The sequence below is a fragment of the Polaromonas sp. genome, from assembly GCF_010365105.1.
GTDB lineage: Bacteria > Pseudomonadota > Gammaproteobacteria > Burkholderiales > Burkholderiaceae_C > Polaromonas.
This window is the reverse complement of record NZ_JAAFGZ010000029.1, coordinates 1-49,886: the sequence shown is the minus strand read 5'-3', so window position 1 is coordinate 49,886 and position 49,886 is coordinate 1. Positions and strand designations below refer to the sequence as shown.

The following is a 49,886-nucleotide window of genomic DNA, read 5'->3' as shown; positions in this document are numbered from 1 at the left end:
TGGGCTACGGCAAGATGGAAGGCAGCAACGACGACCGCGCCATTGCCTACATCATCGAGCGCGACAGCTACACCGGCCCGGCCTACCACCAGGAATGGTTCGGCATGAAGCCAACCACGCCCATCATCTCGGGCGGCATGAACGCGCTGCGCCTGCCAGGTTTCTTTGAAAACCTGGGCCACGGCAACGTCATCAACACCTCGGGCGGCGGCGCTTACGGCCACATCGACAGCCCGGCGGACGGCGCTGCGTCGCTGCGCCAGGCTTACGAATGCTGGAAAGCCGGCGCCGACCCCATCGAGTGGGCCAAAGAGCACCGGGAATTCGCCCGCGCCTTCGAGTCCTTTCCGGGCGACGCCGACAAGCTGTTTCCGGGCTGGCGCGACAAAATCGGCGTACACCGGTAAAAGTTGAGAAGAAATGCCCTGCAGCCCACATGGAACGTGCGCAAGCAGCTATTTATTTTGTAGCAGGTACCACGATGGAAATTCCTTTTTACCAGCCGCAGGGCAACGAGGTGGCCTTGTTCGAGGCGGCTTATGCCGCGCGCCTGCCGGTGATGGTCAAGGGACCGACGGGCTGCGGCAAGTCGCGCTTCATCGAAGCGATGGCGCACCGGCTGCAGCGCCCGCTCATCACCGTGGCCTGCAACGAAGACATGACCGCCTCTGATCTGGTGGGCCGCTACCTGCTCGACGCCAATGGCACGCGCTGGCAAGACGGCCCGCTGACCCGCGCCGCCCGGCTGGGGGCGATTTGCTACCTCGATGAAATCGTCGAGGCGCGGCAAGACACCACGGTCGTGATTCACCCGCTGACCGACCACCGCCGCCAGCTGCCGCTGGACAAGAAGGGCGAAACCCTTGAGGCGCACCCGGATTTCCAGCTGGTGATTTCCTACAACCCCGGCTACCAGAGCCTGCTCAAGGACTTGAAACCCTCGACCAAGCAGCGCTTTGTGGCCTTTGAGTTTGACTACCCCGCCGCACCGCTCGAAGCGCAGATCGTCAGCCGCGAAACCGGGCTGGACAGCGCCCGCGCCGCGCAACTGGTGCAAATCGCCCACGCCGCCCGCCGCCTCAAGGGCCACGGCCTGACCGAAGGCATCTCAACCCGGCTGCTGGTCTATGCCGCCACCTTGATGCAGGGCGGAATTGCCCCGCCCGAGGCCTGCCGCATGGCGCTGGTGCGCCCCATCACCGACGATGCGGACATTCGCCAGACGCTGGACCATGCGATTGACGCGGTGTTCGGCTGAGGACCGGCAACGTGGCCGCCGCATCCTCACTCTCACTTTCTCCTGAACGCGCCCTGGCACCGGCGCAGCTTGAAGCCTGCCGCGCCCGGCTGGACTGCGGCTTTGCAGCGGTGCAGGCCGTGCTGCTCGACTGCCTGCGGGAAGCTGAAAGCCTGCTCAGTCCGCCCGGCCTCAACGCCTGGCTGGACTGCGCCCGCACGCTGGGCAAGATGGGACGCGGGCCGGAGCCGGTGCTGGCACTGCTGCAAGCCTGGCCGCAGGTGGCGCACAGCGTGGGCGAAGACCTGCTGGACGAGGTGGCCGGCCTGTTGCAACTGATGCAAAAGTCGCCCAACAGCGGCGCGATGGCCCCTTTGCTGCAGACCCTGCCCGCCGTCGCCCGCCGCCTGCAGGGGCCGGACCCGCTGCGCCGCTACCTGCGCACCGTGCAGGAGGTGATGCGCCGCAGCACCGTCTCGCTGCACGGCCACCACGCCACCTTTGCCAGCCCCGGCCTGCCGGTGCTCTTGGTGCAAGCGCCCCGGCTGCTGGGCTTGCTCAACGTCACCGGCTTGGCGCGCTGGGCCGACTACGGCCTGCGCCACTACCTGCACCACCCCGAACGCCAGCGCGAGTATTTCGCCGTCCAGTTGCCCGACAGCCGCGCCGTGTTGCAGCGCGAGCGCCACGGCACGCTGCTGGCCGATGTCGAACGCCAGTTGGAGCTGACCCTGCGCGGGCTGTGGCAAGACCAAAACCCGGCCCCGCTGCGGGCCTACGCCACCGGCTTTGACGGCCTGCCCGCGCCCGCGCCGTGGAGTACCCACCACACCCCGCACGACAGCCTGTGCCTGCCCGATGTCTATGACGACCTGAACGGCATCAGCGGCCTGAACCGCTACCGGCTGGCGCTGGCCCATCTGGCCGGGCACCGGCGCTGGAGCCAGCCCCTGCTGGCCGACAACCTCAGCCCGCTGCAGCGCCTGACGATTGAATGCCTGGAAGACGCCCGCATCGACCACCTGCTGCTGCGCCGCTACCCCGGCCTGCGCCCGCTGCTGCTGGCGCTGCATCCAACGCCCGTCGAAGGTGCTTGCGACCCGACCGTCACCAGCTGTCTGCGCCACCGGCTGGCCCTGCTGTCACGCGCCCTGCTCGACCCGGCCCACGGCTACCGCGATGCGGCGCTGAACGAGTGCGCGGCGGCTTTTCATGCGCTGCTGGCGCGGGATGAATCCAGCACGCAGGCCATGCAAGCGCTGGCGCTGCAGCACGCCACCCGCACCCGCCGCCAGAGCGACCAGCTGGCGCGCGTTTTTTTCGACAACACCGTGGTCAGCTACCGCGACGACAACCGCCACCTGTGGCGCTTCATTGAAGCGGGCGACGAAGAAGACAGCTTTGCCGACGAGCGCCCCGCCGCCGAGCCGGAAACCCCCGGCCTGCCGCCGCGCCACTACCCCGAATGGGACGCCGCCAGCCAGAGCTACCGGCCCGACTGGGTCAGCCTGTACGAGTCGCTGCATCCGCGTGGCGACGCCGCATTCATCGACGCCCTGCTCGCCCAACACGCCGCGCTGGCGCGCCAGTTGCAGCAACTGCTCGACCGCCTCAAGCCGCAGCACCGGGTGCGCATTCGCCATCAGGAAGACGGCAGCGAGCTGGATTTGGATCAGGCGATTCGCTCGGTGATCGACTGGCGCGCCGGTTGCACGCCCGATACGCGCATCCTCATGAGCCACCGCACCGACGGGCGCAGCATTGCCGTGCTGGTGCTGCTGGACTTGTCGCAGTCGCTGAACGACGCCGTACCCGGCACCGGCCAGACCCGGCTGGCACTGAGCCAGCAAGCCGTGGCCCTGCTGGCCTGGGCGATGGACCGGCTGGGCGACCCGTTTGCGCTGGCGGGTTTTCATTCCAACACCCGGCACGACGTGCGCTTTATGCACCTCAAGGGTTTCGGCGAGCGCTGGGACGAAACCCCCAAAGCCCGGCTGGCCGCGTTGCAGGCGCAGTATTCGACCCGCATGGGCGCAGCGCTGCGCCATGCCGCCCGCAGCCTGAGCGCGCAAACCGCCGACAAGAAACTGCTGCTGGTGCTGACCGATGGCCGCCCGTCCGATGTGGACACGCCCAACGAGCAAACGCTGGTGGCCGACACCCGCCAGGCGGTGCAGGAGCTGGCCCAGTTGGGCATTCACAGCCACTGCATCAGCCTGGACCCGCAGGCCGATGCCTATGTGCATGACATCTTCGGCCAGCATGCCACCGTGGTGGACCGGGTCGAGCAGCTGCCCGAGAGGCTGACCCGCCTGTTTGTCAGCCTGACGCGCTGAAACGCCCCGTTTAGGCATCAAAATAGGCTTTTGCGCAGGCTGGACGGGCACAAGGTGCTATTAAAAAGTGAGTGTTTTGCAAAGGTGCTGAGGTTTCTTCCGTGCCTTTGCCTATTGCGGCCTGCTTCTGCGCGGCTGTTCAGGGTCATTGAAGTCATGGACAAACTGGGCGACTGGAGGCTATTGATCTGAAGCAGTTCTTCAATATGGAAAACCGTAGGTCTGTTTTAGACTGGAAGCCGCCGGTCGGGATTTACTTACCAATTGCTGCTCCCGACCCACAGCCGAAGTTCGCAGTCCTCGATTGCTGGCCGCAAAGCAGACGGTCATCTGGCTTGAGGTCACTGCTGCCGCGCAAAGGTTGACACGCTGGGGGCAGCGAACCCGCAAGCCTGCTGGGCCGACTTGATCTTAGTGCGAGCATGGGCGGAGCAAGGACGAGATTCGCCAGCATTCCTTACCACGTGCATCACGGGTGATCTGCTTCGCCAGCTGCGGGCAGCCTCATTGGGTTCGCCGATCGCATCGGGCGTGGGCGGGCGCTTCATTGAAAGCCAAGACCCGCGCCTTTTACGCCCCAACATCACCACGGCCACCGCGACCCACAGCACAACGGTAAAGCCGGTTTGCCAGACGAGGCCTTGCTCCAACGATGTCGCCGGGTACAGCACGAACAGCCAGCCTGTGTAGCTGGCGTGCATCAGCACGGCCAACAGCAGACTCTGCGTGTTCGCATAGACCCAAGTCATCAACAGGCGATAGGCCGTCAAGGCCCCGACATAGAAAACCGCGAACTCCAGCAACCAAAGGGTACCCAGTGCAGAAGAGTTCTGGCGAAAGTCGACCAGCACATGCCAGAGCGCCCACAGGAGACCGAGCCACAAGCCAGCAACGAACAACCGCTGCCGATGCAACAACCGCGGTGCCGCAAAGCCTGTCCAGCCGACCTCCTCGAAGCTGCCGGCAACAAGGCCGATCGCGAACAGCGGCCACTGAAATCGCGGCGAGAACGCCGGATCCAAGAAGATGCTCAAGGGCCACAGCGTCGCGAGCAAGAGCAGGGGCATGGTCATCAACGCGACCAGGTACCAGCGAAGACCGGCTCGCCACTGTGCTGAGCGCGCCCGGAGCCGGTGCAACCCGGCCCGACCCTCGAGTAGCGCCGTCAACGCCAGCCCAGCCACGCTCGGACCCAGGAGCATGAGCACGAAGATGAGGCCGGTGTCTAGCGGCCTCAGGTCGAGCAGATTGAAGTCCGTAGCATTCAGGACGAACAGGATGCCGCCCCAGCTGATGCCGAATGCCAGGGCGAAGAAGCTGCACACGGGGTAGCGCCGCAGTAATGTCTCGAACCTCATGGCCTGACCGTCGGATCGAGTAGCATCACGATTTCAGCCATGATGACGTCGTCATGCCCGACCCAAGTGTGACCGCCTTCATCGAAGCCGACGAACTTCGCCCCGGCGATCTGGCTCGCGGTGTACTGCGCGCTGGCATAGGTGCCGTAGCGATCGTCGCGTGCACTGACGATGAGGGTTGGCAGGTGGATGGAGCCCAGCGGCGCGGGCACCAGGTGCTTGCCGACCGCCGTATCGCTGCGCAGTCCCTCGGCACGGGCGGATACAGGGAGGATGTTGTCGAGCATCGCGTTCACCCGCGCCCGCTCCTGCGGGCTGGCCGTCGCGAGCAACTCCGGCGGCGTGGCCAGCACCACCCTGATTACCTGATCGCGCGAGACCTGCAACGCCGCCCAGAAGAGGAAGTCCGAACCGATCAGCCGCATCATCGTGGCCTCGACCCACGCGGGCATCGGGGGCGCGGAGTCGGCCTGCGACGGCGGCTTGTAGGCCAGCGGTACCAGCAGGATCAGCGCACTGACCCGATCGAGGTGGCGGATGGCCATCTGCAGCGCCGACGGCGCGCCGGCCGAGCCGCCCATCACGGCAGCACGCCGAATGCCCAGTGCGTCAAGCAGGCACACATGCGCATCGGCCTGTGCAGCTGCCGATGAGTCCGCGGGCATCGGCGTGCGCAGGTAGCCGAAGCGCGACATCGCGATCACGCGGATGCCGTGCTGCGCCAGCGCCCCCGCGAAGGCCATGCCCTGGTCGTGGCCACCGCCACTGCCGTGCACCACCAGCAGCGGCACACCGGTGCCTGCCTCCTGAACCTCAATGGGTCCGCAGCGCGTCTGCAGCAGCACGGCGCCTTTTGCCGCGCGTGCCCGGGCTTGTGCCATGTCGCTGTTGAATTGCCAGCCGACCAGGACCACCGCGCCTACCAGACCTAGGGCCAGCAGGGCAAGCACGGACCGTCGCATGCTCGGCTTCATGGCGATCCGATACGGTTGCCGCGCACGGGAAAGCGGCCGTTGAACAGGATTGGCAAGGGATCGCCGCCCAACGGCGCGCCAACAGGGCCGGGCCGCTGTGCGTGGACATGCAGATGCGGCTCACCGGTGTTGCCCGAGTTCCCGACCGAGCCCAGCCAGACGCCCGCGGCGACCGCGTCCCCCACGCGGACCCGCACGCTTCCCGGGCTCAAGTGGCCGAGCAACACGTCAGCCTGCTCGCATCGCAGCAAGACGTGGTTGCCCGCCATGTGCGCGCGATCCATCTGCGGAACCTGCATGTCGGGCAGTCCGTCCACTGCGAGCACGACCCGGCCGGCGCAAGGGGCCAGCACGAGTGCGCCATAGATGCGATAGGCACGCGGGTCTGCAGGCTGCAGACCCTTCGCGCGCAACCCGAGGCCATCGATTTGCACGAGGTCGATGCCATAGGATTGCCCGCGCCAGTGGCGGAACCGAGACTCGCTGCCATCGAGCGTTTCGATATGGGCGTTTGTGCTGGAGTCACTGCCACCATTTACGACGAGGTAGTGCCCCGGCCCCAACGGGAATACCAGGTTCACCAGCGGCAGGGGCGCCGGGGTGCGGCTGTGCCATGCGGTGACGATGCCGTAGGCAGATGCCACACCCAGCGCGGTGAACAGGGCTGCAACGACCCACGCACCTAGGGTCCGAGGCCATGGCGACGCAAACGGGCGGCGCTGACGCAGCCCTAGCCAGGCAGCGGCCAGGAGACCCGCACCGAACCCCCACGGTGCCCACCAAGGCGGCACCAGCCAGATGCCAAGCCAGGCAGCGGCCCACAGACTGGCAGCGCTAGCGGCAAGTTGGATGCAGAAGCCTGAAGTGCTGCGTGGTGAAGCCAGCGCCATCCACAGGATGAGGGCCAAAGGCACTGCGGCCTGCACGAGAAACAAGGTGTTCATGGCTTCGCCTCAACGAAACCCTGAGCCGGGCCGACCGCGCCGCGCTTGACCATCAGCCCTAACGCCAGCAGCGCCAGCATGGCAACGACGAACGCGTAGGCCCGGAAGCTGACTTCGCTGGGCAACACCGGCACGACGGTCGGCCAGAAGTTGATCGTCGTGTGGAGCACCAGTGCCGCCACCACGCTGCCCGCGGTGCGATTGACCAGCCACGCGAACAAGACGGACATGGCCACGACGCTCAGCAAGAACAGGGCGAGCGGGATGTGGGCTTGCGAAGTGCCGTCGATGAAGAACAGCGGCAGGTGCCACACGCCCCACACCAACCCCAGACCCAGGCTGGCGGCGCGCCACCCGAATCGATCTTGCAGAACCGGCAATGCATAGCCGCGCCAGCCGAACTCTTCTCCCATGGGTCCGCCCAGCAGCAGGATCAGCGGCAGATTCGCGAGGGTCATCAGCAGGTGCCCGGATGCCGGCGAAGTTGCGATGGTGCCACCCCACGCGATGTGCAAGCCCGCCGCCATAGACATCACGGCCAGCGGCAAAAGCAGGGCGAAGGCCCACCAACCCCAGCCGATGCGCCACTGCAGGCAGTGCGCCAACCAGGCGCGCAAACCCACCCACTTGCGGGTGCTCGCCACCACCACGATCGCGGCAAGGCTTGGCCCGAAGCTGCCGGCAAACATCAGCAGCGCCGCGAGCCACGGGAGCTGCGGTTTGATGGCCGGCGACAAACCCCAGCAAGCCCAGGACCAGGCAAATGTCAGCGCAAAATAGCCTGCCAGGGGTGCCTGCCGTAGCCATTTCGTCAGAATCATGGCAAGAACGTGTAGCGCAGCTTCTGGACATGTCCAACGAAGTACGCCTTGCGGCCTTCAGGCCGAACCCAGTCCGCTTCACCGGCCATCGGAATCAGCATGCCGTCCTGCGTCCGGTAGTCGGACAAGCCGCAGTCCCAGGGCAGCATCAGCATGTTCCCGTCCTTGCCCACCCCGGCACCCCGCGCCTCTGCACGCACCGAGGCGATCAAGCCGGCATCGTTGAAGCGGAACAGCAAGGTCAAACTGATTGGGCCATCGACGATGGTGGCGTTGGCGGAAGCGTCGTCAACTGCTTCCCACCGCACGCCCTGACTGGGCAGCAGCGCAGTGGGATACCACGGGCTTTCAGCAAAGTAGCGCATGAACTCGCCGCGCGCGATCTCGCCGTCGCCGTGTGAGTTGGCCACCGTAAAGAGCCCGAACAGCTTTGCATACAGACTGCCGTTGCCGGCGATGTAACTGTCTTCCACGTGCGCGGGCACGCCGGGAAACATGTCCACCTGGGCATCCCACAAGAAACCTGGTCTACGGGTGACAACTCGCTGACGCGACGTGAACGGCTTCCATTGCTCGGCGGTGGCCGACATGTTGATGGTGCCAGTCATCTCGATAGTAGCCCCGGCAATGATCGGCTGTCCGTCCGTCAGCACCGTGCGGAAGTAGCGTTGCACCGGCGCAGGGAGCCCTTCGAGTTCATGCGCGTCATAGCGCGTGTGTGACGGGAACCGACCCTGCGCCCCAACGTTACCCGATTCGAGCAGGCTGGTGTGCGTGCGAACCAGCGCAGCCCATCGGGCAGTGCCGACTACGCGCAATCCTATGGCAACGACGACCAGCACCCCAAGGGCGATACCTAGCCACATCAGCACTGTCATTGCATTTCCTTTGGTTTGATGCCTGTCGCTCACATCAGAACGGCCTCGACCGGCCGCCGCAGTGAGCGTGGCAGCAATGGGCCGCGACCGAATCGCACGACGAGGTCCGGCCGTTGGCCGGTCAAGCCCAGTGCGGCGGCGAAGGGCGGACGAAGTGCCGCCACTTCAATCGGCTGGTTCAAGAAGGCATTGCGAATGCCCAGCGCAGTGGCCTGCAGTGCGAAGCGCTCGTAGCAGCGCCCCACGTCCACCCAGTGCATCTTGTCGGCAGTCTGCCCGACGAACACCGCGATACCGGCGGAGCTGCGCACCTGCCGCGCGTACTTGTCGTTCTCGCCTTTCGGCGTGAAGACCCAGCGAAACGCCAGATCACCGATCCATGACGGAATGTTGGGGTTGCCAGAGGACGCGCTGTACAGGCCATCGCGGGTGCGAACGGCATCGGCGCCATTGAAGCGGATCCAGTCCTTCAGCTCCTTGACGAAGGCTGCGTCGGCCATCTGCGCCGTGTTGCCTTGAACCACGTAGTCCAGCGTCTGCTCCATCGCCTGGCGCTCTGTCAACAACAGCAGGCGCACCTTATCCGAACTGCCGGCGCGTTGCAACAGCGTCAGTTCTTCGCCTGACAACGGCTTGCCGTCATAGTCACCGCGCGTGCATTGGCGAAGGGGGATTGCCGTAAACAGTGGTGTGGTCTGGGCTTGCGTGGGTTCGAGCGTCACACGCACCGCGTCGCTAGCTGGGTCGAACTGCGCCTCACCCTTGAGGCCGTGAGCAAGCGCGGCCTGGGTCAGGTTCTCGGTGGCGCAGCCCAGCGAGACGAAAACGTGATGGTCGTCCGGATCTACCGCAGGGCAACGACGCGTCAGGTCGGGCTGGATGGTGATGGACCGGCCGCTGCCGTCAAGTGCGAACTTCCAGCACTGCGTGTTGTGGCTAGACGGGGCCAGCGTGGCGTAGCGAACCAGCTCCCGACCGAGTGCAGCGCCACTGAGACCCGTTACGGGACCCGACTGCCAAGTGCGCGCGGCGACCGCTTCGTAGCCGTCCGCTGCATACTCTTGGGAACACCCCGAAAGCGCCAGCGGGCTGGCTACCAAGTACGACGTCGAAGCGGAGAACTGTCTGCGTGTGATCATGATTTCACTTTCCGTTGCGTCTGACCGGCGGTCGCCAGAAGACCTATTCCCACCAAGCCGGTAGGAATGAGGCCGAGGTCAGGCTGCACGCCGATGAGAAACGCAGCCTGGGCACCGACAAGGCACCACAGCAAAGGAACGATCAACGGGCTGCGCGGCGTTGGCGGCACTGCGAAGCACAGCATGCCGATGATGAAGATCGTCGTCGGGCAAGGCAGACCGAAAGTCGGTGTCGCCGGATACGGATGACCAGCGTAGGCCGACCAGACCGGGTAAACGACCAGGGCGAATACGATGAGCGCAGCCCCTGTCACCGCCTTCGGGCCGGGGGCCCACTGGAAGGTGAGCCTGCGTCGAATCACGCCCTGCCAGATGAACGCGGCTGCGCCGACCATCGAGAGGGCGGCAAACGCATAGGCCGCAGGACTGATGCGTGCGAAGAAGGCGAGGTGGTAGGCCAAGGCGATCCAGGCCCAAAGCACCCCGAGGATGGCGGACACGGCAACACCAGACCAGGGCCGAGGCCTCAGCGCCGCTACCATTGCGGCCAGGGCCATGACGACGAGTAACCACTGTGCCGGCCATATGGAAGTGTTGTAGTCACGAAAGACTCCGTAAAACTTTTCGATCGTGAACGGAAGCTTCATAGCCGTTCAGGCTAGGTGCCAAAGGCTGCGGCTGTCTGTGCGCTGCCGCACACGGCGCGACGGCCCTGGGACAAGCCAGTCGAACACCTTGCCAGAGCAACCGGCGCGCGGGCCGCCTGCAAGAGTCCGGTTCTCGACGCCACTGGTCACCAACGAGAGCAAGGCGATCGCTGAAAAGAACGCTGCCCAGACAGTGGCGATTGAAGTTCGTTGGGCTGCTTGAAAGCTGACGGCCGTGAACGGCAGGAACTGGCCGAGTCCGGTAGGTCGCGCCACCAACGTCAATGACCGCTCCCGCTGCATTCCGGCTGTTCAAATCCAAAAACTGTCGGGCTGCTTTAGACCCAAATTGGCTGTTCATAAATTCAGTTGCCAGCCATAACGGCTGCGCGGGTGAAGACGCAGCCACCTGACGCTACGGCCAGACCTCGCCCACCTGCTCTACCGACTACGCCAGCCGTGTAGTTCCGTTTGCAGCGGCAGAGCACTGCAGCCAGCCCCCTCCCCCGAACACACATCTTGCAAAACTTGCCAGCAACTGCAAGCCAACTATCCACCTGCTTCTTCACGCCGCTGGACAGTCATTTTCCCCACGCTTATTTCTCCAATAAAAACAAGCACTTAAATCAAGCCTTCAGGGTATTCCCGGGGTTTCTTGTTTCTGGCGTGTGACTTGCAAAACAGAACGTGCCTGCGCCTAACGCCAGGTCCGTACACCCGGCGGGTTTAACCGCCGGTTGGTTGGCAAAGAGCAAGAAGCAACTGGAGACATCCCACCATGGAAACCTTTTACGAGGTGATGCGCCGCCAAGGCATTTCCCGCCGCAGTTTTTTGAAATACTGCTCCCTGACGGCCACCTCGCTCGGACTGGGCTCGTCCTTCGTGCCGCAGATTGCCCACGCGATGGAAACCAAGCCGCGCACCCCGGTGCTGTGGCTGCACGGCCTGGAATGCACCTGCTGTTCGGAATCCTTCATCCGCTCGGCGCATCCGCTGGCCAAGGATGTGGTGCTGTCGATGATTTCGCTGGACTATGACGACACGCTGATGGCCGCCGCCGGTCATCAGGCCGAAGCCATCCTTGAAGAAATCATGGTCAAGTACAAGGGCAACTACATCCTGGCGGTCGAGGGCAACCCGCCGCTGAACCAGGACGGCATGAGCTGCATCATCGGCGGCAAGCCTTTCATTGACCAGCTCAAGCATGTGGCCAAGGACGCCAAGGCCATTATTTCGTGGGGTTCGTGCGCTTCGTGGGGTTGCGTGCAGGCCGCCAAGCCGAACCCGACCCAGGCCACGCCGATACACAAGGTCATTTTCGACAAGCCGATCATCAAGGTGCCGGGCTGCCCGCCGATTGCCGAAGTCATGACGGGCGTGATCACCTACATGCTGACCTTCGACCGCATCCCGGAGCTGGACCGTCAGGGCCGCCCCAAGATGTTCTACAGCCAGCGCATCCACGACAAATGCTACCGCCGCCCGCACTTTGACGCGGGCCAGTTCGTCGAGAAGTTCGACGACGAATCGGCGCGCAAGGGTTACTGCCTCTACAAGGTCGGCTGCAAGGGACCGACGACCTACAACGCCTGCTCCACCACGCGCTGGAACGAAGGCACGAGCTTTCCGATTCAGGCGGGTCACGGCTGCATCGGCTGCTCGGAAGACGGTTTTTGGGACAAGGGTTCGTTCTATGACCGGCTGACCGGCATCAACCAGTTCGGCGTCGAAGCCAACGCCGACCAGGTGGGCGGCGTGGCCGCCGGTGTGGTGGGCGCTGCCGCCGTGGCGCATGCCGCCGTGTCGGCCATCAAACGGGCCACGCAAAAGACCGACAGCCCGGCCAAGGCACCTGCCGAACACTGAAGCCGCAACCCCGACAAGAACAACAGAAAAAGGACTGAAAAATGGGTGCTTATGAAACTCAAGGCTTCAAGATGGACAACTCGGGCCGCCGCATCGTGGTGGACCCGGTGACCCGCATTGAAGGCCATATGCGCGTCGAGGTGAACCTTGACGCCAACAACGTGATCCGCAATGCGGTGTCCACCGGCACCATGTGGCGCGGGCTGGAAGTGATTTTGCGGGGCCGCGACCCGCGCGACGCCTGGGCCTTTGTCGAGCGCATCTGCGGCGTCTGCACCGGCTGCCACGCGCTGGCCTCGGTGCGGGCGGTGGAAGATGCGCTGGGCATCGTGATTCCGAAAAACGCCTACCTGATCCGCGAGATCATGGCCAAGACGCTGCAGGTGCATGACCATGCGGTGCATTTCTACCACCTGCATGCGCTGGACTGGGTCGATGTGGTGTCGGCGCTGAAAGCCGACCCGAAGAAAACCTCGGAGCTGCAGCAGGCGGTGTCGCCCAGCCACCCGATGTCTTCGCCCGGCTATTTCCGCGACATCCAGAACCGGCTGAAAAAGTTTGTCGAAAGCGGCCAGCTCGGCCCGTTCATGAACGGTTACTGGGGCAGCAAAGCCTATGTGCTGCCGCCCGAGGCGAACCTGATGGCGGTCACGCATTACCTCGAAGCGCTGGACCTGCAAAAGGAATGGGTCAAGGTCCACACGATTTTCGGCGGCAAGAACCCGCACCCGAACTACCTGGTGGGCGGCGTGCCCTGCGCCATCAACCTGGACAAAGACGGCGCAGCGGGCGCGCCGGTCAACATGGAGCGGCTGAACTTCATCGAGGCGCGCATCAAGGAGATGATCGAGTTCAACAACAACGTCTATATCCCGGACGTGCTGGCCATTGGCACCATGTACAAAAATGCGGGCTGGCTCTACGGCGGCGGGCTGGCGGCCACCAACGTGATGGACTACGGCACCTATGAAAAAGTCATGGGCGACGCCAGCACCCAGAAGCTGCCAGGCGGCGCGATTCTGAACGGCGACTGGGACAAAATCCTGCCGGTCGATGTGCGCGACCCGGAGCAGGTGCAGGAATTCGTTACCCACAGCTGGTACAAGTACGGCGACGAAACCAAGGGGCTGCACGGCTGGGACGGCGTGACCGAGCCCAACTATGTGCTGGGCGACAAGACCAAGGGCACGCGCACCAATATCGAAGAAATCGATGAAAGCGCCAAGTATTCGTGGGTCAAGTCGCCGCGCTGGCGTGGTCATGCGATGGAGGTCGGCCCCTTGTCGCGCTACATCCTCGGCTACGCGCATGCGCAGCAGGGCAACCAGAACTGCCTGCGGGTCAAGGAGCAGATCGACAGCTCGGCCCAGATCATCAACCACGCCTTTCCCAAGGCGCTGGGCCTGCCCGAGACGCAGTACACCGTCAAGCAACTGATGCCCACGACCATAGGCCGCACCCTGGCGCGGGCGCTGGAGTCGCAGTATTGCGCCGAAATGATGTACGACGACTTCAAGGAACTGGTGGCCAACATCAAGGCCGGCGACACCGCCACCGCCAACGTCGAGAAATGGGACCCGGCCACCTGGCCCAAGGAAGCCAAGGGCGTGGGCAAGGTGGCCGCGCCGCGCGGCGCGCTGGGGCACTGGATCAAGATCAAGGACGGCCGCATCGAAAACTACCAGTGCGTCGTGCCCAGCACCTGGAACGCCAGCCCGCGCGACCACAAGGGCCAGATCGGCGCTTTCGAGGCCAGCCTGATGAACACGCCAATGGCCAACCCGGAGCAGCCGGTCGAAATCCTGCGCACGCTGCATTCGTTCGACCCGTGCATGGCCTGCTCGACCCATGTGATGAGCCCGGACGGGCAAGAACTGACCTCGGTCACGGTGCGCTGAAACGCGCCGGTTCAACAACTCAATTGGCTAGGAGACTCTCATGACATTTATTCCTCTCAAATCGTTGCGCGGCGCGGTGGTGGCGGTATCGGCTTTTGCGGCCTTTGCCGCGCAGGCGCACACCGGCCACGGCACGTCCGGGCTGGCCGAAGGCCTGGCGCATCCGTTCGGCGCGGACCACTTGCTGGCGATGGTGGCGGTCGGCGCGTGGTCGGTGTCGGCGCTGCCTGCGGGCAAGGTCTGGCAAGGCCCGGCAACCTTCATGCTGGCGCTGGTCGTCAGCGCCGCCATTGGCGCCGCAGGCGTCCATCTACCGTTTCTGGAGCACCTGATCGCACTCAGCGTGGTGGCCTTCGGCGCCATGCTGGTGTTCACTCGTCAGAAGCTGCCAGTGCCGCTGGGACTGGGCCTGGTGGCGCTGGCCGCCTCGCTGCACGGACTGGCCCACGGCGCTGAAGCGCCCGAAAGCGGCTTTGCCCTGTATGCACTGGGTTTTCTGGCTACCACGGCGGTGCTCCATGGGGGCGGCGTTGCAGCGGCGCTGGGGATTCGCCGCTACCTGGCGAGCCGGGCAACGCCGGTTCTGGCGGGACTGGGCACGCTGTGCTGCGGCGCGGGCGTGTACCTGCTGAGCCAGCTCTGAGGCGCGGCTGATACCGCCCCGGCATCCATCCATACAAAAAAAGGAGACCAGCATGAACAGCAATGCGGCTGCCGACACGGGCAGACTTCACGCCATCGGGCAGACCATTGACCCGGATGACCAGGAGCTGGCGCGCAGCGCATCCCTGAAGTCCGTCTATGTCTATGAAGCCCCGGTGCGCGTCTGGCACTGGGTCAACGCCCTGGCCATCACGGTGCTGGCGGTGAGCGGCTATTTCATCGGCTCGCCGTTGCCGACCATGCCGGGCGAGGCCAGCGATCACTTTGTGATGGGCTACATCCGGTTTGCCCACTTTGCCGCAGGCTATGTGCTGGCGGTTGGTTTGCTGGGGCGCATCTACTGGGCCATCGTGGGCAACCACCATGCGCGGGAGATGTTCTGGGTGCCGATTTTTCAGCGCGCCTACTGGGTCGAGGTGCTGGGCATGCTCAAGTGGTATGCCTTCCTGACCGAACGTCCGGGCCGTTATGTGGGCCACAACCCGCTGGCGCGCTTTGCCATGGTGTTCACCTTTTTGCTGACCGCCGTGTTCATGGTGCTGACCGGCTTTGCGCTGTATGCCGAGGGTTCGCAAAGGGGTTCATGGCAGGACAAGGTGTTTGGCTGGATCATTCCGCTGTTCGGCCAGTCGCAGGACGTGCATACCTGGCATCACCTGGGCTTGTGGGTGCTGGTCTGCTTTGTGATTGTGCATGTCTATGCGGCGATCCGGGAGGACATCATGGGACGCTCCAGCGTCATCAGCACCATGATTTCGGGCCACCGCACCTTCAAGGACTGACGCGGCCAGTGTTTCGGCATCAAATAGGCTTCTTGCGCAATATGCACGGGCATTGCCAGCTATTAATTAAATAGCAAAACAACGGATCACATTCATATTTTTTCGAGGGACACCTTATGCACACACCCCCATCTGAAAACGCCCACGACGGCGCGGGCGACAATCCGGCCGCGATCTGCGTGATGGGCATCGGCAATGTCCTGTGGGCCGACGAAGGCTTTGGCGTGCGCTGCATCGAAGCCTTGCAGCAGCGCTATGAATTTGCCCCGCATGTCAGCCTGATTGACGGCGGCACGCAGGGCCTGTACCTGATCCAGCATGTGCAGTCGGCCTCGCACCTGCTGATTTTTGATGCCATCGATTACGGCCTGGAACCCGGCACTTTGAAGCTGATCGAAAACGACGATGTGCCCCGCTTCATGGGCGCCAAGAAAATGAGCCTGCACCAGACCGGCTTTCAGGAAGTGCTGGCCCTGGCGCTGCTGACCGAGCAATACCCGCAAAAAGTCCTGCTGATCGGCTGCCAGCCCGAGTACCTGGAAGATTACGGCGGCAGCCTGCGGCCCCGCATCAAACTCGCACTGGAAGACGCACTGGCCCACGGCCTGGCGACGCTGCGCGAATGGGGCGCCCGGCCCACGCTGCGCACCCGGCCCCTGAGCGCGCAGGAGGCGGTGACATTCGGCGAACTCGACCTGCTGCGCTACGAAGGCGAGCGCCCGTCAGAAGCGCTGGCCTGCCGCTCGGGCGACGAGCGCTTTTTCCCCACCCCGCAAACCGCCTGAGGCCGCCCATGTGTATCGGAATCCCCATGCAAGTGCTGTCGCTTGAACCCGGCCATGCCCGCTGCCACGGCCGCAGCGAGCTGCGCCGAATCCGCACCGCGCTGGTCGGCACGGTGGCGCTGGGCGACTGGGTGCTGGTTTTTTTGGACAGCGCGCAGGAAATCATCAGCAGCCAGCGCGCGCAGGAAATCAATGCCACGCTGGACCTGCTCGCAGCCGTCATGCGGGGCTACGAAACCGGCACGCCGCCCTCGCACGAGGCCGCGTCCTTCGATCTGCCTTCCCGCATGAGCCGGGAGCAACTGCTGGCGCTGTCCGGCGGCATGCATTAACTCTTTTGGAGAATTCCCCATGAACACCGAAACCTCCGGTTCCGAATCCCTCGTCAAGCTGCCTGTCCAGCCCCCCAAAGCCGTAGCCGAAGAATCTGCGCTGGTGCAGCGGCTGGTCAGCGACTGCGGCGCGACCTGGGTCGATGAAAAAAGCGTCAGCGACTGGGCCGCGCTGGGCGGCGACCGCGTGGTGCTGCTGGCGGGCGATGCCGTGCGCTTTCCTGAAGGGCAGGATGTGGCGGTGGTCTTGCCCGAGCTGCGCCGCTCGGCCTCGCGCCCGTTTGAAATCGCGGTGGTTCCGCGCCAGAAAGAAGAACTGCTGGCACGGCGCTACGGCTCGAACCGCTGGCCGACCCTGCTGTTCTTGCGCGATGGCCAGTACGTCACCACACTGCCCGGCATGCACGACTGGGATATGTACCTGAACGAAGTCGAGCGAGCCTTGGCCATGCCGATTTCCCGGGCGCCGACCATCGGCATTCCGGTGGTGAGCGTCAATGCTGCCACCGATTCTTCCTGCCACTGAACATCGAGGTCCACCCCATGAAAGACTTTCCCATTCCCGTCCGAACCATCGGGCCGGGCAGCCAGGCAGAAGAAGACGTGCTGGACTACATGCCGATGCCCCAGGGCATGGAAACCTTCCGCGCGCCCATCCTGCCCGAACTCGACGAAGTGGTGAGCCTGGTGCGCGGTTGTGCCGCGCTGCGCGAAGCCCTGGTCCAGCTGGGCGATGCGGTGCAAACGGGTGAAAACCGCAGCGTCAGTCTGGACGGGCTGCCGCAAGCTGACCTCAAGCTCATCAATACCGTGCTGGGCGAAGGCGAAGTCAGCGCGCTGGTCAGCAGAGCAGGCGACAATTCATTTGAATTGCGGGTGCAGGAATCGGTCTTTGCGGGCGTCTGGCGGGTGGTGCAAACCGTCGGCGGGCGCGTGGTGTCCGACATTCTTGAGCTGGGCTATGTGCCGCAAGCCCTCAAGGACACCGCCCGGCAGGACATCTGGGAGGCCGTGCCGCGCTGGCAGGGCGCGCTGCCACCCAATGTGCAAAATGCCCCGCTGCTGCTGTCGGAAATCGAAGACCAGTGGAAACAGTGGCAACCCGGCCAAGCCGCCTACGTGGTCAACCTGACGCTGCTGCCCATGTCGGTCGAAGACATAGGTTTCATGGACCACCATCTGGGCACCGGGCGCGTCTTGATTTTGTCGCGCGGCTACGGCAACTGCCGCATCACCAACACCTGCATGCCCAACACCTGGCGCGTGGTGTATTACAACTCGCAGGACCTGGTCATTCTGAACACCGTTGAAGTGACCGAACTGCCCGATGTGGCGCAAGCCGCCAAGGAAGACTTGGAAGATTCCTACGAGCGGCTCAAGGAAGTGCTGGAATGGGTAGAAAGCGCATGAACTCCGCCGGCGCAACGCACTTTGAAGGCAGCTACCTGGGCGACCGGCACAAGCTGGCAGCCTCGGCACGGCTGGAGTGCAAGATTTGCTGGTGGGTCTATGACCCGGCGCTGGGCGACGACATCTGGCAGATCGAACCCGGCACTGCCTTTACCGACCTGCCCGCGCACTGGCGCTGCCCGGTCTGCGACGGCGAGGCCGATCAGTTCATGGTGCTGGTCGATAGCGGCGAGGCCTGAGCCATGAGTTGCGCTGACACGGCCCTTCTCCCTGCGCGGGTGAATGCGCTGACGGCCCTGTACCGGCACATTGCCGAGACGCGGATGGAAGGCATTCCCCTGCTGAACCCGAAAATCCGGGTGCAGGCCGTGGGGTTTGAAGCGGTTCAGTCGGCTGCCGCACTTGACACGGATGAACCCGATTCAGCCTTCGCGGCGGCGGTGGGCGTGCTGATCACGCCCTGGTTCATGAACCTGGTCTGGCTGCCGCTCCAGCCGCAACACCAGTCGGACGCTGTGGGCTGCAAACTGCCGCGTTATGTCGGGCCCGAGTGTTTCGAGTTCATCGGTGCTTATGAGAACGGTTTTGGCAGCTACGCATCGTGTTCCCTCTTTTCGCCGGTTTTTGAGTTTGACAGCCATCAGGCCGCGCTGGACGCGGCGCAGGCGGTGCTGGACACCTTGCGCCAACCCGTGCCTGCGCCCGTGCCCCTCACTCCAACGGCCATCCCCGGCACCCCGGCGGCCCACGCTGCGCCGGTCCCGGCACGGCGGGCGTTTCTGTTTGGCCGCAGCAGTGTGTCTGCCGTACCCGCTATGCCCGCGAGCGGACAGCGGCATGAAGGGAATCGGCATGGCTGACCACATGCCGGAGCCGTTTGGCGGCAGCTTGAAAGTTAGCCCCGGACTGCCCCGCCCCTTCAACCTGACCAGCACCCGGCCCGACTGGGCCGACCGGCTCACGCACGGGAAACCGCTGGCCAGCGTGCCCGATCTTCTGGCCAGCCTGTTCAACCTATGCGGCCATGCCCATCGGCTGTGCGCCACGCTGGCGATTCAGGCCGCGCGCGGCCAGGCCGTTCCTCTGGACGCCGCCGCCCGCCGCCGCCTGCAAACCGAAACGCGGCAGGAGCATCTGCGCCGCATCTGCCTGGACTGGCCGCTGCAATTGGCCGCCAGCGCCGAGGCCCGCGCCAGTGCGCAGGCGGCGGCCCACCAGGCGCTGCGGGCCTGTCCCGTGGCGTCGGGTCTCTCTGCGGCAGCGCTGGAGGACTTTTCCGATGCCACCGACTGGCTCGGCCAGCACCTGCTCGGTGGACCGGCCAGCGAATGGATAGGCCACTGGGAGCGCGAGCCTCAGGACTGGATGCGCCACTGGTGCGCCAGCACGCCCGGCTGGCTGCCTGAACTGCTGCAAAACGCCCGCATGGCGGCGGCTACGCCCCTGCCCGGCCTGCGTGCCCTGCGGGTGCATGCCAGCGAGCAGGATTTGCGGGAACTGGCGGACCAGTTGCAGCGCAACCCGTCGTTCAGTCGGCAGCCGGTCTGGCATCAGCAATGCGCCGAAACCGGCCCCTGGACGCGCCTGAACCAGCCCGACCCCGAGCGTTTCGACACGCCTTGGTTGTGTCTGGGTACGCGGCTGGCAGAACTGGTTCGCCTGTGCCTGCCTGATGAACCCCGGCGCAGCGGCTTACAGTGGCTGCAGGCGGGCAGCGTCTGCACAGGCAAGAACGAAGGTCTGGCCTGGGTGGAAATGGCGCGTGGCCTGTTGATCCACGTCATCCAGATCGACGGCCACGGCACTGAAGCCCACGTCCAGGCTTGCCGCGTGCTGGCGCCCACGGAATGGAATTTTCACCCCGAGGGGACCGTCGCGCAGGTGCTCGAAGCGCTGCCATCAGACATCACGCCCGCTGTGGAACAGCGCATCCGGGCTTTAATGACGGCTTTTGACCCCTGCGTCAGGTTTGACCTGCCGCAGCATCATTTTTTACAAGAGAACCTGTATGCATGAAGCCAGCCTGGCCGGGGGCATCCTCAAACTGGTGGAAGACAGCGCCCGGCGCGAGGGCTTTCAGCGCGTGACAGTGTTGCGCCTGGAAGTGGGCAAACTGGCCGGCGTCGAACTGCGTGCGCTGCGGTTTGCGCTGCAGGCGATAGCGCCCGGCACACATCTGGCCGGTGCGCGCCTGGAGTTTGAAACGCCCGAGGGTCAGGCCTGGTGCCTGGGCTGCAGCCAGACCGTACCGCTGGCTGAACGCGGCATGGCGTGCCTACACTGCGGTAGTTACCAGTTGCAGCCCACGGGCGGTACAGAATTGCGCGTCATTGATATGTTGGTAGCCGACGAATAAAGGAAAAAATCATGTGTGTCATCTGCGGTTGCGCCGACAGCGGCGAGAAAATCCACGCGCCTCATCATCCCCACAGCCATAACCATGCCCCTGAGGCACGGCCTGCCCCGGCGCATTCGCCTGCCACGCCCGGCAGCTCCGGCGCGCAAGTCAACGCGCAGACCGGCGACCTGCATTTCGGCGCGGGCGCTGCCCGTGTCTCGGTGCCGGGCATGAGCCAGGAGCGCGCCATCAAGCTCGAAACCGACATCCTCGGTGAAAACAACCGCATAGCCCGGCAAAACCGGCTGCATTTCGAGGCCCACGGCGTCACCGCCCTGAACCTGGTGTCCAGCCCCGGTTCGGGCAAGACCACGCTGCTGTGCGCCACCATTGAAGCCCTGAAGCAGCGCCACCCCGGCCTGGGCGTGTCGGTCATCGAAGGCGACCAGCAAACCAGTTTTGATGCCGACCGCATCCGCGCCACCGGCGCCCCGGCGATTCAGGTCAACACCGGCAAGGGCTGCCACCTGGACGCGCCCATGGTGGCCGAGGCGTTTGCACAACTGCATTCGCACGATCACGGGCATGGGCCCGCGCACGGCCATTCAGACCATCACGACCACGCCCCGCATCACGGCGACGGGCACAGCCTGCTGTTCATCGAAAACGTCGGCAACCTGGTTTGCCCCGCCGCCTGGGACTTGGGCGAAGCGGCCAAAGTCGCCATCCTGTCCGTCACCGAAGGCGAGGACAAGCCGCTCAAGTACCCCGACATGTTCGCCGCCGCCCGGCTGATGATTCTCAACAAAACCGACCTGCTGCCGCACCTGCAGTTTGACGTGCAGCGCTGCATTGACTTTGCCCGGCGCGTCAACCCCAGCATCGAGATCATCCAGCTCTCGGCCACCACCGGCGCGGGCATGGATGACTGGCTGCACTGGCTGGAGCACGCGCTGGACTGGCAGCACGCCCACGCCCACGCCAGCGGCCACAACGCCAGCGACGCCCCCGGCGCAACCGAAACCGCCCTGCGCCAGCGCATCGCCGCGCTCGAAGCCGAACTGGCCACCGCGCGCGCCGCCGCATGAGTTCACGCAAACCGCGCCAAGAGACGATGCCCGCCACCGGCGCATGGCGCGTGGCGCACGGCCATTAACGGGGTTTTGATGCAAAGCGCAACCGTTTCGATCACACCGCCAACCGCCCGCCCCGTGCTGGCCGTCGGTGCCTGGCTGAAAAACACCGCCTGCCTGCTGGATGCCGACGGCACCGCCCACGGGTCCGCCCTGCACGGCGACCTGCGCGATGCGCAGGCTTGCCGTGCGCTGGAAGCTTCGGCGCGTGCGCTGGCCGCCCGCGCAACCCAGCCGATAGCCGCCATTGCCCACGACCTGCACCCCGATTTCTTCAGCACCCGGCTGGCCCTGGCGCTGGCCGAGGAATGGCACATCCCCGCCATCGGCGTGCAGCACCACCACGCCCACATCGGCGCGGTCATGGCCGAGCATGGTTTGCGCGAACCGGTCATCGGGCTGGCGCTGGACGGCGTGGGCTTGGGCAGCGACGGAACAGCTTGGGGTGGCGAGCTGCTCCGGGTCGCGCCCGGCGGCTGGGAGCGGCTGGGCCACCTGTGGCCGCTGGCCTTGCCGGGCGGAGATGCGGCGGCGCTCGCCCCGTGGCGCATGCTGGCTTCAGCGCTGCATGCCATGGGACGCAGCGCCGAGATCGTGCCGCACCTAGCGGCGCAGGTGGGTGCGGCCCCGGCCCGGATGATTCAGCGCATGTTGGACGCCAAGCTGAACTGCCCAACTGGCACCAGCGCCGGACGCTGGTTCGATGCCGCCGCCGCCGCCTTGGGCCTGCACCTGCTCGAACAGACCGAAGCCGAAGCCGCCATCGCGCTGGAGCAACACGCCGCCCGCTGGCTCACGGTCCACGCGCCAGCGGACCCCGCAACGGCAGACGCGCCCGCCGCCCTCGTCCTTCAGGCCGACACCGACGTGCTCGATCTGCGCCCCTTGATCGCCACCCTGCTGGACTGGCCGGACACGCCCGAGCGAAGCGCCGCCGCAGCCGCCTGGTTCCACCTGACGCTGGCTCACGCGCTGGCCGACTGGGCCGCCCACGCCGCCCGTCGGGTCGGATGCCGCACCGTCTGCCTGGGCGGCGGCTGCTTCATGAACGCCATCCTTGCGCGCGAAGTTACTCGCCGACTGGAAAGCCACGGCCTGCGTGTCTGCAGGCCGCAGACCACGCCTTGCGGCGACGCCGGACTGGCGCTGGGCCAGGCCTGGATCGTGGCGCAGCAGCTGAAAGGGCTGGCCGCTCCGGTCAATCTCCAACGTCCCCTCACCCTTCCTGAAAGCCTGCCATGTGCCTAGCCATTCCTGCCCGGCTCGTAGAGCTGCTGCCTGGCGAAAAAGCCATCGTCAACCTCGGCGGCATCCGCAAGACCATCTCCGTTGCCCTGATCGACGACGCCCGTGTGGACGACTACGTCATCGTCCATGTCGGTCACGCCATCGGCAAGATCGACCCCGAAGAAGCGGCCCTCACCCTCGCCATGTTCGGTGAACTGATGCAGGCCGAAGCCAACGATGTTTCACCCACCCAGAAGGCCCCGGCATGAAATACATTGATGAATTCCGCGATGGCGACATTGCCCGGAAAATCGGCGAGCGGCTGGCCCAGGAAGTGCAACCCGGCCGGCAGTACAGCTTCATGGAGTTTTGCGGCGGCCACACTCACGCGATTTCACGCTACGGCATTGCCGAAATGCTGCCGCCCAATGTGCGCATGGTGCATGGGCCGGGCTGCCCGGTGTGCGTGCTGCCGATTGGCCGCGTTGACCTGGCCATCAAGCTGGCGCTGGAATTTGGGGTGATTGTCTGCACCTACGGCGACACCATGCGGGTGCCCGCGTCCAACGGCATGTCGCTGGTCAAGGCCAAGGCCCGTGGCGGCGACATCCGCATGGTCTATTCAGCGGCTGATGCGCTGGAAATCGCCCGGAAGAATACCGAACGTGAAGTCGTCTTTTTTGCCATCGGCTTTGAAACCACCACGCCGCCGACCGCGCTGGCGATTCGTGACGCGCACCGGGAGCAACTGCAAAATTTCAGCGTGATGTGCTGCCATGTGCTTACCCCCTCGGCCATCACGCATATTCTGGAGTCGCCCGAAGTGCGCCAGTACGGCACCGTGCCGATTCATGGCTTCATCGGCCCGGCCCACGTCAGCATCGTGATCGGCTCCGAGCCGTATGAACACTTTTCCGAGGAATACCGAAAACCCGTGGTCATTGCCGGTTTTGAGCCGCTGGACGTGATGCAGGCCATCTTGATGCTGGTGCGGCAAGTCAATGAAGGGCGGGCGCAAGTCGAGAACGAATTTTCAAGAGTGGTCACGCGCCACGGCAACCAGAACGCCCAGGCGCTGGTGTCCGAGATTTTCGAGCTGCGCCCGACGTTTGAATGGCGCGGCTTGGGTGAAGTGCCCTACAGCGCGCTGAAAATCCGGCCTGCCTACGCCCGGTTTGATGCCGAACGGCGCTTTGACCTGCGCTACCAGCCGGTGGCCGACAACAAGGCCTGCGAGTGCGGCGCGATTTTGCGCGGCGTCAAAAAACCCACCGACTGCAAGATTTTCGGCACCGTCTGCACGCCGGAAAATCCGGTCGGCTCGTGCATGGTGTCCAGCGAAGGAGCCTGCGCCGCCCACTATTCCTATGGCCGTTTCCGGGATATTCCGGTGGTGGTGGAGGCCGCATGAGCGCCGTTAAAAAAGATTACATCCGGCCGCTGGACATTCGCCACGGCCGCATCGACATGGGCCACGGCGCGGGCGGGCGCGCTGCCGCCCAGCTGATCGAGGAGTTGTTTCTGGCCGCTTTCGACAATGAATTCCTGCGCCAGGGCAATGACGGCGCGGTGTTCGCCCCGCCGCCGCTGCCGCCAGGCGCGCGGCTGGTGCTGGCGACTGACGGCCATGTGGTGTCGCCACTGTTTTTTCCGGGCGGCGACGTGGGCTGCCTGAGCGTGCATGGCACGGTCAACGACGTGGCCATGTCGGGCGCGGTGCCGCTGTACCTGACGGCCAGCTTCATCCTCGAAGAAGGCTTTCCCTTGGCGGATTTGAAGCGCATCGTCGAGTCGATGGCGCAGGCGGCGCGTGAAGCGGGCGTGCCCATCGTCACCGGCGACACCAAGGTGGTCGAGCGCGGCAAGGGCGACGGCGTGTTCATCAGCACCACGGGCTTGGGCGTGGTCGCGCCCGGCGTGGACATTGCGGGCAGCAACGCGAGGCCCGGCGACGTGGTGCTGCTCTCGGGCACGATTGGCGAGCATGGCGTGGCGGTGCTGTCGCAGCGCGAGTCGCTGGAGTTTGAAACCACGATTCAATCCGACACTGCCGCCCTGCACACGCTGGTGGCCGCCATGCTGGCCGCTGCGCCGGGCGGCGTGCGCGTGCTGCGTGACCCGACCCGTGGCGGGCTGGCCACCACGCTCAATGAAGTGGCGCGGCAGTCGCGCGTCGGCATGATGCTCGAAGAATCGCGCATTCCCGTGCTGCGCCAGGTGGATGCGGCCTGCGAACTGCTGGGTCTGGACCCGCTGTATATCGCCAACGAAGGCAAGCTCATCGCCGTCTGTGCGCCCGAAGCCGCCGAGGCCGTGCTGGCCGCCATGCGGGCGCATCCGCAAGGCAAGGCTGCCACCCGCATTGGCGTGGTGATTGAAGACGCGCACCATTTTGTGCAGATGAACACCCGCTTCGGCGGGCGGCGCGTGGTGGACTGGCTGAGCGGCGAGCAGTTGCCGCGCATCTGCTGACACGAGCCCGCCTGATGGAGACAACCCCGGATGACGTCTATAAAAAGTCCATCAAAGGCTTGGACGCGTTGAAAATGCGCACGGGCGGACTCGATGCCAGCGCCCGCGCCACCCTGATCCTTATCAACGGCAGCGATTCGCTGGCGGCTTTGCAGCGCAAGCTAAGGCGCGACCTGGCGCCAGCCATGAAAACCCTGCTGGCGGTGGGACTGGTTGAACCGATCACGGTAGCGGCCTTGCCGCCCAAACACCCGGCAGCGCCTTCTGCGCCGCCTGACAAGCCCCTCTCCCTAGCGCGCCATCAGCCCGACGGGCCATCACGGCACACTCTGAATCCAGCCTTTTTCGCTACTGAATTAATAGTTGTCAGCACTGATGCATCTTGCGCCAGAGGCATTTTTGATGCTGAAAAATCGTCTGCGGGCCAGAATGCATGCGCCCCAGCCCTGGAGGCGACCCCGTCAGCCAGCGCCAGCCCGCAACCGATGACGGACCCCAACGCCCCACCGGCCCGCCGGAGCGCCTTGCGGCGTGAAGCCATCGTTCGGCTGGCGCCGTATTTCGGACCCGACCTGATGACGGTGCTGGACCCCCTGTTGAAAGCCACGACCGATGCCGATTTTCTCGTGGCCATCAACGCCCTGGAAACCAAGATTGCCCTGTACCAGGGGCGAAAATCTGCAGCCAAGCTGATGGACGGCTTAAGACCATGACAGCACCTTCACCCCTGCGCATCTTGCTGCTGTGCCACAGCTTCAACAGCCTGAGCCAGCGCCTGATGGTGGCGCTCAAAGCCCAAGGCCACGAGGTGTCCGTGGAGCTGGATATTTCCGACACCGTGACCGAAGAGGCGGTAGCGCTTTTCAAGCCCGATCTGCTGCTGGCGCCTTTTCTGAAGCGCCGCATTCCTCAGAGCGTGTGGCGCCGGTACCTGTGCCTGGTGCTGCACCCCGGACCGCCGGGCGACCAGGGGCCCAGTGCGCTGGACTGGGCGCTGCTTGACGGTGCCCCGCGCTGGGGCGTCACCGTCTTGCAGGCCACCGCTGACTACGATGCCGGGCCGGTGTGGGCCAGCGCAGAATTTACGATGCGCGACGCGCCCAAAGGCAGTATTTACCGCCATGAGGTGGCCGACGCCGCCGAAGTGGCCGTGCTGCAGGCCGTGCGCCAATTCATGCTGACCGGCACCGAAACCCTCAGCGCCCCAGCCCCGTTGGCACCGGCCCGCTGGCGTCCTTTGGTGCGGCAGGCGGATCGCGCCATTGACTGGACCCGGCACACCACCGCGCAGGTGCTGGCCCGGCTGCACAGCGCCGACGGCCAGCCCGGCGTGGTGGACCAGTTGTTCGACCTGCCCTGCCGCCTGTGGGACGGTCATGCCGCCACCGGGCATTCGATGCAATCCTTCGGCGCTGTGCCGCCTGGCACCCTGCTGGCGCAGCGCGACGGGGCCGTGCTGCGCGCAACGGTGGACGGCGGCGTCTGGATCGGTCAGGCCTGCCTGCTGGACGAGGCTTGGGCGGCGGGCGGCACCACCGATTCTTCGGAGGAATTGACCGCGCCCCGGTTCAAGCTGCCCACCACGATGGCCTTGCCCGCCCTGTGCGCGGCACTGCCGGAGCGGGCCGTGGCACTGGAGCGTGACCGGGCCGAATGGTCTGAGCTGCATTACACCGAGTCCGGCCCGCCGGAGGCCCGCGTCGGCAGCTTGTCCTTTGACTTTTACAACGGGGCCATGTCCTCACGGCAATGCAAGGCGCTGCTCGCAGCACTACGAGAGATCCGGCACAAGCCGCTCAAAGTCCTGCTCTTGCTGGGCGGACAGGATTTTTTCAGCAATGGCATCCACCTCAATTGCATTGAGGCCGCAGCCTATGGCCTGGGCGAGGACGGTGCGGGCAGCGCCGCCGATGCGTCCTGGAACAACATCAACGCCATGAACGACGTGGCCCACGCGTTGATCACCACGACCGACCGCCTCACCGTGGCCGTGCTGCGCGGCAATGCCGGTGCGGGCGGCGCCTTCCTGGCGCTGGCAGCCGACAAGGTCTGGGCGCACCAGGGCGTGCTGCTCAATCCGCATTACAAGAACATGGGCAACCTGTATGGCTCGGAATACTGGACCTACCTGCTGCCCCGGCGGCTCGGGCAGCAGGCGGCGCAGCACCTGATGCAGCAGCGCCTGCCGGTGTCGGCGCCCATGGCCCTGAAAATGGGCCTGATCGACCGCTGCCTGGATGGCACGGTGGCAGCCTTTGAGGCCCAGGTGCAGGCGCAGGCGCAGGCGCTGGCCAGCACCTACAATTTGCCGGAACGGTTGTTGCGCAAGCAGGAACAACGCGCCCGCGACGAAGCGGCGCGGCCTTTGGCGGCTTACCGCCAGGAAGAATTGTCCCGAATGCACCGAAACTTCTACGGTTTTGACCCCAGCTACCATGTGGCGCGCTACCATTTTGTCCACAAACTGGCCCATGCCTGGACGCCCCGGCACCTGGCCCTTCACCGCGCATGAACCCACTTGAAGCCTTGCCCCATGTGCTGGTGGTGGATGACGAAGTGCATTCGCAATCGGCCATGCGGCGCACGCTGGATGAAGACTTCACCGTACACACGGCCAGCAACGCCGATGAAGCACGCGCCCAGATGGAGCGCCATGCGGTCAGCGTGATCCTGTGCGACCAGCGCATGCCCGGCCTGAGCGGCGTCGCCTTTTTGAAGGAAGTGCGCGAACGCTGGCCGGACACGGTGCGCATCGTGATTTCCGGCTACACCGACACCGAGGACATCATCGCCGGCATCAACGACGCGGGCATCTACCAGTACATCTTGAAACCCTGGGTGCCCGACCACCTGCTGCAAACGGTGCGGACCGCCGCCGAGGCGCAAACCCTGCAGCGCAGCATGAACCGGATGGACCTGGACATGCGCACCAGCACGCCGGTGCTGCGCCAGCGGGTGGCCCACAAGCTGGCCCATGTCCGCAGCATGTTTGACTTTGACCGCATCGAGCGCGGCTCGAACAGCCCGCTCAATGCCGTCTGCAGCATGGCCGAGCGCGTGGCCCGCTACGACCTGAGCGTGCTGGTGCTGGGTGAATCAGGCAGCGGCAAGGAGTTGATCGCCCGCGCCATTCATTACGCCAGCCCGCGCGGCGGCGGGCCGTTTGTCGTCGAAAACTGCGCCGCCATTCCCGACAGCCTGCTGGAGTCCGAACTCTTTGGCCACAAGCGCGGGGCGTTTACCGGGGCTTACGAAGACCGGCCCGGACTGTTTCAGCGCGCCCATGGCGGCACGGTGTTTCTGGATGAAATCGGCGAGACCTCCCCGGCTTTTCAGGTGCGGGTGTTGCGGGTGCTGCAAGAAGGCGAAGTGCGTCCGGTGGGCGCGCCGCGCCCGGTGCCGGTCAATGTCCGGGTGATTGCCGCCACCCACCGCGATCTGGAGCAGCGGGTGCATGAAGGCCTGTTTCGCAAAGACCTGTACTACCGCTTGGCGGGGGTGTCGATCACCGTGCCGCCGCTGCGTGAGCGTGCGGGCGACATCGCACCGATTGCCCGGCGTTTGGTGCGTGAAGTGGGTGCCGAGCTGGGACGGCCGGGCGCCGTGCTGAACGACGAAGCCATTGCCTGCCTGATGGGCTACCCGTGGCCGGGCAATATCCGCGAACTGCGCAACGAGATTGCCCGTGCCGTGGCCCTGAGCGACGGCGACGAGGTGCAGGCGCAGACTTTCTCATTGCGGGTATTGCACGGCCATGCCGGTCTGGCGACCGGAAGCCCGGCATCAGGCCAGGCACTGCCGCTACCAAGCACCGGCACCCTGAGCGAGCGGCTCGACGCGATTGAAACCATGGTGCTTAGGGAAACCCTGCTGCGCCACCGCTGGAACAAGACCCATGCGGCCAAGGAGCTGGGTTTGTCACGCGTCGGCCTGCGCGGCAAAATGGCCCGCTTCGGCCTGGAAGGCTAAACGATGACACTCTCTTCTTTTTCACCGCGCCCGGCCTTCAATGTGCTGTGGCTGCAGTCAGGCGGCTGCGGCGGCTGCAGCATGTCGCTGCTGTGCGCCGACACCACGGATTTTCATGGCCAGTTGCGCGATGCCAGGATTCATCTGCTGTGGCATCCGTCCCTGTCGCTCGAAAGCGGCCACGAGCTGACCGCTTTGCTGGCGGGCATTCTGGCCGGACAGATACGTCTGGATGCGCTGTGCATCGAAGGCTCGTTGCTGCGCGGCCCGCAGGGCACCGGCCGTTTTCATGTGCTGGCAGGCACCGGCGTGGCCATGATCGACTGGGTCCGGCAGCTGGCGGCGCAGGCGCGGCATGTGGTGGCGGTCGGCAGCTGCGCGGCCTGGGGCGGCATCACCGCCGGAGGCAGCAACCCGACCGATGCCTGCGGCCTTAAGTACGAGGACGACCGGCCGGGCGGCTTGCTGGGCAGCGAGTTTCGCGCTGGCAGCGGCTTGCCGGTCATCAACATTGCCGGTTGCCCCACCCATCCGGGCTGGGTGATTGACAGCCTGATGGCCCTGGCCGACGACACGCTGGGCGAAGCCGACCTGGACACGCTGGGGCGGCCACGTTTTTATGCCGACCAGCTGGTGCATCACGGCTGCACCCGCAACGAGTATTACGAATACAAGGCCAGCGCCGAGAAACCTTCCGACCTGGGCTGCATGATGGAAAACATGGGCTGCAAGGGCACGCAGGTCCATGCCGACTGCAACACCCGGCTGTGGAACGGCGAAGGCTCCTGCACACGCGGCGGCTATGCCTGCATTGCCTGCACCGAGCCGGGTTTTCAGGAGCCTGGCCATGCCTTTCATGAAACCCCCAAGTTTGCGGGCATCCCGATTGGCCTGCCCACCGACATGCCCAAGGCCTGGTTCGTGGCCCTGGCCTCGCTGTCCAAATCCGCCACCCCCCGGCGGGTCAAGCTCAATGCCGTGGCCGACCATCTGGTGGTCGCGCCGGTGGCCCGCAAAACCCGTCTGAAATGAAGTGCCCGCCATGACCCGCCTGCTTGTCGGCCCCTTCAACCGCGTCGAGGGCGACCTGGAAGTCTCGCTCGACATTGAGGATGGGCGCGTCACTCGCGCCCACGTCAATGCCCCGATGTACCGGGGTTTCGAGCAGATTTTGCAGGGTAAAAAACCGCACGATGCGCTGGTCTATGTGCCGCGCATCTGCGGCATCTGCTCGGTGTCCCAGTCCGTCGCTTGCGCGCGGGCGCTGGCCGATCTGGGCGGCATCCAGCCACCGGCCAACGGGCAGCACGTCACCAACGTGATCCTGGCGACTGAAAACCTGGCCGACCACCTGACGCACTTTTACCTGTTCTTCATGCCCGACTTCACGCGTCCGGTGTACGCCCATCAGGCGTGGCATGCCGAGGCCGTGCGCCGTTTTGACCCGCAAACCGGCGAGCAGACACGCGCGGCGACGGCGGCGCGCCAGCGCTGGTTCACGCTCATGGGCACGCTGGCCGGAAAATGGCCGCACACGCAAAGCATCGAGCCGGGCGGCTCGACGCGTCCGGTCGAGGCCGCCGAGCGCATTCGCCTGCTGGCCAAGGTGCGCGAATTCCGCAGTTTTCTGGAGCGCCAGTTGTTCGCCGCGCCGCTCGAACTGGTCTCCAGTCTGGACAGCGAACAGGCGTTATGGACCTGGCACGCCCAAGACCCGTGGCGCGGCGATTTCCGCCTGTTTCTGAGCATGGTGCAAAGCCTGGGCCTTTGCAGCCTGGGACAGGGGCCGGGCCGTTACCTGAGTTACGGCGCCTATCCGCAGCCCGAGGGCCATTTTGAATTTGCCAGCGGTGTCTGGCACGCCGACACCGCCCGCCTCACGCCGCTCGATGCAAGCGCCATTCGCGAAGATGCCACCCATGCCTGGCTGTCCGATGCCGCCGGTCCGCGCCATCCGCTCGAAGGCATCACCCTGCCGGAGGCGGACAAGCCCGAGGCCTACACCTGGAACAAGGCGCCCCGCCTGGCCGGTCAGGTGATCGAAACCGGTGCCATTGCCCGGCAGCTGGCATCGGCCCATCCGCTGGTGCTCGATGCCGTGCAGCGCCACGGCGGCACGGTTTTTACCCGCGTCCTGGCCCGTGCGCTGGAGCTGGCCCGCGTGCTGCCCCTGATGGAAAAATGGCTGGGGCAACTGCAACCCCAGGCGCCTTATTGCCTGCCCAGCCCGGCGTTGACCGAAGGCGTGGGCGTGGGCCTGAGCGAAGCGGCGCGCGGCAGTCTGGGCCACTGGGTGGTGGCCAGCCGGGGCCTGATTGCCAACTACCAGATCGTCGCCCCGACGACCTGGAATTTTTCACCCCGCGATAAGGCTGGAACGCCCGGCGCGCTGGAGCAGGCGCTGCAAGGCGCCCTGGTGCAGCCGGGCGAACTCACGCCGGTTTCGGTGCAGCACATCGTGCGCTCGTTTGACCCCTGCATGGTCTGCACGGTGCATTGAGCGCCCACTCACTTCCTGCTGCCGCACATGCCCGACACCAGTCCACTCCAGCAGGCGCCCGTCTCTCTGGGCAGCCTGCCGCAAGAGTTGATGCCGGCCAGCGCTTTGGAGGGCATCGACGAATCCACCTGGGTGGATGTCATCCAGAAAATGGACGAGGTGTATTCACAGCTGATTGATGACGAGATCGAGCTGGAGAAGAAAAACGCAGAGCTGGAGCAATCCCAGCAGTTCATCTTCAGCGTGCTGTCGGCCATGTCCGACGTGCTGCTGGTGTGCAACGAGCGCGGTGTGATCGAGGAAACCAATGCCGCGCTGTGTGAGCTGGTCGGCCGCACCGATGCCGAACTGCACGGCACCTCGTTGTATGAACTGCTGGCGGACCCGCTCAGCGTCGAGCGGGCGCGCACCGTACTGGGCAACACCAACCCGGCGCGCCGTGGCGAAGGGCTGGAGCTGAACCTGTTCGACGCGCAGCGCCAGAGCGTGCCGGTCGATGCCAACTGCACGCCCCGCGTGGCCGCCAGCGGGCGCCGCGTCGGCACGGTGTTTGTCGCCCGCCCTACCGCCGAGATCAAGCGTGCCTACCATGAACTGCGCAGCGCCCATGAAGCTCTCAAGCGTGCCCAGCAGCAACTGCTGCACTCCGAAAAAATGGCTTCGCTGGGCCGCCTGGTAGCCGGCGTCGCCCATGAGCTGAACAACCCGATCAGTTTTGTGCTGGGCAACGTCCATGCCCTGAGCCGCTACAGCAACCGCCTGCGCGCCTATCTGGCCGCAGTGCATGCGGGCGAGCCCGCCGAGCAGCTGCAGGCCCTGCGCGGCAAACTGCGCATCGACCACATACTCGACGACCTGCCCTCGCTGATCGAAGGCACGCTTGAAGGAGCGCAGCGTACCGCCGACATCGTCAACAGCCTCAAGCGCTTCTCCGCGATGGACCCGGAAGACCGCATCCCCGTCGATTTGAACGAAGTGATCAAGCGCGCCATTCACTGGATCGGCAAAGGCGCTGTGCCGGATTTCGAAATGCGGTGGCAGCCCGGCCCGCCTTTGATGGTCATGGGCAGTGCCGGCCAGCTCCAGCAGGTGTTGATGAACCTGCTGCAAAATGCCCAGGATGCCACCGCAGCCCATGGCAAGGCGGACAAACTGGTCTCGATAGAAACAGAAGTGGTGGAAAACTGCGTGAGACTGCACCTTCGCGACAACGGCCCGGGCATTGCCCCTGAGCACCTGTCGCATGTCTTTGATCCATTTTTCACCACCAAGCCCGTGGGCAAGGGAACCGGCCTGGGGTTGTCCATCAGCTACGGCATCGTGGAACACCATGGCGGTGTCCTGAGCGTGTGCAACCAGATTGACGCCGGTGCAGAGTTCCTGCTGGAACTGCCTTTAGCCCATTAACCCCCCGTGTCAGACTAGATGCTATGGATGCCTCCCCTTTTTAAAAGGGAAGCGAACTGGAGCGCTGAGATTGAGCAGCCGTTGATCAGGAAGAAAAGCCTCGCTGGCGGGGTGGATCCTCTGATGGATACGGCATCAAAGTGCCCAGGGCGTGATAGACCACGGTCTTCACAAACACCACAGAGGATCCACCATGAATGGTAATACGGGTATGAACGTTGGACAAGTGATCGGCACCATGAACGGCCTGCAGGTGGTCGGTCTGGATATTGCCAAGCAGGTGTTTCAGATGCACACGGTGGAGATGAACACGGGCGAGATCGTCAACGTTCAGCTCAAGCGGGCCAAGGTGCTGGAGCGCTTTGCCAACAAGCCAGCATGCCTGATCGCCATTGAAGCGTGTGGTGGCGCTCACCACTGGGCGCGTGAGTTGAGTGCGCTAGGCCACAGCGTGCGGCTGCTGCACGCCAAGATCGTGCGTCCGTTTGTCAGCGGCAACAAAACCGATGCGACTGATGCGCGTGCGATTTGGCTGGCAGTGCAGCAGCCCGGGGTGAAGTTTGTGGGGATAAAGACCACGGCCCAGCAGGCGACCTTGACGCTGCATCGCCAACGCGAGGCGTTGATGAAGATGCGGATCATGCAAACCAATGCGTTGCGTGGACTGCTCTATGAGTTTGGAGCAACGTTTGCCAAAGGAAAAAATGCGCTGCTCAACGACATTGAGACCACGCTTGACGCGCTGGCGGACACATTGCCGCAGATGGTGGCCGATAGCCTGCGCGAGCAGGTGTTGCGCATCAAGGCCATTGAGGTAGACATGCAGGCTATCGAGAAGCGGTTGCAACTTCAACTGGGGCAAGACCGGCAAATGCAGCGCATCGCTCAAATACCGGGGGTGGGACTGCTGACGGCGACGGCGGCCATCGCCACCATGGGCGAGGCCCGTGCGTTCAAGTCGGGAAGGGAGTTCTGTGCCTGGCTGGGGTTGGTTCCCAAACAAACGGGCACGGGCGGGAAAGTCAAGTTGCAAGGGATCTCCAAACGGGGAGATGCGTATTTGCGCACTTTATTGATTCACGGCGCCCGCAGTGTGCTCAGTCATACTAGGCGGTGTTCGGAAAGTTTAGTGGAGCCACTTCATCATGCCAGCGATGTGTACAAAGCCCAAAAACCGGCTGTCGAGCTTGTCATAACGAGTGGCAACCCTACGAAAGACCTTCATGCGCTGGAAAAGATTTTCAATCAGGTGGCGCGCCTTGTAGCGGTGCTTGTCCAACGCACGCGGTTGCTTGCGATTGGCTTTGGACGGGATGATGACCTCCACGCCTTGGGCCTGCGCGGCTTGGACAATCTTGTCTGAATCGTAGGCCTTGTCTGCCAAAATTGCCTTGGCTGGCGGCAGGCCTTCGAGCAGTTCAGGCACGGGTTTGGAGTCGTGGCGCTGCCCCGGCGTCAACACAAAGCGCAGCGGGTTGCCCAGGGCGTCGCAGACGGCGTGGATTTTGGTGTTCAGGCCCCCGCGCGTGATGCCGATGGCCTGCGGGCCGCTGATTTTGCGGGCGCCTGCCGAGGACTGGTGCGCCCGGCAGCAGGTCGAATCCACCATCACCTCCTCCAGGTCGGGCTGCTGCACGCCTTGAAAAAACCGCTCGAAATGCCCCTTTTTGCACCAGTAGGCGAAACGCTGGTACACCACGTTCCAATTGCCAAATCGCTCGGGAAGATCCCGCCAGGGTGCGCCTGCGCTGGCCATCCAGAGCAGGGCATTGAGGAAGGTTCTTTGCGCCCCTCCGAGACGGCCTTTGCAAGGCGGCAGCTGCGGCTCAATGATTTGCCATTGTGCATCGGAGAAGATGTGACGTGTATCGGTCATGCTGGAAAAATCGAAGGATTACAGCACGGTGCTGCTTAAAGAAAATGCCTGCGGTTGTGCCAAGAAATGCATTCCCCCCTGAAAAATTTTCTTTGGCATTCGTGCATCAAACTTTCCGAACACCGCCTAAGCAGCCCGGCCCCTGGCTCGAACAGATCAAAAGCCGCCGGCCGACCAACGTCGTGTGCGTGGCGCAGGCGGCCAAAATGGCCAGAACGATCTGGGCGGTCACGGCAAAAGAGCAGGACTACAGTCAAAGCTACGTGAGCGTCAGACCGCTGGCGTAATGCGGCGACACCGTCGGTTGAATCGTCAAGCAACCAAAGGAAAGGGTGTGATGCAGTTAAAGGCAGTGAGGCAGCAAGGCGCAATGTGATGTGAAATAGGTCAGACCGGGGCAAGCTAAACCTGAGCGACAACAAGGGCATCGATAGCCCGAAGACTAGATGAGGTGTTTGCCAGCGGATATGCATCAGGGCCAGTGGAACAATCAGGAAAACTGAAAAATTCCACACGCAAGGCCGAATATAAGTTTGCAGCCGACTTGATCACAAAACAATGCAAATTGCTCTTGATTGCCGGGAGGCATCCATATAAGTTGCCGCTTCCGTTTTTTCGCGGGTTATCCGCACCGGAGCGACATTCATACACAGAAAACTTCATTCACACCACTCCCCCGAATTCAAAAAGCAAGCACTGCTCAAAGCTAGGCATCGCGGTGTCGGTTTACCTTCAATCTGTCACTTTTGAACTTTCATTTGGCACCAACCCCTTCAATGTGTCACCAAATCAGTCGGTGGCCTCCCATTTCGAGCGCACGACGCTTCCTCCCCCATCCTTACAAGCCTTGCGTTTCTGATTCCGATGGGGCCAGTTTGTAGATGCCGTTGGCTGCCGCTTGGTCAATCAGCTCAGCGCTGATGAATTCGGTTTTCTGGCGGATCGCCAACTCTGCGGCCTGCGTCAGCAAAGTCGTGACCTTGCCAGTCAACCCGTTGCTTAAGCCCATGAGTTTTTGGATGACGGCCTTGCCTGCCATTGGCGACGGTTTTTCCAGGGGCAGCAGCCGGCCAAAGCTCACCACGAATTCCCGGAATTCCGGACTTTCGCGCCACTTCGGCAAGGAAAATGGTTCGAACCGGGAGGCAATCTGCGGATCAGTTTGCATGGCATAAAGCGCCTCGCTGGTGCCCAGTGCCACGATCGGCATACGCAATTCATTGCTGATGAATTTAAGCTGGTTCAGCAGTTAACGCTGCTCGCGAACCGAACCGGCCAACAAGTGATGGACCTCGTCAATGATCATCAACTTTGGCGGCTGGCGGTGCAGCAAGCGCAGTCCGAGCAACTCCATATCGGTACCGCGGCGATTAACCGGCAGCTAGAACACCCAGGCCTTCGGTAACCGTCCGTCCAGTACCCATATTGAAATTCAAGACTCTGTGTGGTTGAGCCACTGGTTGATTTCGGCCACGTCGAATGCGGCAGGGTCGAACGGGCGGCCGATCCATTGCTTGAGTTCGTCGTGCTCCGGGTGGGCTGGATCGGCCAATGCTTGCAGGAAGTCCTCGTAGCCCGGCGCGCCGCCCACGTCCTCGGGCGGACAGGCGTTTTCTCCAGCCAGGCACAGCGCAAGCGACAAGGGCGCGCCCAGCGTGACGGTTTTCTCCACCTTGACCTTGTGGCGCCAGTTGTCCCCGAAGTCGTAGATATAGAGAAACGTCCTGCGCGCGTCCTGCGCGCGTCCAGCGCCTCTTCCAGCGTGACGGTGGACTCATCGATCACGCCTTCGGGCAAGTCCCAGTCGGGCTCCAACGGACCGTAATTAGCATCGGCAAAGACGAACTCATGCAGGTGTCCGCCTTGCCAGCCCGTACCCCACAGGAGCGCGACATGCAGGCGCGAGAGGTCGATCGTGGTGGGCACCAAGAGGCGGCGCCAGACCCGGGGGCGGACCCATTCGAGCTCGACATGAAGCTGGTACGCCTGCAGGCCAGCGCTGGCGTTGGCCGTGGTTTGTGCCCCGGATTTCTTCGCGCCTCCTGGCAGTCGGTACAGCTTGGCCGTCATGCTTGGGGACTACTGTAGCGAAATCGGTGGACACGCCGTGGCCCGCATCAAGCCGCGCGCGCCATGTCCTGAGCTTGCTGGGTCGCTTGCCACGCAGGCCGGAGCCGCTCTGCCACCCGCCAGGGCAGCAACTCGTCAATCCTGTTGATGGGATGGTCGGCAATGCGCCCCAGCACATGGTGCAGGTAGGCCTGGGGATCAATGCCGCCGAGTTTGCAAGAGCCGATCAGGGTGTAGATCACGGCGGCGCGCTCGCCGCCGGCGTCCGAGCCAAAATGCAGGTAGTTCTTGCGTCCGAGGACGACTGCGCGCAGCGCCCGCTCGGCCGCGTTGTTGTCCATCTCGATGTGCCCGTCGTCCACGAAACGCACAAGGGCTTGCCAGCGATTGAGCGAGTAGCCAATGGCCTGCGCCATGGACGACTTGGCCGAGATATGGCCCAGAGCTTGCTGGAGCCAGCCGTGCAGCGCATCGACCAGGGGTTTGGCGCGGCTTTGCCGCTGGCGCCGGCGCTCCTCGGCGGATTTTCCCCCGATATCTTTCTCGATGGCGTACAGCGCCCCGATGCGCAGCAGCGCCTGGTGCGCCAACGTGCCGGGCATCTCACCTTGGCCCTTGTGGATTTCATAGTATTTGCGCCTAGCGTGAGCCCAGCAAGCCGCTTCGACGACCTGGCCATCGGCAAACAAAGCGTCGTAGCCGGCGAACGCGTCGGCCTGCAAGGTGCCGGCAAAGCCTGCCAAGTGACCCCTGGGATGCTCACCCTTGCGGTCCGGGGAATACTCAAACCACACCGCTGGCGGCGACGCATCGCCGCTTGGCCTGTCATCGCGCGCATACACCCACAGCCGGGCCGTGCGCGTCGTTCCCCGGCCCGGGCTCAGGACGGGCACGGGCGTGTCATCGGTGTGGATCTTGCCCGCCCGCAGGACGTAGCGGCGCACCGCGTCGGCCAAGGGCTGGAGCAGCCGCACCGCGCCGGCTACCCAGTCCGCCAGCGTGGAGCGCTCAACCACCACTCCCTCGCGGGCGTAGATCTGGCTCTGGCGGTAAAGGGGCAGGTGGTCGCAGAACTTGCCCACCAGCACCTGCGTGATGAGGCCGGCGCCGGCCAAGCCGCGATCAATGGGACGGCTCGGCGCGCTCGCCTGAACGATGGTGTGGCAGCGGGCGCAGGCGAGTCTGGGGCGCACGTGGCGCACGACCCTGAAGCTGCCGGGCTGGTACTCCAACACTTCCGAGGCATCCTGGCCAATCTGGCGCAGTTCGGTGCCGCACCCCTGGCAGCTGCAGTCGCTTGAGGCGAGGTGTACCACCTCCTGGCGCGGCAGGTGCCCGGGCAGTTGGCGGGGAGCGGTGCGGCGGGAAGTGGCCTGGCGCTTTTGGCGGGCGTCCTCAAGGTTGGCCACCTGAGCAGCGCCCGGGGACGGCTCAGGCGCGGCAGGGGTGGGCTGCACCGCCGCCAGCGCCATGCAGGGCGGCTCCGGCTGCACAGCGCCATTGTCCATCTGCTCGCTCGAGCGCCCGTAGCGCATGCGCCTGAGATGGAACAACTCCAGCGTGAGCTTGTCGATCGCCAGGCGCAGCGCGCCGATCTCCAGGTCACGCTGCAGGGCATCTTGCTTCAAGGCATCGATTTGTTGCAGCAGCGCGTGTGAACTCATGGCCACCACTTTGCCAGCAAAACCGGCCCGGCAACAGAAGGGGTTTCACGGTTGCGGGTAGCCCACGCATGTGGTGTTGCGTCCGCCCGGCTCCCTGTGCGCGCCCCTTGGGCAGCAGGTCATTCGTTCATCAACTCAGGCGGCGAGCGTGGGCTGCCAGGTGCGCACGGGCATGCGCCAGTCGATGCCTTCGAGCAGCATGGACAGCTGCGCCGGGGTGAGCGAGACCGCGCCGGCGTCGGCCTGCGGCCAGACGAAGCGGCCCCTCTCCAGGCGCTTGGCAAACAGGCACATGCCCTGGCCGTCCCACCACAGCAGTTTGACGATGTCGCCGCGCCGGCCCCGAAACACAAACACGTGGCCCGAAAAGGGATCTTGCGTCAGCGCGCCTTGCACCAAGGCGGCCAAGCCGTCAAAGCCGCGGCGCATGTCCGTCAGGCCTGCAGCCAGCCACACGCGCGTGCCCGCCGGCAGGCCGATCACGACGCGTCCCGCAGCGCCTGGAGCACGCAGCGCACGCTGGCCGCGTCGACGCTGCCGCGCAGTCGCACGCGCGCGCCGCCCACTTCAATTTCGATGACGCCGGCCGCCGCCGCCCGTGCCGGGCTGGCCCGCACTGCTGGCATTGGCGTTGGCAAATCAATGACCGCGCTTGCCGGTGGCAAGGGATCCATCGTGACGGGCAGCAGTACGGCCTGCGTGACGGGTTTGAGCCGTGCCGGGCGGGCGGCCTGCGCACGGCGCCATTTAAACAGCAAGTTGGCATTGATGCCGTGCGCCAGCGCGATGGCTGCGACCGAGGCGCCGGCCTGCTCGGTCAGCTTGACAAGCTTGCGTTTGAAGGCTGCGTTGTGTCTGCGCTTGGTGGCCTTGAGGGGATCTTTGGGAGGTTCCATGACGGTGTGCACTTGTCCGGGTTGAGTGCACACCATCGTGGTGGGCAACTCCCCGGATACTGCCCGGCCCATCAAGCCCGCGCAAGAATGGTATCCGTCGGACGGTTACACTGATGGTGCCCACAGGCCAACAGCTTTGAATCCGATCCGTCTGCTTAGGGTCGCTGCCATTTATTTACAGAATACACAGGCGAGAACGCCCACCCTGAACCAGCGAAGGTGTCACTCTTGCCTGAGTAAACATAACGCCTGACGCGAATATATGACATGACTGGCTGCAAAAATCTCATGCTGCCGCTTCGTGCCAAGGCTTGAGTAGCAACACGCCGGTATTTGGCTTATGGCTAGGTCTGCCTGGTGAGGATTGATAATGCAGCGCGCGACTGAACCTTGGTTCGTTGTCTTGTCCTATTGCTCTCCGTCAGCAAATGCAAAACTTAACAACCTCAACGCATCAAACGTAGGTTCAGACTGCGTCCGCAACGAGCAGCATTGGCTTGGCCTCTCGGCCGATGGGGTCAATCAGCACCAAGGCGACACCGACCACGGGAACAGCCGGCGCTGCACGTTCGAGGCTCAGGGCCAGGCGGCCATCGACCAGCGCGCCCTCGCCAGCTTCGGGACTCCAGTCGCCGCCATCGAGCTGGACGTGCAGGCGAACGCCAAACGAGCCAACCGCCTTGCTAGAGACTGTGGGCCCGCCGGCGATGGCCAGTGTGAGCCGCCAGGTGCCGGCAGCGGCCCCAGCACCAACAGTCGCCGTCACCTGAGCCCCAGCCAAAGTCGGCACGATCGCGGGGACGAAGATCGCTGTGGCAGGTGCAGACAAGCGACTAAACGCCGCCGGCGCGTCCTCGCGTTGTGCTGCCTGCGTGGGTTCAACAGCACCCGCCGGCAGTGCCACTTCAGCCACACCCCGGGGCAGGCGTCGCTCGGCCGGGTGGCGAATCTCCGCCCAATAGGCATAGCGCACGTAGGCACTCATCCCGGCTGGCGTGGGTGCATCCTCGATCGTGGCCGCGAAGTCATCCGCGACGCGTTCCAACGGGCCGCGTCCAATCTCCCGCGCGTACAAAGCATCCGGAACGCCTCCACTGGCCCGCCGCAGCCTGAACTCCGGTCGCGACGCGTCGGCTGCAGGTGGCTCGTCGAACAGACCTGGCTCGGCAGCACGCAAAGCCACGAGATCAAGACCGATCGCGCGGATCGTGACGCTGGCAATCGACGTCAGCGGATCGACTGTCACCTCCACTTGCGGAGCCGGCGGCCGGCGATCACTGGGCACCGCAATCGGCAACAGTGGGCAGCTTTCAAACGCTGCTTCGCTGCCGTGCTCGCTGAGTGGCACGAAGCGTAGGAATTGAACCGTCTCCAGCGAACGTGGCAGCCGCGTGTCGAAAGCCACACTGCCATCCGCTGCGCAAATCAGCGGAAGATCGGTCAGCAGACGGAAGCGGTCGCGCATGCCCAGTCCCGCGAGGCCGCGCTGGGCGCCATCAACCGCGATCTCCGCGCGACTGCGCAAGCGGTCGCCGTCGATTAGCGCGATCTCCAAGCCTCGGGCATCGGCCATGTATGCGCGGTAACGCGCGCCGGGCATGCCTGTGAACATCAGGCGCAGCTCGACATCGATGGCCGGCGCCGGGCGGCTGCTCCAGACAATGCCAATGCCGGTGCGCGGCACCGGCGGCGCGCGAGGATCGCGAATCACGACTTGCAGTTCGGCCGCCGGACTGATGTGGCCGTCCGCGTCCTCGAAGGTCGCGCTGCCGTTGAGTATGCGCGACTCCAGCGGCAGCAGCGCCGGCAGCGGGAAGTCGAAGTGCAGCAGGCCTCCGGCGTCGGACGTGGCGGCGTCCTGGGCTGCACCATCGAACAAGGCCAAGGCGCGCGACAGGGGCCGCGAGCCAGCGGCCATGTCCATCCAGGCAGGAACCACCACCGACAAGCGAATCGACCCTGCGACCACTGGATCTTCGCCTTCAGGCCGATCCGCCAGCGTCAGATGTGACTGCACGACGGGCTGAGGGATGTCGGGTCGGGGCGGCGTCGGCACTGTGATGTCTGATGGCGCGCCGAAGCGCCCGAACACATCGCTCAAGGCTACACGGTAGGTCCACGGTGCGCCCTCGGCCGGGATGTCTTGGTCGGACACGATGCCATATCGGCCATCGGCCAGAGATCCGGTGCTTCCGATCATGCGGGGTGCTGCGCGCTCGCTCGGGTCGGCGCCCGGCGTAGCGATCGTCAGGTCGACCGTTTCGTGCCGCGATGTCCATACCGCCGACTCCAGCCTGCCCACTGCTAGGAGCGTGGTCAACGGCGGGGCGAAGATACGCAACTGCTGCCGGAACAGCGCGCAGGAGCTATCGTCAGCGCGCTGCCAGCCTGAGTCGCCTAGCTTTAACTGCGGCGCTGCGAGCAGGTCGGGCGGCGGCGCTGCCAAGGCTGTGGCGACGAATGCACGCAGCGTCAGACCGTGGCGCTGAACGGCCAAGGCAGCTGGGTCGCGAACGCCGGGCTGCAGTTCCATCAGGCGCTCGATCAGGCGCTGCTCCTGCGCGTCGGGATCGGGTAGTTCGAAGCGCATCGCCGGTCCGGTCGCGAACAGGCCAGCAGCCAGCCAGCCTCGGGCACCTGGTGGCTGGAACGGGTTGGTAGGTACCAGCAGGTCGGCCAGGTTAGCGGCGAGACCGAGATAGTGGGCTGCTCCAGGATCCAGTGCCTTCATCAACAGGCTTTCCTGAACGCGCTCAGTGGCGCGTTGCCAAGCGCGTTTTTTGCCGCTGGCCATGACCTCGGCGAGCCACAGGTGCGTGCGCTCGACAGCACCGGGCACCACATCGGCATCGCCGAGCAAACGCTCAATTTCGTCATCAATGTCTGCCTGCGCGGCCCTTACGCGGGCCAGTTCGGCGTCGGGCCCCAGAGAGTCGAAGGGTCCGTCTGGCCGGTCAGGCCGCGTCCAGCGTCGCGGCGCACCCTCTTGCACGCGGCGCAGGCCGACGTCGGCGCCCTCGCCGCCGGAGTACCACGCCCGCACTCCCGTGATGGGCAGGGAGAGCGCAGCGAATGGTAGCTGCCCCAACAGGGCTTCAATCACACGGCCACCCGAAATGACCCAGCTCTGAAGACTCACCTGTCCCTGACCGCGCAGACGCAGGCGGCTCATTTGCGGCGCGGCCACCAGCCAGCGCACGGTGGAGCGCGCAGCCACGACGCGATCGTCCCTGCCGAAACGCGCGGTCAGGCCCTGGTCGTCGATGCGGTGCAGCAAGGCTAGTTCGCCGGCGCCACGGAAGCGCGCCTCGATGCCCACGATACGGCCGTCGCTGGGCACATCATCCTGGCGCCAGCCGATCAATTCCCCACCCGCCGCGTCGAGATCCGGTGTAGCGAAAGACCGGTGGTCGCGGGACATCCAGGCAATCGGCGGCAGCTCGCTGGCGAAGGCATCGACCGGCCACAGCAGAAAGGGTGCCAGCGGGAAGCCGAGCGCAGCACACGGGAACAGGCGCAGGTGCGTTCCCTTGGGCAAGTCGGGATCGCTCGCCACTGCACCCGCTGCGGCGGCGTAGGCCGAGAAGTACCTGGCGTGGATCATCCAGCTGTTCATTGCGCCTCCTCGGCAAAGCTCGGTTGCAGCGGCAGCTCAAGCAGGCCCTGCAGCACGCGGGCGGCGCCGACCAATGGCATGTCGTTGCAGCGCAGACGCAGCATTGGCTTGAGGGACTGCAGCCTGCCGCGACGCGTCAGGCGCGGAACGAAAGGCAAGCTCGCGGCGATCAACAGGCGCGATCCGCTGCGGTCACGCCAGCGCACATTGAAGTCGATCTTGGCAGCGCCCATCACCAGCTGCAGTTCGATGACCTCAAAACGCATTGGTCGATGGATGGCTTCGGGCGATTCGAGCATCAGGCCGGCGCAGCGCCAGCTTAGGCTGGGCGCGATCGGCGGCAGCCAAACCAGGCTGGCCCTCGGCGCGCTCGCTGCTGGCCAACCCTCAAGTCCCAAGCTGATGAGAAATGCGTCGAAGGCACCGTCGTCGCCCTCGCTGACCTGCGGTTTCAGAATGGTGTCGTGTGGCAGCGCAATGCCGCCGTCGGCATGTCCGGCGCCACTGATCGGAAAGTGCAGGCCTTGCATCATTTCTTCGCCATTGGCCCAGCGAGAAGTTCGGAAGCTCACGCCTGGCAAGCGTCCGTCCATGACGCCCTCGCGCTGTGACTTGGCGAGAACAAAGACCTCGTACCAGGTGTCGCGTGTCAGCATCGGCTTGGCCAGCGAATCGACCGCGTTCGGCGCCAGGCCGCACGCCGAGGCGATGTAAGCCTGCGCGATCACCGCGTCGCTGACGTGCATCTGCGCAGTGCTCGTGGCCCACGCCAGGGAAGGAACGAGGAACTGGTCGGCTTCGACCGCCTCGGGCTGGTCGAGCCGGCGCAAGGCGCACAGCAGATCGAATTTGTAGGCGCCGGCCAGCAGCGCCACATGGCCGGGACTGAAGCGCACTTTCACGGGATCGTGCGCGAAGCGCTGCAATTCGCTCTGCGCCGGCTCGTAGCCGAGCAGGTGGCGCTCCAGCATCGCCGGATCGAAGAGGTCTTGGCGCCGGTGCAGGAACGAGAAGTACGCCTTACCACCACCCGGCCCGGCACCACCTGCAGGCTGCAGCGGCGCGGTACGGAACCAGAACTGGCGAGTCGACTCGGTGTCGTCACCGGCCGCCTTTGATGCTACGACCTGTCTCTTGTTCTGGTCGTCCATCCGCCAAAGCGTGCCCGACCAGCGCATCCGCACGTCGATGCGGTAGAGGCGGCCCGGCTCCAGCACGCAGCGCCGATCCGCTGCCGGCACCGCGTTGGCGTCGGGCGGGCCGGCGCGGGTAGCGTTGTCCTGTTTGACCGCCTCGGCGGCGGTGGCCGCATTGCGTTGATCGGCAGCCGCCGCCGCACTGCGCGTGATGCCACCGAGCGCCAGCAGTCCGATGCGGACGCCGGCGGGCGATCGCGCCTGGACGCGGTCAACGAAGCCTGGCGCGGGCGGTAGCCAGCGCACGGCCACCAGACCGTCGCCGAGATCGGCCTCACGGTCGTGCAGCCAAGCCTGGCCCAGATTGTCCGAGACCGAGAAAGGTCGCACACCTGCGGCATTGGCGGCCCAGAGGTTGGCATCGAAAACCAGCCAGACCCGCGCTTGCGTCAACGGATCTTCGGGCGCGATCAGCAGTTGCTGAAGCGGTCTGAGGCGGACGAAGAGGAAAGCATTGCTGGGCGGCAGCAGCGTCGTGCCAGGATCCAGCCAGGCCCCGAACTCGCGGCCGTCGAGTGCCCGAGGCACGAAGGCATGCACACGCGGCCCGGCGTAGGCGTACTGCAGCGGCAACAGTTGGGCCGTCTGGCGGCTCAACACCCGAGCGGGCTGGGCCGGCGTTGCCAACAACGAGAGTTGAACGTGCGCACGGATCTGACTCTGCACGGGATCGGCGCTGCGCGGGTCAGGCGGCAGGCGGTAGCCGTCGCCCTCGTCAGTGGCCGATGCACCCAGGGCCCAACCGAGTCGGGCCGTGGCCTGTGCATGGCAAATATCAGCGAGGGCTGCCAGTGGGCTGGGCTGCAGGCTGTTGCCCGCGTCGCCTAGCGCATGCAGCCAGAGATCCCCGGAAGGCGTCATCAACGCCAGCTCTGCGGGCTGCGGCTGCCCGCAGGCATCGCCCATCTTGCCTGTTTGCCAGGCATTGCTGAAGGCGCCCGCGACGACGACATCACCGGCCGTCGCGTCTATCAGATCCAGTCCCACCAATGACCATTCGTAGCTCAGCAGATCGCTGCCCAGCGGGCGGGCGCGCAAGCCCGTGGGATACCGGGCAATGTCTGGGAACTGTGCCGTGGCCAGGCTCAGTGTCGGCGCGCTGCTGAAAGTGAGGAGCGGGATGGAGTCCGGCCACACCGTATTTTCGGCTGTAGCGTCCTCGAGCTTGGTGGCCAGTGGCGCGAGGCGCCGGTAGCGATCGTCGACGAGCGACTGAAGTCCGTCCAGCGGATGCTCGGATGGCTCCGGCATGTCAGGCGAGGACGGGCTGCCGTACTCCAGCGTCACGCACTTGCGTATCTCGTCGAAGAACAGATCAATGCTGCCGCACAGCTCAGCCTTGAGGTGCGGCGGCTGGCCACTGACCAGTACCACGAAGACGGTGGCATCGATGCCCACCGAGAAGGGGCCGATATGGAGCCCGCCACCTACCGTGCCCATGCCAACGAAGCTCATGGGATTCGTCGCGACCAGAATGTCCGCGCGCGCGAACACGTCAGCCCACAGCACCGGCTTGAGTCCATAGACGATGTCGAAGCCGACCCCGAACGCAATGATGAAGCTGCCGGGCGCGGCCGTATAGTTGCCGTTGCGCGGCCAATTCGTGATGCCGTCCCCGCGAATCATGAGATAGGCGTCCGACTCCTGACCGACGATGTCAGGCAGGAACACCGATCGCACCGGCCCGCGCTCGCGACTCTCGCTGGGACCGCTCGACGGCGTCCAGCCGTCCGACCCGAGATGGATGAACCAGTTAGCGGAATGTGTCGGGAAGTGCGCGCCCACCGGCACTGTGGTCACAACGATGTGCGGGATCTCGTACTTGCCCTCGACGGCTACTGTCACGCCGTCGGCTGGATCAACCAGAATCACGCCCTTGGCTTGCAGCACGGACAGATCATTGCCGCCGCGCGCGATTTTCATACGCGGGCCCATGTAACGGCCTTCGACCGAGCCGCGCACGACGATGTCCGGCGTCGTGACGAAGAGGCCGGCGCGCGCGCTGAAGGTGAAGCCCAGGTCTGCTGCTGTGCCGATGACCGCCTCAAGTCCGAAACTGAAGGTGGGCGCGGGAACGAACGCGCCTTGCTCGGTGTAGTCCCAGTCCAATGCCGACTGCACCGGGTCGGCTCCAGGCTGGACCGGTTTCGGGCGTCCGTTTGCCGCGAACACGCCACCCAGCCCGTAGATCGCAAGCCCTGAATTGGCTAGGGGCAGCGGCCCGGGGAGATCGACGCCGAGCGCGAGCTTGACCATGTCGGCTGCGGTTTCGACATCGGCCATCGCGCCGATGTTACCCAGCGGCAGGATGTAGGCCTGGAGCGCGGCATGGAAGCCGTCAGCCGTCAGACCGACAGCGCCATCACCAGAGATCATCGGATCCAGCGCGATCGAAGCCGCCAGCCCGCGCAGCGAGCCGTTGAGCTTGCCATCGTCGCCAAGGGTCGCGCGGATGGTGGCGCCGCTAACCTTGACCGGACCGAGGTCGAGCTTGAAGCGCAGGTCGACCTCGATCCACATCGAACCCCGACCCGAGCGCGTGCCGAGCACGTCGAACAGGGAGTCCGGACCGTGTACCTTCCAGCCACCCGGGTCTTCGATCTCCATAGAGCTGCGCGAGTAGTCGAGATGGATCATCTCCAAACCGGACTTCTCCGGAAAGAAGCTCAGTACCACCTCGCGCACCCGCACGCGCAGCGGCTGGTTCGGATTCATCTTCACTGACATTACGCCAATATCGATGCCGGTGACCGTAGCGGCCACAGAGTAGTCGATCTTCAGCCGCATCGCCTTGCCAGCGGGGATGACGCCCCCCGTGGTTATCAGTTCGGCGCCATGCAGCACCAGTTCGCCCCGCTCAAGGAAGCTCGACAGGCCGACAGCCGCGACCAGCAGCGTGTGCAGCACCACTCCGCTGCCATCCTTGTCGGGCGCATCCACCTGCTCGGCGCCGTCTGCGATCAGCGCCGTGGCCAGCGTGGCCGCAGTGACGGCGATCTTGGCACCGAGGTCGCCGGCGCCGCTGTCGGTCTTCAGGATGCCATCGGGACCCTGGCTCTCCAGCGCGAGGCTCAGTTCCGACGACGGTGCCGTTCCGGCGCCGCCAGGCTTGCGCGCATAGCGAACGCGGGCTCGCACAGGCACGCCCGCGACGAAAGTGAAGCTCTTGCCGGGTGCAATGTCACCGAAGCGCCCCTTCAGCGGCAGATCCATGACAGCCTCGACCAAAGTTGGCACGAACCCGTCGAGACCGGTGGCCGTGGGGTCGCGGCATTCGATGCGCACGTCGATGGCCGGACGGTCTCCCTCGGCGGGCACCTGCGTCTGCACGATGAGATCGATGCCCGGCGTCGGCGGCAGGCCGATCTGCAGCCAAGCGTCGACCGGATGACCACCGAGAAAGGGTACGCCCTTGGGCAGGAAGAGCCGTACCCGGTTAGCCGCAATTCCCTGCCACGTTGGCGCATCGGCCGGCGTAGAAAGCACGACACCGCCAACCTGCACCGGGTCGGCCGGGCCGGCGTTGTCGGCGAAGTCGAACACCAGACCGTGGGAGAACTCCAGCCCGAATCCCGTTTCACCAATTAACACTGTCGGTGGCTGTACAGCCAGCACGACCACGTCGTCTGGAGCTTCCAGGTTAGACGACAGGCGCACGCCGATGCTGTCGTGGATCTGACCTTGAAGCACGAGAAAGATACCCAGACCAACGATCTGGACATCGCCCGCTCCCAGGTCAGCCTCCAGCGACTGACCATCGGCCGACAGCCTGGCGGCTACGAGGCCGTGTGACGGCAGCTTGTGCAGCAGATTGAAAAGCGGCCGCGGCACCGGCCCCTCTTCGAGAGACACCGCAAGGCGAAAGCCGGTTCGCGCGCCGGGCGGCCCGTCGAACGAGAGCAGATAGTCGCGCGACGGGTTGATCCCGGATGGCGGAATCAGCTTGAGATCAAAAACGCCGAGCGCTTGCTCCTCCACGCCGAACAGCACCTGGCCTTGCTCCCGGCTATCGTCGATCGGCGGCTGCAGCGGCAACTGGATCTGTAAGGTCTCCAGAAGCGCATCCACAGGCATGCTGGAGATCATGCGGCTGAGCAGTTGCTCAGCTGACACGCGATCCTTGATGCTAGTCATTCGATCTCCTCCTTACCCAGTCGATGCGACAAACGGCGGTGGCGAATCGGGCAGTGTATGAGCTTGCCAACGCTGGCGCAATCCCGCAGAAGTTAAAATCTGAGAGCATAGTTTTAAACTCGATGGTGTCCCGAATTCTGTGTAAACCGGGCGAGAGTTTTAGGGCGTAGGCATCCTTTCCTCAAACTGGATGGTAAACCGGGTCAACTCCATTTCATTCGATTCAGCCTTTGCAGAGCGCCAGATGCCGAGATTTTTGCGAGTAGCCTTGCTTGTTTTTTTAGTGGGCTGCTTTGGCACGGCTCAAGGGGCGGGGAAGAAGGTTTCAAAGCCCTCCGCACCGAAGGCTGCAAAGGCCCATGAGAAACATCCCGTCCACCACCGTAACAAAACAAGGGGAGTCGTCAAACATCCAGCCGACACCTCTGGCAAGACCCGCACGGGCAAGGCGTCGATCTACAGCCACCGGTTAGCGGGAAACAAGATGGCCAATGGCGCGCGGATGGACCCGAACTCGAATAATGCGGCGAGCAAAACGTTGCCGCTCGAAACAAGGGCGAGAGTCACCAACTTGAGCAACGGCAAGAGTGCCGTCGTCGTCATCAAGGACCGAGGCCCCCACATTAAGGGCAGAATCGTCGATCTGTCGCCTGCGACTGCCAAGATGATAGGGGCCGGCAAACAGGGAGTTGTACCGGTTGAGATCACGCCTCTCAAAGCGCCACAGGTCGGCAGCCAAGGAAAGCCCGCAAAGGCTGCTGCCGGTTGAAGTGTTGGCGCTTACTGGAATTTGCCCCTAATGCCGCCCGTAACCGTCGATAACCGTAGCAGCGATGATTGCGCTCAAAGACATCTGTGATGGCAAGACGCGCATCCGCATACTTGTCGACGAGCCGTAGCCGTGCCCGATGATAAAAGTAGGAGCTGCGGGCTAGATCAAGTTCGGCGAAGAGCTCTGGCAGCGCGTAGGTGTCTCTCAGGGCGTCAACCAGCCGGGTCTTCTCCTGGTTGCTCAGGAGCGGCAGGTCGACGCCCAGGCCTTTTTTTAACAGTTCATTGGCCTTCTTCAAGATGTCGTGTTCAAGCTGCAGTTGCCGGACGTCGCGTCGAAGCGATTCGACTTGCCGCTCCAGCTCTGCCCGCTCAGGATCTGGCGGTGAATCGTTGTTGGGTTTCATGGATGCGGGAGCCTCAGTACCCAGTAATTGATTTTTCCATTGGTATGTGGTGGTCTAATTTAAAAAGACACAACGATAGGTTGTCAAACTGAAACGGCAACTAACGTGAATGATTCCAAATCCAGAAGAGTCTTTGACC

General features: G+C 64.5%; 43 protein-coding genes and 5 pseudogenes. 31 read left to right on the top strand and 17 right to left on the bottom strand.

Going from position 1 to position 49,886, the window contains the following annotated elements:
- The 3 genes from GZ092_RS16625 to GZ092_RS16615 form a co-directional block, all read left to right on the top strand.
- The coding region (locus GZ092_RS16625; RefSeq protein ID WP_293638028.1) for a RuBisCO large subunit C-terminal-like domain-containing protein at window positions 1-407 on the top strand (407 nt) is incomplete at its 5' end.
- Between the two features lie 74 nt (window positions 408-481).
- Window positions 482-1,258 carry a CbbQ/NirQ/NorQ/GpvN family protein gene (locus GZ092_RS16620; protein ID WP_293638026.1) on the top strand — a complete coding sequence of 259 codons (777 nt, stop codon included), beginning with the start codon at window positions 482-484 and terminating at the stop codon, window positions 1,256-1,258.
- An 11-nt stretch (window positions 1,259-1,269) separates the two neighbouring features.
- The gene (locus tag GZ092_RS16615; RefSeq protein WP_293638024.1) at window positions 1,270-3,573 is read left to right on the top strand and encodes a VWA domain-containing protein; all 2,304 of its coding nucleotides are present in this window, start codon (window positions 1,270-1,272) and stop codon (window positions 3,571-3,573) included.
- Between the two features lie 341 nt (window positions 3,574-3,914).
- Here GZ092_RS16615 and GZ092_RS16610 read toward each other — a convergent pair whose 3' ends face one another.
- The 7 genes from GZ092_RS16610 to GZ092_RS16580 are packed head-to-tail and all read right to left on the bottom strand — an operon-like array spanning window position 3,915 to window position 10,334.
- Entirely contained in the window at window positions 3,915-4,931 is a 1,017-nt protein-coding gene (locus GZ092_RS16610; protein WP_293638022.1) for a CPBP family glutamic-type intramembrane protease, read from the bottom strand.
- On the bottom strand, window positions 4,928-5,905 hold the full coding sequence (locus GZ092_RS16605) for an alpha/beta hydrolase (RefSeq protein ID WP_293638020.1): 978 nt from the start codon (window positions 5,903-5,905) through the stop codon (window positions 4,928-4,930). The genes GZ092_RS16610 and GZ092_RS16605 overlap by 4 nt, the downstream gene beginning before the upstream one ends.
- The gene (locus GZ092_RS16600) at window positions 5,902-6,849 is read right to left on the bottom strand and encodes a peptidoglycan DD-metalloendopeptidase family protein (RefSeq protein ID WP_293638019.1); all 948 of its coding nucleotides are present in this window, start codon (window positions 6,847-6,849) and stop codon (window positions 5,902-5,904) included. Before GZ092_RS16600 ends, GZ092_RS16605 begins: the two co-directional genes overlap by 4 nt.
- The gene (locus GZ092_RS16595; protein ID WP_293638017.1) at window positions 6,846-7,670 is read right to left on the bottom strand and encodes a type II CAAX endopeptidase family protein; all 825 of its coding nucleotides are present in this window, start codon (window positions 7,668-7,670) and stop codon (window positions 6,846-6,848) included. The genes GZ092_RS16600 and GZ092_RS16595 overlap by 4 nt, the downstream gene beginning before the upstream one ends.
- Entirely contained in the window at window positions 7,667-8,536 is an 870-nt protein-coding gene (locus GZ092_RS16590) for a DUF6544 family protein (RefSeq protein ID WP_293638015.1), read from the bottom strand. Before GZ092_RS16590 ends, GZ092_RS16595 begins: the two co-directional genes overlap by 4 nt.
- A 41-nt stretch (window positions 8,537-8,577) precedes the next feature.
- Window positions 8,578-9,687 carry a Tat pathway signal protein gene (locus GZ092_RS16585; RefSeq protein ID WP_293638013.1) on the bottom strand — a complete coding sequence of 370 codons (1,110 nt, stop codon included), beginning with the start codon at window positions 9,685-9,687 and terminating at the stop codon, window positions 8,578-8,580.
- A complete protein-coding gene (locus GZ092_RS16580; protein WP_293638012.1) occupies window positions 9,684-10,334 on the bottom strand; it encodes a DUF6064 family protein in 651 nt (216 codons plus the stop codon). The genes GZ092_RS16585 and GZ092_RS16580 overlap by 4 nt, the downstream gene beginning before the upstream one ends.
- Before the next feature lie 778 nt (window positions 10,335-11,112).
- On the opposite strand from GZ092_RS16580, the gene GZ092_RS16575 reads away from it, so the two are divergent.
- The 24 genes and pseudogenes from GZ092_RS16575 to GZ092_RS16460 all read left to right on the top strand — a co-directional run.
- Window positions 11,113-12,201, top strand: a complete 1,089-nt coding sequence (locus GZ092_RS16575) for a hydrogenase small subunit (RefSeq protein WP_293638011.1) — start codon at window positions 11,113-11,115, stop codon at window positions 12,199-12,201.
- Window positions 12,202-12,242: 41 nt separating this feature from the next.
- Window positions 12,243-14,099, top strand: a complete 1,857-nt coding sequence (locus GZ092_RS16570) for a nickel-dependent hydrogenase large subunit (RefSeq protein WP_293638009.1) — start codon at window positions 12,243-12,245, stop codon at window positions 14,097-14,099.
- Window positions 14,100-14,139: 40 nt separating this feature from the next.
- Entirely contained in the window at window positions 14,140-14,742 is a 603-nt protein-coding gene (locus GZ092_RS16565) for a HupE/UreJ family protein (RefSeq protein WP_293638007.1), read from the top strand.
- A 52-nt stretch (window positions 14,743-14,794) separates the two neighbouring features.
- Complete coding sequence (cybH, locus tag GZ092_RS16560; RefSeq protein WP_293638005.1) at window positions 14,795-15,544, top strand: Ni/Fe-hydrogenase, b-type cytochrome subunit; 750 nt, start codon at window positions 14,795-14,797, stop codon at window positions 15,542-15,544.
- Between the two features lie 116 nt (window positions 15,545-15,660).
- Window positions 15,661-16,329 (top strand): HyaD/HybD family hydrogenase maturation endopeptidase, encoded by a 669-nt coding sequence (locus tag GZ092_RS16555; protein ID WP_293638003.1) that lies wholly within the window; start codon window positions 15,661-15,663, stop codon window positions 16,327-16,329.
- 8 nt (window positions 16,330-16,337) lie between these two features.
- The gene (locus GZ092_RS16550; RefSeq protein ID WP_293638001.1) at window positions 16,338-16,661 is read left to right on the top strand and encodes a HypC/HybG/HupF family hydrogenase formation chaperone; all 324 of its coding nucleotides are present in this window, start codon (window positions 16,338-16,340) and stop codon (window positions 16,659-16,661) included.
- A gap of 19 nt (window positions 16,662-16,680) precedes the next feature.
- Window positions 16,681-17,187 (top strand): hydrogenase, encoded by a 507-nt coding sequence (locus GZ092_RS16545; protein WP_293637999.1) that lies wholly within the window; start codon window positions 16,681-16,683, stop codon window positions 17,185-17,187.
- A 17-nt stretch (window positions 17,188-17,204) separates the two neighbouring features.
- Window positions 17,205-18,071 (top strand): hydrogenase expression/formation protein, encoded by an 867-nt coding sequence (locus GZ092_RS16540; RefSeq protein ID WP_293637997.1) that lies wholly within the window; start codon window positions 17,205-17,207, stop codon window positions 18,069-18,071.
- Entirely contained in the window at window positions 18,068-18,310 is a 243-nt protein-coding gene (locus GZ092_RS16535) for a rubredoxin (RefSeq protein WP_293637995.1), read from the top strand. The genes GZ092_RS16540 and GZ092_RS16535 overlap by 4 nt, the downstream gene beginning before the upstream one ends.
- Before the next feature lie 3 nt (window positions 18,311-18,313).
- Window positions 18,314-18,931, top strand: a complete 618-nt coding sequence (hybE, locus tag GZ092_RS16530; protein WP_293637993.1) for a [NiFe]-hydrogenase assembly chaperone HybE — start codon at window positions 18,314-18,316, stop codon at window positions 18,929-18,931.
- Window positions 18,924-20,087 (top strand): hypothetical protein, encoded by a 1,164-nt coding sequence (locus GZ092_RS16525; RefSeq protein WP_293637991.1) that lies wholly within the window; start codon window positions 18,924-18,926, stop codon window positions 20,085-20,087. Before hybE ends, GZ092_RS16525 begins: the two co-directional genes overlap by 8 nt.
- Complete coding sequence (locus tag GZ092_RS16520) at window positions 20,080-20,427, top strand: hydrogenase maturation nickel metallochaperone HypA (RefSeq protein ID WP_293637990.1); 348 nt, start codon at window positions 20,080-20,082, stop codon at window positions 20,425-20,427. The genes GZ092_RS16525 and GZ092_RS16520 overlap by 8 nt, the downstream gene beginning before the upstream one ends.
- Before the next feature lie 11 nt (window positions 20,428-20,438).
- On the top strand, window positions 20,439-21,497 hold the full coding sequence (hypB, locus tag GZ092_RS16515; protein WP_293637989.1) for a hydrogenase nickel incorporation protein HypB: 1,059 nt from the start codon (window positions 20,439-20,441) through the stop codon (window positions 21,495-21,497).
- A gap of 78 nt (window positions 21,498-21,575) precedes the next feature.
- Window positions 21,576-22,790, top strand: coding sequence for a carbamoyltransferase HypF (locus tag GZ092_RS16510; protein ID WP_293637988.1), 1,215 nt, complete (start codon window positions 21,576-21,578; stop codon window positions 22,788-22,790).
- On the top strand, window positions 22,781-23,038 hold the full coding sequence (locus GZ092_RS16505) for a HypC/HybG/HupF family hydrogenase formation chaperone (RefSeq protein ID WP_293637987.1): 258 nt from the start codon (window positions 22,781-22,783) through the stop codon (window positions 23,036-23,038). The genes GZ092_RS16510 and GZ092_RS16505 overlap by 10 nt, the downstream gene beginning before the upstream one ends.
- A complete protein-coding gene (gene hypD, locus GZ092_RS16500) occupies window positions 23,035-24,180 on the top strand; it encodes a hydrogenase formation protein HypD (protein WP_293637986.1) in 1,146 nt (381 codons plus the stop codon). Before GZ092_RS16505 ends, hypD begins: the two co-directional genes overlap by 4 nt.
- Window positions 24,177-25,241, top strand: coding sequence for a hydrogenase expression/formation protein HypE (hypE, locus tag GZ092_RS16495; RefSeq protein WP_293637984.1), 1,065 nt, complete (start codon window positions 24,177-24,179; stop codon window positions 25,239-25,241). Before hypD ends, hypE begins: the two co-directional genes overlap by 4 nt.
- A 14-nt stretch (window positions 25,242-25,255) precedes the next feature.
- Window positions 25,256-25,954, top strand: coding sequence for a hypothetical protein (locus tag GZ092_RS16490; protein WP_293637983.1), 699 nt, complete (start codon window positions 25,256-25,258; stop codon window positions 25,952-25,954).
- Complete coding sequence (locus tag GZ092_RS16485; RefSeq protein ID WP_293637982.1) at window positions 25,951-27,753, top strand: enoyl-CoA hydratase-related protein; 1,803 nt, start codon at window positions 25,951-25,953, stop codon at window positions 27,751-27,753. Before GZ092_RS16490 ends, GZ092_RS16485 begins: the two co-directional genes overlap by 4 nt.
- Entirely contained in the window at window positions 27,750-29,210 is a 1,461-nt protein-coding gene (locus GZ092_RS16480; RefSeq protein WP_293637981.1) for a sigma-54 dependent transcriptional regulator, read from the top strand. The genes GZ092_RS16485 and GZ092_RS16480 overlap by 4 nt, the downstream gene beginning before the upstream one ends.
- A gap of 3 nt (window positions 29,211-29,213) precedes the next feature.
- Complete coding sequence (locus GZ092_RS16475; RefSeq protein WP_293637980.1) at window positions 29,214-30,242, top strand: HupU protein; 1,029 nt, start codon at window positions 29,214-29,216, stop codon at window positions 30,240-30,242.
- Between the two features lie 10 nt (window positions 30,243-30,252).
- The gene (locus tag GZ092_RS16470; protein WP_293637979.1) at window positions 30,253-31,710 is read left to right on the top strand and encodes a nickel-dependent hydrogenase large subunit; all 1,458 of its coding nucleotides are present in this window, start codon (window positions 30,253-30,255) and stop codon (window positions 31,708-31,710) included.
- Between the two features lie 90 nt (window positions 31,711-31,800).
- On the top strand, window positions 31,801-33,117 hold the full coding sequence (locus GZ092_RS16465; RefSeq protein ID WP_293638032.1) for an ATP-binding protein: 1,317 nt from the start codon (window positions 31,801-31,803) through the stop codon (window positions 33,115-33,117).
- 193 nt (window positions 33,118-33,310) lie between these two features.
- Window positions 33,311-34,240: pseudogene (locus tag GZ092_RS16460) on the top strand (IS110 family transposase); the annotation flags it as partial.
- 3 nt (window positions 34,241-34,243) lie between these two features.
- On the opposite strand, the gene GZ092_RS16455 reads toward GZ092_RS16460, so the two are convergent.
- Window positions 34,244-34,993 (bottom strand): IS5 family transposase, encoded by a 750-nt coding sequence (locus GZ092_RS16455; protein WP_293637978.1) that lies wholly within the window; start codon window positions 34,991-34,993, stop codon window positions 34,244-34,246.
- A 128-nt stretch (window positions 34,994-35,121) separates the two neighbouring features.
- Here GZ092_RS16455 and GZ092_RS16450 point away from each other — a divergent pair.
- Both GZ092_RS16450 and GZ092_RS16445 read left to right on the top strand, forming a co-directional pair.
- Window positions 35,122-35,280, top strand: a pseudogene (locus GZ092_RS16450) (IS110 family transposase); the annotation flags it as partial.
- A 164-nt stretch (window positions 35,281-35,444) separates the two neighbouring features.
- Window positions 35,445-35,852, top strand: coding sequence for a hypothetical protein (locus GZ092_RS16445; RefSeq protein ID WP_293637977.1), 408 nt, complete (start codon window positions 35,445-35,447; stop codon window positions 35,850-35,852).
- Here GZ092_RS16445 and GZ092_RS16440 read toward each other — a convergent pair.
- Window positions 35,832-36,347: pseudogene (locus tag GZ092_RS16440) on the bottom strand (TniB family NTP-binding protein). The gene GZ092_RS16445 and the pseudogene GZ092_RS16440 sit on opposite strands and share 21 nt — an antisense overlap.
- A gap of 78 nt (window positions 36,348-36,425) precedes the next feature.
- Window positions 36,426-36,704 carry a plasmid pRiA4b ORF-3 family protein gene (locus tag GZ092_RS16435; protein ID WP_293638030.1) on the bottom strand — a complete coding sequence of 93 codons (279 nt, stop codon included), beginning with the start codon at window positions 36,702-36,704 and terminating at the stop codon, window positions 36,426-36,428.
- Here GZ092_RS16435 and GZ092_RS16430 point away from each other — a divergent pair.
- Window positions 36,675-36,818, top strand: coding sequence for a hypothetical protein (locus GZ092_RS16430; protein WP_293638034.1), 144 nt, complete (start codon window positions 36,675-36,677; stop codon window positions 36,816-36,818). The two genes, GZ092_RS16435 and GZ092_RS16430, sit on opposite strands and share 30 nt — an antisense overlap.
- Here the strand turns inward: GZ092_RS16430 and GZ092_RS16425 are convergent.
- The 6 genes and pseudogenes from GZ092_RS16425 to GZ092_RS16400 form a co-directional block, all read right to left on the bottom strand.
- A pseudogene (locus GZ092_RS16425) lies at window positions 36,797-37,063 on the bottom strand (hypothetical protein); the annotation flags it as partial. The gene GZ092_RS16430 and the pseudogene GZ092_RS16425 sit on opposite strands and share 22 nt — an antisense overlap.
- Window positions 37,064-37,110: 47 nt before the next feature.
- On the bottom strand, window positions 37,111-38,733 hold the full coding sequence (locus GZ092_RS16420; RefSeq protein WP_293637976.1) for an IS66 family transposase: 1,623 nt from the start codon (window positions 38,731-38,733) through the stop codon (window positions 37,111-37,113).
- A 129-nt stretch (window positions 38,734-38,862) separates the two neighbouring features.
- Complete coding sequence (tnpB, locus tag GZ092_RS16415) at window positions 38,863-39,210, bottom strand: IS66 family insertion sequence element accessory protein TnpB (RefSeq protein ID WP_293637974.1); 348 nt, start codon at window positions 39,208-39,210, stop codon at window positions 38,863-38,865.
- On the bottom strand, window positions 39,207-39,623 hold the full coding sequence (locus GZ092_RS16410) for a transposase (RefSeq protein ID WP_293637972.1): 417 nt from the start codon (window positions 39,621-39,623) through the stop codon (window positions 39,207-39,209). The genes tnpB and GZ092_RS16410 overlap by 4 nt, the downstream gene beginning before the upstream one ends.
- A 466-nt stretch (window positions 39,624-40,089) precedes the next feature.
- Window positions 40,090-43,239 (bottom strand): hypothetical protein, encoded by a 3,150-nt coding sequence (locus tag GZ092_RS16405; protein ID WP_293637971.1) that lies wholly within the window; start codon window positions 43,237-43,239, stop codon window positions 40,090-40,092.
- Window positions 43,236-48,569: a hypothetical protein gene (locus GZ092_RS16400; RefSeq protein ID WP_293637970.1), complete on the bottom strand. Its 5,334-nt coding sequence runs from the start codon at window positions 48,567-48,569 to the stop codon at window positions 43,236-43,238. Before GZ092_RS16400 ends, GZ092_RS16405 begins: the two co-directional genes overlap by 4 nt.
- Before the next feature lie 190 nt (window positions 48,570-48,759).
- Here GZ092_RS16400 and GZ092_RS16395 point away from each other — a divergent pair, with 190 nt between their 5' ends.
- Window positions 48,760-49,338 carry a septal ring lytic transglycosylase RlpA family protein gene (locus tag GZ092_RS16395; RefSeq protein ID WP_293637969.1) on the top strand — a complete coding sequence of 193 codons (579 nt, stop codon included), beginning with the start codon at window positions 48,760-48,762 and terminating at the stop codon, window positions 49,336-49,338.
- Between the two features lie 25 nt (window positions 49,339-49,363).
- Here GZ092_RS16395 and GZ092_RS16390 read toward each other — a convergent pair.
- Window positions 49,364-49,816, bottom strand: a pseudogene (locus tag GZ092_RS16390) (IS3 family transposase); the annotation flags it as partial.
- Between the last annotated feature and the right edge of the window lie 70 nt (window positions 49,817-49,886).

Bases quoted from the DNA above. Each gene is read 5' to 3' on its own strand.
- GZ092_RS16620 (WP_293638026.1), top strand. From the start codon at position 482: ATGGAAATTCCTTTTTACCAGCCGCAGGGCAACGAGGTGGCCTTGTTC.
- GZ092_RS16610 (WP_293638022.1), bottom strand. From the start codon at position 4,931: ATGAGGTTCGAGACATTACTGCGGCGCTACCCCGTGTGCAGCTTCTTC.
- GZ092_RS16605 (WP_293638020.1), bottom strand. From the start codon at position 5,905: ATGAAGCCGAGCATGCGACGGTCCGTGCTTGCCCTGCTGGCCCTAGGT.
- GZ092_RS16600 (WP_293638019.1), bottom strand. From the start codon at position 6,849: ATGAACACCTTGTTTCTCGTGCAGGCCGCAGTGCCTTTGGCCCTCATC.
- GZ092_RS16595 (WP_293638017.1), bottom strand. From the start codon at position 7,670: ATGATTCTGACGAAATGGCTACGGCAGGCACCCCTGGCAGGCTATTTT.
- GZ092_RS16590 (WP_293638015.1), bottom strand. From the start codon at position 8,536: ATGTGGCTAGGTATCGCCCTTGGGGTGCTGGTCGTCGTTGCCATAGGA.
- GZ092_RS16585 (WP_293638013.1), bottom strand. From the start codon at position 9,687: ATGATCACACGCAGACAGTTCTCCGCTTCGACGTCGTACTTGGTAGCC.
- GZ092_RS16580 (WP_293638012.1), bottom strand. From the start codon at position 10,334: ATGAAGCTTCCGTTCACGATCGAAAAGTTTTACGGAGTCTTTCGTGAC.
- GZ092_RS16575 (WP_293638011.1), top strand. From the start codon at position 11,113: ATGGAAACCTTTTACGAGGTGATGCGCCGCCAAGGCATTTCCCGCCGC.
- GZ092_RS16570 (WP_293638009.1), top strand. From the start codon at position 12,243: ATGGGTGCTTATGAAACTCAAGGCTTCAAGATGGACAACTCGGGCCGC.
- GZ092_RS16565 (WP_293638007.1), top strand. From the start codon at position 14,140: ATGACATTTATTCCTCTCAAATCGTTGCGCGGCGCGGTGGTGGCGGTA.
- cybH (WP_293638005.1), top strand. From the start codon at position 14,795: ATGAACAGCAATGCGGCTGCCGACACGGGCAGACTTCACGCCATCGGG.
- GZ092_RS16555 (WP_293638003.1), top strand. From the start codon at position 15,661: ATGCACACACCCCCATCTGAAAACGCCCACGACGGCGCGGGCGACAAT.
- GZ092_RS16550 (WP_293638001.1), top strand. From the start codon at position 16,338: ATGTGTATCGGAATCCCCATGCAAGTGCTGTCGCTTGAACCCGGCCAT.
- GZ092_RS16545 (WP_293637999.1), top strand. From the start codon at position 16,681: ATGAACACCGAAACCTCCGGTTCCGAATCCCTCGTCAAGCTGCCTGTC.
- GZ092_RS16540 (WP_293637997.1), top strand. From the start codon at position 17,205: ATGAAAGACTTTCCCATTCCCGTCCGAACCATCGGGCCGGGCAGCCAG.
- GZ092_RS16535 (WP_293637995.1), top strand. From the start codon at position 18,068: ATGAACTCCGCCGGCGCAACGCACTTTGAAGGCAGCTACCTGGGCGAC.
- hybE (WP_293637993.1), top strand. From the start codon at position 18,314: ATGAGTTGCGCTGACACGGCCCTTCTCCCTGCGCGGGTGAATGCGCTG.
- GZ092_RS16525 (WP_293637991.1), top strand. From the start codon at position 18,924: ATGGCTGACCACATGCCGGAGCCGTTTGGCGGCAGCTTGAAAGTTAGC.
- GZ092_RS16520 (WP_293637990.1), top strand. From the start codon at position 20,080: ATGCATGAAGCCAGCCTGGCCGGGGGCATCCTCAAACTGGTGGAAGAC.
- hypB (WP_293637989.1), top strand. From the start codon at position 20,439: ATGTGTGTCATCTGCGGTTGCGCCGACAGCGGCGAGAAAATCCACGCG.
- GZ092_RS16510 (WP_293637988.1), top strand. From the start codon at position 21,576: ATGCAAAGCGCAACCGTTTCGATCACACCGCCAACCGCCCGCCCCGTG.
- GZ092_RS16505 (WP_293637987.1), top strand. From the start codon at position 22,781: ATGTGCCTAGCCATTCCTGCCCGGCTCGTAGAGCTGCTGCCTGGCGAA.
- hypD (WP_293637986.1), top strand. From the start codon at position 23,035: ATGAAATACATTGATGAATTCCGCGATGGCGACATTGCCCGGAAAATC.
- hypE (WP_293637984.1), top strand. From the start codon at position 24,177: ATGAGCGCCGTTAAAAAAGATTACATCCGGCCGCTGGACATTCGCCAC.
- GZ092_RS16490 (WP_293637983.1), top strand. From the start codon at position 25,256: ATGGAGACAACCCCGGATGACGTCTATAAAAAGTCCATCAAAGGCTTG.
- GZ092_RS16485 (WP_293637982.1), top strand. From the start codon at position 25,951: ATGACAGCACCTTCACCCCTGCGCATCTTGCTGCTGTGCCACAGCTTC.
- GZ092_RS16480 (WP_293637981.1), top strand. From the start codon at position 27,750: ATGAACCCACTTGAAGCCTTGCCCCATGTGCTGGTGGTGGATGACGAA.
- GZ092_RS16475 (WP_293637980.1), top strand. From the start codon at position 29,214: ATGACACTCTCTTCTTTTTCACCGCGCCCGGCCTTCAATGTGCTGTGG.
- GZ092_RS16470 (WP_293637979.1), top strand. From the start codon at position 30,253: ATGACCCGCCTGCTTGTCGGCCCCTTCAACCGCGTCGAGGGCGACCTG.
- GZ092_RS16465 (WP_293638032.1), top strand. From the start codon at position 31,801: ATGCCGGCCAGCGCTTTGGAGGGCATCGACGAATCCACCTGGGTGGAT.
- GZ092_RS16455 (WP_293637978.1), bottom strand. From the start codon at position 34,993: ATGACCGATACACGTCACATCTTCTCCGATGCACAATGGCAAATCATT.
- GZ092_RS16410 (WP_293637972.1), bottom strand. From the start codon at position 39,623: ATGGAACCTCCCAAAGATCCCCTCAAGGCCACCAAGCGCAGACACAAC.
- GZ092_RS16405 (WP_293637971.1), bottom strand. From the start codon at position 43,239: ATGAACAGCTGGATGATCCACGCCAGGTACTTCTCGGCCTACGCCGCC.
- GZ092_RS16400 (WP_293637970.1), bottom strand. From the start codon at position 48,569: ATGACTAGCATCAAGGATCGCGTGTCAGCTGAGCAACTGCTCAGCCGC.
- GZ092_RS16395 (WP_293637969.1), top strand. From the start codon at position 48,760: ATGGTAAACCGGGTCAACTCCATTTCATTCGATTCAGCCTTTGCAGAG.